This is a genomic window from Bradyrhizobium sp. LTSP857, from assembly GCF_000938285.1.
GTDB lineage: Bacteria > Pseudomonadota > Alphaproteobacteria > Rhizobiales > Xanthobacteraceae > Bradyrhizobium.
This window is the reverse complement of record NZ_JYMS01000017.1, coordinates 1-57671: the sequence shown is the minus strand read 5'-3', so window position 1 is coordinate 57671 and position 57671 is coordinate 1. Positions and strand designations below refer to the sequence as shown.

At 64.1% G+C, this 57671-nt stretch carries 52 protein-coding genes and 1 pseudogene (1 of these 53 running past the window's edge); 18 read left to right on the top strand and 35 right to left on the bottom strand.

What is annotated here, in order from left to right; genetic code table 11:
* The 5 genes from flgE to fliD all read right to left on the bottom strand — a co-directional run.
* Positions 1-499, bottom strand: partial view of a flagellar hook protein FlgE gene (flgE, locus tag UP06_RS08425; protein ID WP_045002036.1) — the 5' end (the start) only. It extends 767 nt beyond the left edge of the window; only the first 499 of its 1266 coding nucleotides appear in the window; it begins with the start codon at positions 497-499; its stop codon lies beyond the left edge, outside the window.
* Between the two features lie 31 nt (positions 500-530).
* Entirely contained in the window at positions 531-1199 is a 669-nt protein-coding gene (locus tag UP06_RS08420) for a flagellar hook assembly protein FlgD (protein ID WP_045002035.1), read from the bottom strand.
* A 252-nt stretch (positions 1200-1451) separates the two neighbouring features.
* Complete coding sequence (locus tag UP06_RS08415) at positions 1452-1724, bottom strand: hypothetical protein (protein ID WP_045002033.1); 273 nt, start codon at positions 1722-1724, stop codon at positions 1452-1454.
* A 160-nt stretch (positions 1725-1884) separates the two neighbouring features.
* Entirely contained in the window at positions 1885-2325 is a 441-nt protein-coding gene (locus UP06_RS08410; protein WP_045002031.1) for a flagellar export chaperone FliS, read from the bottom strand.
* Positions 2325-3959: a flagellar filament capping protein FliD gene (gene fliD / locus UP06_RS08405; RefSeq protein WP_245305438.1), complete on the bottom strand. Its 1635-nt coding sequence runs from the start codon at positions 3957-3959 to the stop codon at positions 2325-2327. Before fliD ends, UP06_RS08410 begins: the two co-directional genes overlap by 1 nt.
* On the opposite strand from fliD, the gene UP06_RS41970 reads away from it, so the two are divergent.
* On the top strand, positions 3937-4110 hold the full coding sequence (locus tag UP06_RS41970) for a hypothetical protein (RefSeq protein ID WP_245305437.1): 174 nt from the start codon (positions 3937-3939) through the stop codon (positions 4108-4110). The two genes, fliD and UP06_RS41970, sit on opposite strands and share 23 nt — an antisense overlap.
* Here UP06_RS41970 and UP06_RS08400 read toward each other — a convergent pair.
* On the bottom strand, positions 4107-4931 hold the full coding sequence (locus UP06_RS08400) for a flagellin (RefSeq protein WP_045002027.1): 825 nt from the start codon (positions 4929-4931) through the stop codon (positions 4107-4109). The two genes, UP06_RS41970 and UP06_RS08400, sit on opposite strands and share 4 nt — an antisense overlap.
* Before the next feature lie 141 nt (positions 4932-5072).
* Entirely contained in the window at positions 5073-5771 is a 699-nt protein-coding gene (locus tag UP06_RS08395) for an RNA polymerase sigma factor (RefSeq protein ID WP_045002025.1), read from the bottom strand.
* A 513-nt stretch (positions 5772-6284) separates the two neighbouring features.
* Between UP06_RS08395 and UP06_RS08390 the strand changes: the two genes are divergently transcribed.
* The 3 genes from UP06_RS08390 (at position 6285) to UP06_RS08380 (ending at position 10659) form a co-directional block, all read left to right on the top strand.
* A complete protein-coding gene (locus UP06_RS08390) occupies positions 6285-8699 on the top strand; it encodes a hypothetical protein (protein ID WP_045002024.1) in 2415 nt (804 codons plus the stop codon).
* Positions 8700-8790: 91 nt separating this feature from the next.
* Entirely contained in the window at positions 8791-10110 is a 1320-nt protein-coding gene (locus UP06_RS08385) for a hypothetical protein (protein ID WP_045002023.1), read from the top strand.
* A 12-nt stretch (positions 10111-10122) separates the two neighbouring features.
* Entirely contained in the window at positions 10123-10659 is a 537-nt protein-coding gene (locus tag UP06_RS08380; RefSeq protein ID WP_045002022.1) for a hypothetical protein, read from the top strand.
* A 1-nt stretch (position 10660) separates the two neighbouring features.
* Here UP06_RS08380 and UP06_RS08375 read toward each other — a convergent pair.
* The 5 genes and pseudogenes from UP06_RS08375 to UP06_RS08355 all read right to left on the bottom strand — a co-directional run bounded on the left by UP06_RS08375 (position 10661) and on the right by UP06_RS08355 (position 16040).
* Positions 10661-11889: pseudogene (locus tag UP06_RS08375) on the bottom strand (acetyl-CoA hydrolase/transferase family protein).
* 31 nt (positions 11890-11920) lie between these two features.
* Positions 11921-13087 carry an acyl-CoA dehydrogenase family protein gene (locus UP06_RS08370; protein WP_045002021.1) on the bottom strand — a complete coding sequence of 389 codons (1167 nt, stop codon included), beginning with the start codon at positions 13085-13087 and terminating at the stop codon, positions 11921-11923.
* A 40-nt stretch (positions 13088-13127) separates the two neighbouring features.
* A complete protein-coding gene (locus UP06_RS08365; protein ID WP_045002019.1) occupies positions 13128-14417 on the bottom strand; it encodes a TRAP transporter large permease in 1290 nt (429 codons plus the stop codon).
* 12 nt (positions 14418-14429) lie between these two features.
* Positions 14430-14984, bottom strand: coding sequence for a TRAP transporter small permease (locus UP06_RS08360; protein ID WP_156162842.1), 555 nt, complete (start codon positions 14982-14984; stop codon positions 14430-14432).
* A 30-nt stretch (positions 14985-15014) separates the two neighbouring features.
* Positions 15015-16040: a TRAP transporter substrate-binding protein gene (locus UP06_RS08355; protein ID WP_045002018.1), complete on the bottom strand. Its 1026-nt coding sequence runs from the start codon at positions 16038-16040 to the stop codon at positions 15015-15017.
* Positions 16041-16266: 226 nt separating this feature from the next.
* On the opposite strand from UP06_RS08355, the gene UP06_RS08350 reads away from it, so the two are divergent.
* The 4 genes from UP06_RS08350 to UP06_RS08335 are packed head-to-tail and all read left to right on the top strand — an operon-like array spanning position 16267 to position 19590.
* Positions 16267-17469 (top strand): CaiB/BaiF CoA transferase family protein, encoded by a 1203-nt coding sequence (locus UP06_RS08350; protein ID WP_045002016.1) that lies wholly within the window; start codon positions 16267-16269, stop codon positions 17467-17469.
* 16 nt (positions 17470-17485) lie between these two features.
* On the top strand, positions 17486-17965 hold the full coding sequence (locus tag UP06_RS08345) for a MaoC family dehydratase (protein WP_349509926.1): 480 nt from the start codon (positions 17486-17488) through the stop codon (positions 17963-17965).
* Positions 17965-18816, top strand: a complete 852-nt coding sequence (locus UP06_RS08340) for an HpcH/HpaI aldolase/citrate lyase family protein (protein ID WP_045002237.1) — start codon at positions 17965-17967, stop codon at positions 18814-18816. Before UP06_RS08345 ends, UP06_RS08340 begins: the two co-directional genes overlap by 1 nt.
* Before the next feature lie 33 nt (positions 18817-18849).
* Positions 18850-19590: an IclR family transcriptional regulator gene (locus tag UP06_RS08335; protein ID WP_045002013.1), complete on the top strand. Its 741-nt coding sequence runs from the start codon at positions 18850-18852 to the stop codon at positions 19588-19590.
* Between the two features lie 11 nt (positions 19591-19601).
* Here the strand turns inward: UP06_RS08335 and UP06_RS08330 are convergent, their stop codons facing one another.
* The 9 genes from UP06_RS08330 to UP06_RS08290 all read right to left on the bottom strand — a co-directional run bounded on the left by UP06_RS08330 (position 19602) and on the right by UP06_RS08290 (position 29142).
* Positions 19602-20384 carry a transporter substrate-binding domain-containing protein gene (locus tag UP06_RS08330; RefSeq protein ID WP_045002012.1) on the bottom strand — a complete coding sequence of 261 codons (783 nt, stop codon included), beginning with the start codon at positions 20382-20384 and terminating at the stop codon, positions 19602-19604.
* A gap of 26 nt (positions 20385-20410) precedes the next feature.
* Positions 20411-21202 carry a fumarylacetoacetate hydrolase family protein gene (locus tag UP06_RS08325; RefSeq protein WP_045002010.1) on the bottom strand — a complete coding sequence of 264 codons (792 nt, stop codon included), beginning with the start codon at positions 21200-21202 and terminating at the stop codon, positions 20411-20413.
* An 85-nt stretch (positions 21203-21287) separates the two neighbouring features.
* On the bottom strand, positions 21288-22106 hold the full coding sequence (locus UP06_RS08320; protein WP_045002008.1) for an alpha/beta fold hydrolase: 819 nt from the start codon (positions 22104-22106) through the stop codon (positions 21288-21290).
* Complete coding sequence (locus UP06_RS08315) at positions 22106-22894, bottom strand: SDR family NAD(P)-dependent oxidoreductase (protein WP_045002007.1); 789 nt, start codon at positions 22892-22894, stop codon at positions 22106-22108. The genes UP06_RS08320 and UP06_RS08315 overlap by 1 nt, the downstream gene beginning before the upstream one ends.
* A 16-nt stretch (positions 22895-22910) precedes the next feature.
* On the bottom strand, positions 22911-23882 hold the full coding sequence (locus tag UP06_RS08310) for a Bug family tripartite tricarboxylate transporter substrate binding protein (protein ID WP_045002005.1): 972 nt from the start codon (positions 23880-23882) through the stop codon (positions 22911-22913).
* Positions 23883-23922: 40 nt separating this feature from the next.
* On the bottom strand, positions 23923-25359 hold the full coding sequence (locus UP06_RS08305) for an MmgE/PrpD family protein (RefSeq protein ID WP_045002004.1): 1437 nt from the start codon (positions 25357-25359) through the stop codon (positions 23923-23925).
* Between the two features lie 17 nt (positions 25360-25376).
* Positions 25377-26831 carry an MmgE/PrpD family protein gene (locus UP06_RS08300; RefSeq protein WP_045002003.1) on the bottom strand — a complete coding sequence of 485 codons (1455 nt, stop codon included), beginning with the start codon at positions 26829-26831 and terminating at the stop codon, positions 25377-25379.
* On the bottom strand, positions 26821-27855 hold the full coding sequence (locus UP06_RS08295) for a PdxA family dehydrogenase (RefSeq protein WP_045002002.1): 1035 nt from the start codon (positions 27853-27855) through the stop codon (positions 26821-26823). The genes UP06_RS08300 and UP06_RS08295 overlap by 11 nt, the downstream gene beginning before the upstream one ends.
* A gap of 18 nt (positions 27856-27873) precedes the next feature.
* Positions 27874-29142: a cation:dicarboxylate symporter family transporter gene (locus UP06_RS08290; protein ID WP_245305436.1), complete on the bottom strand. Its 1269-nt coding sequence runs from the start codon at positions 29140-29142 to the stop codon at positions 27874-27876.
* Between the two features lie 178 nt (positions 29143-29320).
* Here UP06_RS08290 and UP06_RS08285 point away from each other — a divergent pair, with 178 nt between their 5' ends.
* Together UP06_RS08285 and UP06_RS08280 are read left to right on the top strand one after the other, a co-directional pair.
* Complete coding sequence (locus UP06_RS08285) at positions 29321-30286, top strand: LysR family transcriptional regulator (protein WP_045002000.1); 966 nt, start codon at positions 29321-29323, stop codon at positions 30284-30286.
* A 61-nt stretch (positions 30287-30347) separates the two neighbouring features.
* Complete coding sequence (locus UP06_RS08280) at positions 30348-31247, top strand: LysR substrate-binding domain-containing protein (RefSeq protein WP_045001998.1); 900 nt, start codon at positions 30348-30350, stop codon at positions 31245-31247.
* A 3-nt stretch (positions 31248-31250) separates the two neighbouring features.
* Here the strand turns inward: UP06_RS08280 and UP06_RS08275 are convergent, their stop codons facing one another.
* From UP06_RS08275 to UP06_RS08240, 8 genes are all read right to left on the bottom strand, one after another.
* Positions 31251-32738, bottom strand: coding sequence for an amidase (locus UP06_RS08275; RefSeq protein WP_045002235.1), 1488 nt, complete (start codon positions 32736-32738; stop codon positions 31251-31253).
* Between the two features lie 16 nt (positions 32739-32754).
* Positions 32755-33552 (bottom strand): FAD binding domain-containing protein, encoded by a 798-nt coding sequence (locus tag UP06_RS08270; protein WP_045001997.1) that lies wholly within the window; start codon positions 33550-33552, stop codon positions 32755-32757.
* Positions 33553-33563: 11 nt separating this feature from the next.
* Positions 33564-35951, bottom strand: a complete 2388-nt coding sequence (locus UP06_RS08265) for a xanthine dehydrogenase family protein molybdopterin-binding subunit (protein WP_045001995.1) — start codon at positions 35949-35951, stop codon at positions 33564-33566.
* A gap of 2 nt (positions 35952-35953) precedes the next feature.
* Complete coding sequence (locus UP06_RS08260) at positions 35954-36445, bottom strand: (2Fe-2S)-binding protein (RefSeq protein ID WP_197087146.1); 492 nt, start codon at positions 36443-36445, stop codon at positions 35954-35956.
* Positions 36446-36466: 21 nt separating this feature from the next.
* Complete coding sequence (locus UP06_RS08255) at positions 36467-37573, bottom strand: ABC transporter ATP-binding protein (RefSeq protein WP_045001993.1); 1107 nt, start codon at positions 37571-37573, stop codon at positions 36467-36469.
* A gap of 7 nt (positions 37574-37580) precedes the next feature.
* Entirely contained in the window at positions 37581-38471 is an 891-nt protein-coding gene (locus UP06_RS08250) for an ABC transporter permease (RefSeq protein WP_045001991.1), read from the bottom strand.
* Positions 38468-39346, bottom strand: a complete 879-nt coding sequence (locus UP06_RS08245) for an ABC transporter permease (protein ID WP_045002232.1) — start codon at positions 39344-39346, stop codon at positions 38468-38470. Before UP06_RS08245 ends, UP06_RS08250 begins: the two co-directional genes overlap by 4 nt.
* Positions 39347-39426: 80 nt before the next feature.
* Positions 39427-40776: an ABC transporter substrate-binding protein gene (locus tag UP06_RS08240; protein WP_045001989.1), complete on the bottom strand. Its 1350-nt coding sequence runs from the start codon at positions 40774-40776 to the stop codon at positions 39427-39429.
* A gap of 303 nt (positions 40777-41079) precedes the next feature.
* On the opposite strand from UP06_RS08240, the gene UP06_RS08235 reads away from it, so the two are divergent.
* On the top strand, positions 41080-42513 hold the full coding sequence (locus tag UP06_RS08235; protein WP_245305435.1) for a glycosyl hydrolase family 79 N-terminal domain-containing protein: 1434 nt from the start codon (positions 41080-41082) through the stop codon (positions 42511-42513).
* Positions 42514-42519: 6 nt separating this feature from the next.
* Here UP06_RS08235 and UP06_RS08230 read toward each other — a convergent pair whose 3' ends face one another.
* Complete coding sequence (locus tag UP06_RS08230; protein ID WP_045001988.1) at positions 42520-43821, bottom strand: MFS transporter; 1302 nt, start codon at positions 43819-43821, stop codon at positions 42520-42522.
* A gap of 206 nt (positions 43822-44027) precedes the next feature.
* Between UP06_RS08230 and UP06_RS08225 the strand changes: the two genes are divergently transcribed.
* Genes UP06_RS08225 through UP06_RS08215 form a run of 3 tightly spaced genes read left to right on the top strand, consistent with a single transcriptional unit; the run spans position 44028 to position 47797 of the window.
* Positions 44028-45242 (top strand): ABC transporter substrate-binding protein, encoded by a 1215-nt coding sequence (locus UP06_RS08225; protein ID WP_045001987.1) that lies wholly within the window; start codon positions 44028-44030, stop codon positions 45240-45242.
* 7 nt (positions 45243-45249) lie between these two features.
* Positions 45250-46983: an FAD-dependent oxidoreductase gene (locus tag UP06_RS08220; protein WP_045001986.1), complete on the top strand. Its 1734-nt coding sequence runs from the start codon at positions 45250-45252 to the stop codon at positions 46981-46983.
* A 19-nt stretch (positions 46984-47002) separates the two neighbouring features.
* Positions 47003-47797 carry an IclR family transcriptional regulator gene (locus UP06_RS08215; RefSeq protein ID WP_045002229.1) on the top strand — a complete coding sequence of 265 codons (795 nt, stop codon included), beginning with the start codon at positions 47003-47005 and terminating at the stop codon, positions 47795-47797.
* A gap of 7 nt (positions 47798-47804) precedes the next feature.
* Here UP06_RS08215 and UP06_RS08210 read toward each other — a convergent pair whose 3' ends face one another.
* Positions 47805-49955: an ADP-ribosylglycohydrolase family protein gene (locus UP06_RS08210; RefSeq protein WP_045001985.1), complete on the bottom strand. Its 2151-nt coding sequence runs from the start codon at positions 49953-49955 to the stop codon at positions 47805-47807.
* A gap of 36 nt (positions 49956-49991) precedes the next feature.
* On the bottom strand, positions 49992-51017 hold the full coding sequence (locus tag UP06_RS08205; RefSeq protein ID WP_197087145.1) for a LacI family DNA-binding transcriptional regulator: 1026 nt from the start codon (positions 51015-51017) through the stop codon (positions 49992-49994).
* A 103-nt stretch (positions 51018-51120) separates the two neighbouring features.
* On the opposite strand from UP06_RS08205, the gene UP06_RS08200 reads away from it, so the two are divergent.
* From UP06_RS08200 to UP06_RS08190, 3 genes are read left to right on the top strand one after another with little or no spacing between them, the layout of a single operon-like run.
* A complete protein-coding gene (locus UP06_RS08200) occupies positions 51121-52458 on the top strand; it encodes an ABC transporter substrate-binding protein (RefSeq protein WP_045001982.1) in 1338 nt (445 codons plus the stop codon).
* Positions 52459-52465: 7 nt separating this feature from the next.
* Positions 52466-53314 carry a carbohydrate ABC transporter permease gene (locus UP06_RS08195; RefSeq protein WP_045001981.1) on the top strand — a complete coding sequence of 283 codons (849 nt, stop codon included), beginning with the start codon at positions 52466-52468 and terminating at the stop codon, positions 53312-53314.
* Positions 53311-54138, top strand: a complete 828-nt coding sequence (locus tag UP06_RS08190) for a carbohydrate ABC transporter permease (protein ID WP_156162840.1) — start codon at positions 53311-53313, stop codon at positions 54136-54138. Before UP06_RS08195 ends, UP06_RS08190 begins: the two co-directional genes overlap by 4 nt.
* Positions 54139-54141: 3 nt before the next feature.
* Here UP06_RS08190 and UP06_RS08185 read toward each other — a convergent pair whose 3' ends face one another.
* Genes UP06_RS08185 through UP06_RS08175 form a run of 3 tightly spaced genes read right to left on the bottom strand, consistent with a single transcriptional unit; the run spans position 54142 to position 56111 of the window.
* Complete coding sequence (locus tag UP06_RS08185) at positions 54142-54921, bottom strand: SDR family NAD(P)-dependent oxidoreductase (RefSeq protein ID WP_045001979.1); 780 nt, start codon at positions 54919-54921, stop codon at positions 54142-54144.
* 57 nt (positions 54922-54978) lie between these two features.
* Entirely contained in the window at positions 54979-55569 is a 591-nt protein-coding gene (locus tag UP06_RS08180; RefSeq protein WP_045001976.1) for a thiamine pyrophosphate-dependent enzyme, read from the bottom strand.
* Positions 55569-56111 (bottom strand): thiamine pyrophosphate-binding protein, encoded by a 543-nt coding sequence (locus tag UP06_RS08175; RefSeq protein WP_045001974.1) that lies wholly within the window; start codon positions 56109-56111, stop codon positions 55569-55571. The genes UP06_RS08180 and UP06_RS08175 overlap by 1 nt, the downstream gene beginning before the upstream one ends.
* 351 nt (positions 56112-56462) lie before the next feature.
* Between UP06_RS08175 and UP06_RS08170 the strand changes: the two genes are divergently transcribed.
* Positions 56463-57617 (top strand): integrase core domain-containing protein, encoded by a 1155-nt coding sequence (locus UP06_RS08170; RefSeq protein WP_063778857.1) that lies wholly within the window; start codon positions 56463-56465, stop codon positions 57615-57617.
* The last annotated feature ends 54 nt before the right edge of the window (positions 57618-57671 follow it).

The following is a 57671-nucleotide window of genomic DNA, read 5'->3' as shown; positions in this document are numbered from 1 at the left end:
CAATCGTGGTCTTGGTCGTGGCGCTGCCGCTGGTCGAGGCGACCTGGGTGTTGATGGCCTGCAAGTTGCTCGCCGACTCATTGCCGACGACGTTACCGTCCGAATCGGTACGCCATCCCTCCAGGTAACTGCCGTTGTTCTCGAGATAGCCGGCGTTGTCGGTCGAGAAGGCGCCGTTGCGGGTGTAGGAGACGGTGCCGCCCGACGTGGCACTGGTCACCACGAAGAAGCCCGAGCCCTGGATGGCGACGTCGGTGGCGTTGGAGGTTGCCGCGAGCAGGCCTTGCTGGGTGATGTTGGCGCGACCAGAGACAGTGACACCGCCCGAGGCATAGGAGGTCGTGTTGCTCGACGCGGTGACGAGGTCGTCGAACATCGCCGAGGTCGTCTTGTACCCCGTCGTGCTGGTATTGGCGATGTTGTCGCTGATCATCGACAGGGATTGGCTCTGCGCGCTGAGCGCCGAGATCGCCGAGGACAATGCACCGGTGAGACTCATGATGAAACTCCAGAGAGATCGGGACGTAAGATCAGGACGTGACGCCGATGATGTTTGCGGCGCTGACGGAGACGCCGTTCACGGTCAGCGACGGCGTGGAGGTCGAAGTGTCGATGCCCGTCACGGTGCCGGTGATCGTCGTGTAGTTGAGCACCGAGTTTCCGGCGGAATCCGTCGCGGTCACCGAAATGGTGTATTGGCCACCATCAGTGAGCTGGGTACCGCTGGAATTCTTGCCGTCCCAGGTGAAGGTGTTGGAGCCGGAATTCCCGGTGCCGGTGCCGGTGTAGACCGTGTTACCCGAGGAATCCTTGACGGTGATCGCGACGTCGGAAGCGGCCGAGGACAGCGAGTAACCGAACGTCGCCGAGCCGTTGCTCAAGGTCGACGTGTCGGTCTTCGCCTCGACCGTGTGGCCGATATAGTTGACCGAGTTCAGCGTCACGAGGCTCGAGAACGAGCTGGAGAGCGAAGTCAGGTTGGAGTTGATCGACTGCTGCTGGCTGAAATTGGCGTAAGACGTGAGCTGGTTGATGAAGTCGGTGGTCGAGGTCGCGTTCAGGGGATCCTGGTTCTGAAGCTCGCTGACGAGCAGGCTCAGGAAATCGCTCGAGGTCAGCGTCGAACTGGACGACGTGCTCGACGACGATGACGTCGTCGTGGCTGTCGAGGCAGAACTCGTTGCGGAAACTGTCGTCATCAGAAACTCCGGCTTTCCCGCGCCGCCGGCGACAGGGATGTCGGCCGGCGGCGCTTGAAATCTGTGTGCTGATGAAACGCGTGGGCGTATGAATTCAGGCGCGGATTCACCCGCGCGAAAATCGCTTTCGATTAGGCAAAATCTGCCGTGCGCGGCATTGCTGAAGGCGCGCTTACGAAAAAGCGCAGCCGGTCGCTTGCGACGGCGCGCGCTTAGTCGTGCTGCGGATCAGAATGTCAGCGGTAGAGAAGTTCAGCTCCCCGCCGTCTCGCCTTCCGTGCGCGGCTCGGCGGTGTCGCTCTTCATTTTTGCGGCAGCGGCGACGATGCGGTCGGCGAGGCCTGCGGGCGCCCGCACCGGAGGCGCGGCGAGTGCGCGGCGCAAAGTACGGGCTTCTTCCAGCAGGGCTTGGGCGGCGGAGGATCGCGCAAGCAGCTCTTCGGCAGGCAAGCGCCGGTCGTCGGGCCAGAGCGAGAGATCCTCGCCCAGCCGGTCGATCAGTTCCTCAAACTCAGTGACGTCCATCGCCCGCCGATCCCACCTCGGTCAGGCTCGTCATAAAGCATTGCAGGCGCGGCGAAAACCGGGATTTGCGCGGTGTCCCACGCCAAAACCGCGCAAAACCTTGCGAAAAGCGGCCGAAACCGCGCCCGGGCAATCGCCGGCCCGTCAGGGTCGGGGGACGCTAAGGGCTTCCGTGGCCCTTGCGAGACGAATCACCGGGTGCGGGCTTGGCACCCCGCACCGTCGTGTCGACGGACTCCCAGGCCTCCCGAAGCTCGGTCAGCCCCGCGATGATCCGCCGAAAGCTTTCGCGCGCGTGCGGACGACCATAGGCCTTCAGGCTCGCCAGGATGAGGGCGTTGTAGGTTTGGAACAGCCGTTCGGCCACCGCGCCGCCCTTGGCGAAGTCGAGATTGTGGCTGAGGCCGCGCAGGATCGCGGTCGCCTTCATCAGGTGCTCGTGCCCCTCCTCGAAGCGCCGCGCTTCCTGCGCGGTCAGCGCCTTCTGGAGGAAGGTGATCGCGCCGCCGAGCAGCATGGAGATCGCCTTCAGCGGCGGCACGCTGGTTGCCACGCCCCGATAGGCCTGATTGGCCATGTACGCCATCGGATTATGCATCATCAACTACTCGAGCTGGAGTTAAGCAAGGCCTTGAGATAGGTCAGCGTGTTGTTGGCGCTCTCGATCGCGGCCTGGTAATTCGCGTATTGGACCTGGAGCTGCGCCTGGTAGGCGGACGCAGCGCTGTCGATGTCATCGACCTTCTGCTGGAGATCGCTGTCGCGGTCCGTCAGGTTGGTGATCAGCGTCTGCAACGCGCCCGAGCTCGACGAGTAATTCTTGGCGATCTGATAGACCTGCGTGGCGAGACCGGAGGTCGAGGTCACCGTGATCGACTGCGACGTCGAGCCCGAATAGGTGAAGGCCATGCCGGCATAGGCCGTGCCGGAATTGCCGATGATCGAGGTGCCGTTGACGGTGAACAGCGACGAATCGCCGCCGATCGAGGCCGAGGACAGGTTACCGGAGGAATCGACCGAGATATCCACGGTGAAGGATTGCGGCGACGTTCCGGTGTTGACGACGGTGAGCTGGCTCGACGAGGTCTTGGTCTGCGCCGACAAGAGCGTGGTGACCCCGCTCAGATTCGTGCTGAGGATGTCCGACAACGTCGAGGTGTCGAGCTCGAGCTCGTTGTTCTCGTTGAAGGACAGGCCGAGGTCGGCCATGGTGAGGCCGCCGACGGTGCTGTTCATGGCATTCTGGAGCGTATCCATGATGTCGCGCATGGTGCCGTCGCCGAACAAGACTGCACTCGAATCCGCCGTACCGTCCGAACCGGTCGCCTGCTGGGCGATCACCGCATCGCGAAACGTGTTGTAGTTGGTGACGAACGTCTGGACCGCCGTTTCGATCTGACTGCTGTCGGGCTCGATGCTGATGTTGAGCGATGTTCCGCTCGGTGTCGCCTGAAGCAGATTGAAGGTCACGCCCGTGAGCACGTCGGTGATGTCGTTGGTATCGCGGGTCATCGAGATGCCGTCGAGGGTGAACTCGGCCGCCTGAGATGTCTGCAACACGTCAGAAAATGCGCCCGAGCTGTCGGTCACCCCGAGCTTGTTCAGGATGTCGTCGCCGGACGTGCTGGAATAGCTGATGTCGGCGGCATCCTCGGTCCCCGTCAACACCATCTCGTAGGACCCGCTCGACACCTGGACGATCGAGGCCTGGACATTGGTGGTCGAGGTCTGGGCGTTGATGGTGTCGACGATGTCCTGAAGCGACATCGTGCTGTCGACGGTAATATCGGCCGTGCTGCCGCCCGCAAGGCCGAGGGAGAACGTACCGGAATAGCCGAGCTCGCTGGTCTCGCTCGACTGCGAGGAGCCAAGCACCTTCTGTGCTGTCGCGATCTGGCTGATCGTCAGCGTATGATCGCCGGTCGCCGCGCCGTTGCTGACCGACATGGAGAGCGCCGAGGATGCGCTCACGTCGCCGGTCGAGCTGATGGTCGCCGCGCGCGTGGCAAAAACGTTGGTTGCGAGCGAATTGACGACCGCGGTCGCGAGCGAGGACAGCCCGCTCGACAGCGTCGAGAGGCCGGTCTGGAGCGCCTGGTAGGCGGTGACCTTGGCCTCGTTGTTGGTGATCGTGGTCGAGATCGTGGTCGCCTGGGTGAGCTTGGCGTCCACCGCCGCCGTGATCAGCGCGCTCCAGTCGAGACTGGTCGACGTGGTGGTGCCGGTCGTGGTCACCGAGGAGGCGCTCGACGTGCTCGAGCTGGTCGCCGCCGTGCTGCTGGTGCTCGAACTGACGCTGGTCACTTTGCTGCCCGATCCATCGCGAAGAGTGCCGGGCCGGCATCAAGCCGGCCCGGTAGGACGTTCGTCAGGCCCCGCGCCTTAGCCGAGCAGCTTGAGCAGGTACTGCGGCATCTGGTTCGCCGCGGATTCGGCCGACACCGCGGCCTGGGTCTTCACTTCGGCCGAGGACAACGTGGCCTGCTCGGACGCAATATCCACGTCCTTGATCGCCGAGTTCGCGGACTGCAGGTTCTCGGTCTGGGTCGAGATCGAGTCGGACGAGAAGTTGAACCGCGATTCCTGCGCGCCGATGCTGGCGCGGGCGGCCGAGACAGTGTCGATCGCGGAGTCCAGCGTGTCCAGCGCCGAGGCCGCGTCCGACAGTGTGGTGACGTCGAGCGAGGACACGTTGAGCGTCGACGCCGTCAGGCTTGACAGCGTGATCGTGATGGTGTCGGAGCCGGAGGAGCCGACCAGGACCGAGACGCCCGAGGAGAACACGCTGGTGCCGTCGAGCAGGCTCTGGCTGGAATAGCGCGTGCCCGTCGCGATGGAATCGATTTCGCTCGTGAGCTGCGAGAATTCCGATTGGATGTAGGTGCGGCTGGAGTCGGTGGTGGTGCCCGACGCCGACTCGGAGGCCAGCGACTTCATGCGCGCCAGGATGTCCGAGATGTTCGAGGCGCCGCCATCGGCGGTCTGGAGGATCGCGGTCGCCTGCGAAGCGTTGGTCGCGGCCTGCTGGAGGGTGGTAACGTCCGACGAGATGCGGGTGGAAATCGCGAGACCGGCGGCGTCGTCGGAGGCCGAGGTGATGCGCGAGCCGCTCGACAATTTGGCGAGCGCGCTGCTCTCCTGCGCGGAGTTGATGTTGAGGTAGCGGACCGCGGAGTTCGCCGCGGTGTTGGTGGAAATTGCGGGCATTGGAGGCTCCTGTGCTGATGGGCATCACGTGCCGCATCGTTGAAGACGATTGACGACGCGGACCGCAGCCCCGTCCGTTCGCTCAAACGATGGAGCGCAAGGAGATCAGGCGCGAAAATTTTCGCAGGGCCAATTTTATGGTTAGCAATCGGTAAACGCGGTGCGGATGTCGCGCTCGTGCTTGCGCAGGAGTTGACGAAGCTGCTGGCGCCCGCGCTTGAGCAGCGACTCCACGGCGGCCACCGTGGTGTCCATCACCTGGGCGATCTCGCCGTTGCTCATGCTCTCGTGGTACGAGAAGATCACCGCGATGCGCTGCTGCTCGGGCAGGCGCTGCATCGCGAGCTCCAGCATGCTGTTCAATTCGTTGCGCTCGATGATATCAGCGGCGTCCGGCTGGCCGTCGGCGACTTCCGGCACGGTGTCGACATTCTCGGTGCGCGGCTTGCGGCGCAGATCGATGCAGCGATTGGAGATGACGCGGTAGAGCCAGGTCGAGAATTTGGCGCGGCCGTGCTGCCAGCGTCCGCGATGGCTCCAGATCTTGAGCATGGTGTCCTGCACCACGTCCTCGGCATCCGCCGCGTTGCCGACGATGCGCAGCGCGATTGCGTAGGCGCGATCGATGTGGCGCTCGACCAGCATGCGGAACGCCGCCTCATCGCCGGTGGCAAGCCTGTCCAGGAGTTCGCTGTCTTCGTCGAAGACAATTTCGGCGGCGACCGGCGTGCAATCCGGCGCGAGCGGCACCGACGGCATCACCGGCACGATCTCTTCAGCCGGCACCGTCGTCGTGATCTCGGCCTCGGCGGGAGCCCAGACATCAGCAGCGTAACTCATCCCGCAACCTCCAACCCGCAATGCCAGCGGCGCACATGCCACACGGCTTCCAGGCGTTGAACGCGGGGCCAAAACAATCCAGGCGGAGAATTTTTGTTATTTTTCAAGATGTTAGCCGGTATCTTTTGCCGAGCATCGGGCAATAATTGCCGACTGCGCGCTTCTCTCGCGCATCACACCTGCAATCATCACATCGTCTCGCGCCATGGCGGATCATCCATCCTGAACAGATGTACGTGAGAGAAAACGCTGACATTACGCGGCACTAGGTGACCAAACGCGACACGCGCGCAGCGCATCAAGAAGCGATTGTTTCCGAATGTGAATGAACGCGAGACGACTTCCGCACTCGGCAATTTTTTCCGAATCACCTTTTTCGAACCTAGCGATTTTTTTGAATCTGTCAGTCGTAACGAATACGTTTTTGAATCGCGCGTGAACTTTTTTCGTCGTTGTGGCGCCTGACATGGCGAATACGAACGTTAATCGCTCTGATGGGCGGGGAATCTTGGCATGACGATCGCAACGACCGGCCTCGAGCGCCGCGCGCAAATTGTTTCTGCTTGGTCGTTCGATGTTTTCGATACATTTCTGTTGCGCGCCTGCACGACACCAGATGGCGTATTTGAAAGGACTTACGAGCTTTCTGGCATTTCAAGAACTTGTCCAAATGTTTCTGCGAGTTTCGTTCAGCATCGCATCCAGGCCGAAGCACGCGCGCGCGGGACCGCAAAGGACAAGCGCGGCGCGAGCGAAGTCCACATCGATGAAATCTATTCCTATTTTCCGTTCAGGCTGTTCGGCCTTAAGCGCCGCGATCTGAACGATCTGGCCGAATCAGAGTTTTCGGCCGAGCTCGAGCTCTGCCGCGCCAACCCGGACATGCTTCGGCAATATCTAGACATTAAGCGCGCCGGCCACCGCGTCGGATTCATCTCCGACACCTATTGGGATTCCGATCGACTTGCGCGGCTGTTGCGGGCCTGCCGCCCCGGGCTGACGTGGGACTTCCTGTATGCATCCTGCGACCACGGCAGCGGCAAAGGCGAGGCGCTGTTCGCCAAATACCTGTCCGAGCAGGACATCGACGCGAGCGCGTCCTTTCACGTCGGTGACAACGACAAGGCCGACATCAGGGGCGCGAAGCGCCACGGCATCCGGCCGCGCTATTATCCGCAGGCCACGCCGCAGCTCGCGTCGAAATTCCAGCGCGAGACTGCGGTGTTCGAGCTCCTATGCGAGGGCGCTCCGTCGCGGCTCGATCACGGCGCGCGCACCTTGCGGCGCATGGTCGCCGCGGGCAACGCCGAGAAGTCGCCTGCCTTTCACCTTGGCATGACCGTGATCGGCCCGGTGATGACGACATTCGACGCCTTCATCGCCCGGCGCTGCGATGAGGTTGCGGGCCCCGGCCGAAAGGTCGCCCTCGCCTTCCTCGGCCGCGACGGATTTCTGTCGCACCGGATCTGGCAGGAGTTGCACGGAACGACATCGGCCTATCTCGAGATCAACCGGCGCGTCAGCCTGATCGCCTCGGCCGATACTATGCAGCCGCTCGTCGATCTCCTCGCCAAGATCCTGAAGATCGATGCGCCGACGTTCCGCGACATGATCAAGATCCTGCCGCCGGAGGTCGCCGCGTTCTTCGCGACATCGCCCGACGGCATCGTGACTGGTCCGGAGATCGCCGAGGCGCTGCCCGAGCTGATGGACGCAAGCCAGATTGTCGAGCTTGCCGCGGCTCTGCGCGCGCGGTTGCTTGCCTATCTGCGCCACACGATCCCCGGTTTCGACGAGTGTACCGACCTCGTACTTGCCGATCTCGGTTATTCCGGCAGCGTGCAGAAGGCGTTGCGCCGCGTCTTCGACCTGGCGGGCCTCGAGATCCGCCTCCACGGCGCCTATCTAATTTCGCTCGACGACGCGTTCGACGATGTCGCCGACGACGACACCGCGGCAGGCTTCATCTCGGACTTCGTGGTGACGCCACACATCAAGCGCATGCTGATCCGCAACATCGCGCTCCTGGAACAGATCTGCTGCTCCGCCGATGGCTCGGTCCGGGACTATGACGGCGACCAGGTGTTGCGTGAGATCAATCCGCGCCCGGCAAGCCAGATCGTGCTTGCCGCGGAGATCCAGGCCGGCGCCGTCGCCTTTGCAGACAGCGCCGAGGATGTCGCGCTCGACTTCTGTCTCAGCCCTTATGAGGCGCGCGAAATCGCCGCACGCTGGTGCACGGCAACGCTGGCGCGGCTGTTGCTGTTGCCTGACGAGGACGAGCTGGCGCTGCTCGGCGAGTTGAAGCATGACGTCAATCTCGGGACGCATGCGCTGGCGCCGATGCTCGACGTCGACTTCGTCCGCAATCAGATCACCGCCCGCGGCCTTTCTGCCGCCTGCGCGTCGGCTGCACCGCCAATGTGGCTCGCGGGCAGCTTTGCCCGCCTGTCGCCGTCCTATGCCTATCTTTATACGCTGTTTGGCGCCAACCGCCTGCCGGCGAATGTCTTTGAAGAAAGCCCCTGCGGCGCGGTTCAGATCGGTCTGTTCCGCGCAAATGGCGAAGCGGCACTCGAGAGTGTGTCCGTCCACCACACCGGCCTCGGCGAATTACGCCTGCGCATTCCCCTCTTGCGCACCATGGGCATCGCCACGATCGCGCTCCCGCTGCCGAAATTCGCCCCGGAAGGCCTGCTTCATGGCGTGACCATCCAATCTGGCGACGACGTCCGCGACGCCACCGAGAGCCAGGATGTGACCAGCATCGCCGCCGAGAGCCTGGTCCATGCCGGTGTACAGCGGAACGGCGCGCATTATCGCAGCGAGAACGAGGACGCCTGCCTGCTGATCCCGGTCGCCCCGATGACGCAGGACTTCGCCGTCTATTCGGTCGCGATTACCCCGCTCGGGTCCAGCCTCAAATAGTGCGCCTGATCGCGCCGCCCCGGCCGTTGAAGTCCAAGGCTGGAATCCAAGGTTTGGAATCCGAGCGCTGGCGACGCGAGGGGGCACAGAATTGACGGACGGGACGCACGCAAACCTTGATCGTCTGCTGCAAGCCGGCGGCATCCGGCTCGGCCGGGCCCAGCACGATCGCCTGGGCTGGCTGATCGGCCAGTACGGCGCGCCGACGCTGGACGAGAACACCGACGGACGGCGAAGCGGCATCATCATCCTCAAGGAGCCGCCAAGCGGCGCGGCGGCCGAGCTGTTCTACCGCTCGCTCAATCCCGGCTGTGCCGTCGTCATTCCCTTCAGCGAGAATCCCGGCTTCGATTTCCTCAAGTCCAAGCTGACCGAGTTCGGCACCGTCGGCCCCTGCGGCGCCGACGGCCCGCATGAGATGTGGTGGGGCGGCATCGGCTGGTCGAAGTTCCTCGCTGCGGCCGATAAGTCGGCTGTTCGCCCGCGGATCGTCTCCTGCTACCCGCGCGGCGGCGACACGACTGCGGCCTTCGCACTCCGGCACTCGCTCGAGCGGTTCGATCTCGCCTGTCATATCGAGCCGATCGATACCCAGCTCGGCGACCGCATCCTCTGCTTCGAGAAAGCCGAGTTCATGCTGCGGATGTGGAACAAGTACCGCGAGCCGCTGCTGTTCGTGGAGGCCGGCGCCGTGCTGCGCGAGCCGCCACTGCTGCCGTCGTTCCTCGGCTGCGATGTCGCGCTCCACAAATGGAACCGCTGGGAGATGTCGGCACGCACGCTCTATCTCGGCCGCTCCAATGGCGCCGAGATGCTGCTGCGCACTTGGCAGCAGCTCGCCGCATCTTACCCTGCGATCTGGGAAGGCTATCTGCTCGACCAGGCCTGGAGCCTGACCTCGTCGCAGGTGCCGCTCGACACCGTATGGCTGCCGCGATCCTATCACGCGCTGAAGGGCGATCTCGGCGCAATGCGTGCCACGATCTTGCATGACCAGCAGACGACGACGCTGGAGCTCGGGCCTGATCCGGCCTTCGCAGGCCTCGTTCGCGCGCCCCGCCGCGCCGGCCGCACCGGCGCCCGCGATGCCTTTATGGTGATGACGTCGAAAGCCGAGACCCGCAACGGCATCTCCGTGATTCTGCGCGATATCTCGGCCAGCGACGCGGGCGCTGTCGCCGCCACCGTGGAGGCCGTGACCGGCGCCTACGCCACCGATTGCGGTGGCTACGGTCGGCTGGAGCTGTCGCTCTGCGCCTGGCAGGACGACGTCGGCGCCGCGCGCGACGCCGCGGCGCTGGCGCGTTACCGCATCCTGGAGATCGCACCGGGACAGCGTATCGCCAACGACTTCTTCGCCGCCCACGCATCCGACGATGCGGTCATGACTGCTCGCCACCTCTTCCCCTGAGGGACATCACAGATGCTCAAGACCATCATCCTGCTCACCGACACCGTGCAACAGCAGCAGCCGTTGGCCAATTTGCTCAGAGAACACCATCGCGAGCTCGCCTTCTGCTCCGCGCTACGCGCGTCCGACCTCAGCGCGATCGACCCCGACGTGCTGAGCGAGGCGCGGCTGGTATCCTTTGCCAACGATGTCGCCGTCTCCGAAAAATTCCTGCTCCAGCTCGGCTATGGCGCCTACAAATTCTACGCGGCGCCGGTGCAATATCCGGGCCTGCCACCGGCACCCGACGAGAGCGATGAGGATCCGCGCTGCTACTCCGTCATCGCGCAGTCGATGACGATCTGGCCGGACTTCAAGAAGGTGGTCGGTCTGGAAACCGTGACGATCCCCGACGGCACCGTTCCTGCCGAGCGCGAACGGCTGGTGTTCTCCCGCCTGGCTCACCTGTTCTGGCAGATGTCAGGCATGATCGCCGGCGAAGCGACGGATCTCCCCGCCATCATCGGCTCCAGCGAGAGCCAGCGTCCGACGCTCGCGATGATGAACTGAGCTAGCGCGGAGAGCCGCGGAGCTGCGCCGACAACACGTCACGGTGCTCGGGCGCCGCGATCGCGATCATGCGGCGTGCGCGTTCGGCAAGGCCGCAGCCGCGCAGCTCGGCGATGCCCCATTCGGTCACGATGGCGTCACGGTCTCGACATCAGCGACGATCCGGCTGGTGCCGTCCGAGGCCGTCGCCGGCAGCGCGATGATCGCCCTTCCCCCCGGAGATGCATTGGCGCCGCGCACAAAATCGAGCTGCCCGCCGATGGCGCCGATTGCAATCCCATTCAGCGTCTCGGAATTCACGCTGCCATCGAGCCCGACCTGAAGCGCCGAGTTGATCGCGACCAGCCGGTTGATCCGCGCCATCACGCCTTGGCCGTGCGTATAGGACGTCGGTCGCACCGCAACCGCCTTGTTCTCATGCACGAAGCGGTAGAGCCGCTGCGTGCCAATCACCTGGTTGGTGACCGTGATCCCGGCATCGATCCCCTTCTCCGCATTCGTCACCGCGCCGCGCTCGATCAGATCGACGACGGCGTCGTTGATCAGGCCGGAATGGATGCCGAGATTGCGTACATGCGAGAGCGACGACAGGATCGCGTCCGGAATCCGGCCGACGCCGAACTGGAGCGTGCTTCCGTCGGAGATCAGGCTGGCCGCATGCGCGGCGATGCGCCGGGAGATGTCATCGAGCGGCGGCGACGCCAATTCAACCGGCGGGCGGCTAGCGGCTATGCGCACATGGATCGGTGCGTCCGTGGGCCATTCCGCCCCGAACGTCCAGGGCGCATCCGGATTGATCTCGGCAATCACCATGCGCGCACCGCGTGCGGCATCGATGACATAGTCGTTGGAAAGACTCGCGCTCAGCCGGCCGTCGCCGGACTCCGCGAGTTGCACCAGAACGACATCCGCCTTGTGGCGTCCCAAGGCGAAGTCGGCGCAGAAGGCGCTGTAGTTGCTCGGGATCACGTCGAGCCGCCCGGCCTTGGCGAGCCGCCGGGCATTGCCGATCACGCCATAGCTCTGAAACGAGATGTTAAGCGCGCAGGCCGCGGAGAACGTCTGCGAGAAGATCGGCCCGACCGTCACCCGAAACGCAGGCAGATGCTCAGCCTGGGCAACCAGCGCTTCGGTCAGCGTCAGCGGCTCCGCCGTCGCCTGCCCGCACACGACGCGGTCGCCCTCCCGGATCAGGCCGGAAAAATCGATCGGCGTGGTGTCTCCAAGCATCGTCGATCCTGCCGAACGGTCTGCGCGAAGACTAATAAGACTTCGCCAGTCCGAGCACCTTTTCCGCGATGAAGCTCAGCGCAAGCTGCGGACTGACCGGGGCGATGCGCGGGATCAGGCTCTCGCGCATGTAACGCTCGACGTGGAACTCCTTGGCATAGCCGAAGCCGCCATGGGTCATCACCGACTGCTCGCAGGCGTGGTATCCGGCCTCGCCCGCCAGATATTTTGCGGCGTTCGCGGCAGCGCCGCAGGGCATGCCTTTGTCGTACTGCCAGGCGGCCGACATCACCATCAGCCAGGCGGCCTCGAGCTCCACCCAGTTCACCGCGAGCGGATGCTGGATGCCCTGGTTCTTGCCGATCGGGCGGTTGAACACAACACGTGTCTTGGCATATTCGCTGGCGCGCGACAGCGCGACCTTACCGAGGCCCACCGCTTCGGCCGCGATCAGGATGCGCTCGGGGTTCATGCCTTCGAGGATGTACTGAAATCCCTTACCCTCTTCGCCGATGCGATCCTCCATCGGGATTTCAAAGTCCTCGAAGAACAGCTCGTTGGAATCGACGACCTTGCGGCCCATCTTCTCGATCTCGTGGACCTTGATCTTCTTGCGGTCGAAATCCGTATAGAACAGGCTCAAACCATGCGTCGGCGAGCGCACCTCTTCCAGCGGCGTGGTGCGCGCCAGCAGCAGGATCTTGTGCGCAACCTGCGCGGTGGAGATCCAGACCTTCTGGCCGTTGACAATGTAGCGGTCGTTCTTGGCGACGGCACGGGTCTTGAGCTGGGTGGTGTTGAGGCCGGTGTTGGGCTCGGTGACGGCGAAGCACGCCTTCTCGCGGCCCTCGACCATCGGCGGCAGCATGCGCTTTCGCTGCTCCTCGGTGCCGAACACGACGACGGGGTTGAGCCCGAACACGTTGATATGCACCGCGGAGGCGCCGGACATGCCCGCGCCGGATTCAGCGATGGTGCGCATCATGATCGCCGCTTCGGTGATCCCGAGACCGGAGCCGCCATAGGCTTCCGGCACACAAATGCCAAGCCAGCCGGCATCTGCCAGCGCCTTGTGGAAATCGTGCGGGAAGCCGCCGTCGTGGTCCTTCTTCAGCCAATAGGCGTCGGGAAAGCCTTCGCAGATTTTTGCGATGGCGTCGCGAATGGCTTCCTGCTGATCGGTGAGCGCGAAATCCATGTTGTTGATCTCCTTATTGGGAGCCCCGAGGGCTCCGACCTTAGCGCCCCATCTGCGAGGGCAGCCAGAGAATGATCGAGGGAAACGCCACCAGAATCGCAATCACGAACAGGTGCGCAATGAAGTGCGGGAAAGTGCCGTGAAAGACTTCAGCGACCGGTCGCTTGGCATAGCGGGCGACGATGAAGCAGTTCAGCCCCACTGGCGGCGTGATCATGCCGACCTCGGCGGTGACGATCTTGATGACGCCGAACCAGATGGGGTCGAAGCCGAGCGTCTTGATCAGCGGCAGCACGATCGGCACGGTCAGCACCAGGATCGCGATCTGGTCCATGAAGGAGCCGAGCACGATATAGCCGCACAGAATCAGCGTGATGATCACCCAGCGCGAGGCCGGAAGCGAGCCGACCCAGGCGACGAGGTCCTGCGTCACATGGGTGAGCGTGAAGAAGTAGCCGAAGATCGAGGCACCGACCAGGATCATGATGATCATGCAGGTGCCGTGGCTGGCGCGCAGCAGCGTCTTGTAGAGCGAGGACGGCGTGATCTTGCCCTTGACGATCGCGAGCAGGAAGGCACCGAACGCACCGAAGGCGGAAGCCTCCGTCGGTGTCGCCACACCGAGATAGATCGTGCCGGTCACGATCGAGAACAGCACCACCATCGGCGAGACCTGCCACAGCAGCGCGAACTTTTCCCGCCACGGCACCGATTTCGCGGTCGGCGCGCGCGAGGGATCCTGCCAGACCAGGAAATAGATCGTGGCCATGATGGTGAAGGTGACCAGGATCGCCGGGATGATTCCGCTGATCAGCAGCTTGCCGATATTTACCTCGGCGAGCAGGCCGAAGATGACGAGCGCCACACTCGTGGGCAGTAGCATCGCCAGCGTGCCGGAGATCGCAACGACGCCTGCGGCCATCTTCGGCTCGTAACCCTGGCGGATCATCGCCGGCAGGCTGGTCGAGGACAGCGTCGCGGCTGATGCCGTCGAGGTGCCGCAGATCGCACCAAAACCGGCGCCGGCCAGCGCCGTCGCCATGCCGAGCCCGCCGGGAACGCGGCCGACCCAGGCCGAGGCCGTCTTGAACAAATCGTCTGCGACGCCCGACAGCAGCACGAGATCCGCCATCAGCAGGAACATCGGGATGGTGATCAGCTCATAGGACGAGACGGTGGAGAGCGGAGCTGTTTCCAGGATGCCGAACAGTGTCGGGAAGCCGCCGACCATGACGAGGCCAACCGAGCCGGAAAAGGCCATGGCGAAGCCCACGGGCGTGCCGAGCGCGAGCAGGCCAAACAGCAAAGCGAGAACGATGAGAGGTGTCATGGATATCCGCCGTTACTCAAAGCCGCGCGCTTCGCCGACGCCGGTGACCGGCGGCAGCGGATAGAGATCGCGACCGCTCAGAAGGCTCAGCACATTGCCGATGAGCTGGAGCAACAGCCGCAGCACCAGCACGCCGCAGCCGAGCGGCACCAGCGCCGCGGAGATCCAGGTCGGCCAGGGAATGGCGCCGGAGAGCACATCATGCTGCTCGTAATTCTCCAGCGCGCGCTCGAATCCAACTTTGCAGATTAGGACGAACACGAACAGGCCGGCCAGCGCCGTGATGATCTCGGAGAGCCGTCGTCCCGCCGGCGAGAAGCGCGACAGCAGAATGTCGACACCGACATGGACATGCTCGCGCAAGGCATCCGACAGCGTGAAGAAGAACACGCCGGCGAGGAGATAGAGCCCGATCAGATCATAGGTGAAGGAAAACGGACGGTTCAGCGCATAGCGCATGAACACGTCGGTCACGACCAGCATCATGATCACGAACATGAACACGACCGCGATCACTGTCAGCGCGCGTTCCAGCGTGCCGAGCACATCCCCTGCCCGTTTGATCACCTCGCGCGCCTCCCCTGTTCCGATCCCGAATTACTTGCTGCCGGCGGCGAGCAAGCCTTCGAACTCCTTGAGCGCGGCGGACGCCTGCTTGCCGCGGCTGTCGAGACCGCTGGCCCATTCCTGGCCGACGCCCTTGAGCTTGTCCTTCATCTCGGCGCGCGTGGCTTCCGGCAGCGGATCGAAGCTGACGCCTTCGTCCTGCATCTGCTTCTTGGTGACTTCGCCTTCTTTTTCAACGCCGGCGCAGGCTTGCGGCGTAATCGCTTCGGAGGCCTCATTCATCGCGGTCTTCACGTCGTCGGGCAGCTTGTCCCAGACCGACTGGTTGATGGAATAGGCCACGATGAAGCTGCCGAAGCTGACGCCTTCGGTGGCGTGCTTGACCAGCTTGTCGAGGCCATAGGCCACGACGCTGTCGAGCGGGAACAAGAGACCGTCCATCGTGCCGCGCGACAGCGATTCATAGGCGTCCGGCGCGGCCATGCGCACCGGCACGGCATTGAGCGCGCGCAGTGTGAGATCCTGCGCGCCGCCGGTGGTGCGCAGCTTCAGGCCCTGCATGTCCTTGGTGGTCTCGACCTTCGACTTGACGGTCCACACCTGATAGGGCGGCAGCACCACCGCCATCAGCAGCTTGATCTTGTTGGATGCATATTCCTGCTTGGCCAGCACGCCCTCGCGCGCGGTCTTCCAATAAGCGAGCGTGCCCTGGCAGCTGGTCTGGAATGCGCCCGGCAATTGCGCGACTTCAGACAGCGGCATCTTGTCGGAGACATAGGACGGGCCGATGTAGCCGATATCGACCACGCCGGATTGTGTCAGCCGCAGCATGTCGGCTGCCTTGCCGATCTGCTGGTTCGGATAATAGGTGAAGGTCACCGCGCCATTGGTGCGCTTGGTGACGTCGTCCATCCAGGGCTTCAGCATCAGGCGGACGAGATAGTGGCCAGCGGGGAAGCTGTCGGCGACCTTCAGCTCCAGCGCCTGCGCCGACAGTGTCGAGACCGGCAGCGAAAACGCGAGCAGTGCGGCAACCCGGACCAGATTCGTCTTCATTGGCTTCTCCTTGACGCATCCCCACGCCGAAGGCGGCAGCCTGCTGCTGCCTGCCGTCCGGCCCTCACTCCAATTCTTGCTTGAGATAAAAGTACATATATGTGAATTTATCTGTCAAGTATATGAACTATGCATGGGGCTATGCGTCGCAAAGCGCGATCCCGAATTGACACGCACGATTTATGAATTCTAACTCCACATATGTGAATTCACTCCACGAGGCCCCATGGGACCGCTCGCCGGCTTCACCATTCTCGACCTGACCTCCGTGCTGATGGGCCCCTACGGCACCCAGGTGCTGGCGGACATGGGCGCGGAGGTCATCAAGGTCGAGAGCCCCGAGGGCGATATCGTTCGCCAGATCGGCCCCGGGCGCACGCCCGGCATGGGCGGGATGTTTCTCAATGCCAATCGCGGCAAGCGCAGCATCGTGCTCGATCTCAAAAAGCCGGAGGGCCGCGACACGCTGCTGCGGCTGGCCAAGCGCGCCAACGCACTTGTCTACAATGTGCGCCCGCAGGCGATGGCGCGGCTCGGCCTCGACTACGAGACGCTGGCCGCGATCAACCCCGCCCTCGTCTATGTCGGCGCGTTCGGCTACGGCCAGTCCGGCCCCTATGCCGCGAAGCCCGCTTACGACGATCTGATCCAGGGCGCGGCGACCATTCCCACGTTGCTCGCGGCCGCCGGTGACGGCACGCCGCGCTACGTTCCCGTCACCATCGCCGACCGCATTGTCGGCCTGATGATGGTCAACGCCATCATGGGCGGGCTGATGCATCAGAGCCGCACAGGCATCGGCCAGCGCATCGACGTGCCGATGTTCGAATCGATGACGGAGTTCGTGCTGGTCGATCATCTCGGTGGGCTCACCTACGATCCGCCGCTCGACTATGGCGGCTATGCCCGCCTGCTCTCGCGCTATCGAAAACCCTACAAGACCAGCGACGGCTATCTCTGCGTCCTCGTCTACAACGACAAGCATTGGCGCAGCTTCTTCGAGGCGATCGGCCGGGCGGAATTTTTGCAGCAGCCCCGCTTTGCCAACCATGCCGCGCGCACAAAACATATCGACGAGATCTACGAGGAAATCGGCCACATCTTCCTCACCCGCACCACCGCGGAGTGGCGCGAACTGCTGGAACGCGCCGACATTCCGGTGATGCCGATGCATACGCTGGAAACGATCCTTGAGGATCCGCATCTCCAGGCAATCGACTTCTTCAGGACGGTGGATCACCCCGTGGAAGGCCGCATCCGCCAGATGCGCGTGCCCTCGACCTGGAGCGTGACCCAACCGGAACCGGCCGGCCCCGCGCCGACGCTCGGCCAGCACGGCCGCGACATTTTGGCCGAGGCCGGCTTCTCGACTGAGGAGATCGAAAAGCTCGCAGAGCAGAAGGCAGTTCACCTGGCGGCGCCGCCCTAAGCGCAGCGCCAGCCAAATCGCAGGACACAGGGAGGAAACCGCGATGGCCGGACTTTATTTCGAGGAATTTTCCGTAGGCCAGGAGTTCAGGCATCCGCTGACCCGGACCGTCACGGAGATGGACAACACCATGTTCAGCCTGCTGACGCTCAATCCGCAGCCACTGCACATCGATGCGCATTTCTCGGCCCAGACCGAGTTTGGCCAGCGCATTTTCAACAGCCTTTACACCCTCGGCATCATGATCGGCATGACGGTCTATGATACGACCATGGGCACCACCGTCGCCAATCTCGGCATGACCGACGTCACTTTCCCAAAACCGGTCTTCCATGGCGACACGTTGCGGGCGACGACGAAGGTGCTTTCGTTACGGGAATCCAAATCACGCCCCAAGGCGGGCATCGTCGAGTTCGAACACCACGCCTTGAACCAGAACGACGACATCGTCGGCAAATGCCGCCGTATGGCGATGATGCACAAGAGGCCGGTCTGATGCGTTCGATGCTGTTCGTGCCGGGCGACTCCCCGCGTAAATTCGAGAAGGCGAGCGAAGGCAAGGCCGACGCGCTGATCATCGATCTCGAGGATTCCGTCGTCACCGAGAAGAAGGCGGAGGCGCGCGGGCTGACACTGACGATGCTGAAGGGCTCTCGCGGCCCCCACCAGCTCTATGTCCGCGTCAACGCGCTCGACACCGGCATGACGCTCGCCGACCTCGCCGCGGTGATGCCGGGCAAACCCGACGGTATCGTGCTGCCGAAATCGCAAGGCGGCGACGATGTGCGGCAGGTCGCGACCTGGCTGGAAGCTTTGGAAGCTGCGTCTGACATCACGGTCGGTGCGACGCGTATCGTCTGCGTCGCGACGGAGACCGCCAGCTCAATCTTCGGACTCGGCAGCTATAAAGGTTGCTCCCCTCGCCTCGCCGGCCTGATGTGGGGCGCGGAAGATCTCTCCGCGTCGCTCGGCGCCACCGAGAAGGCTTCGGGCGGCGTATTCCACAGTCCCTATCGCCTCGCGCGCGATCTCTGCCTGATGGCGGCGGCTGCTGCCGAAGTTGCTCCGATCGACACCGTCTATACCGACATCGACAATCTGACAGGTCTTGAGCAGGAAACACGCGCCGCGCGGCGCGACGGATTCTCGGCGAAGGCGCTGATTCACCCCAAACATGTTGACGTGGTCAATGCGGCATTCGAGCCGACGGAAGCCGAGCGCAGCTGGGCGGAGAAGGTGATCGCGGCGTTCGCGAACAATCCAAACTCCGGCACGCTGCGGCTCGACGGCCAGATGATCGACAAGCCACATCTTCGCGCCGCGAAGAAAATCCTCGGCCAACCGTAGAGAGATCGCGCGTCGCGCCAGACGGGACCCATCATGATCGTTCGCCAAGCTGCAAACGTCCTGGAGATCATGGAATTCTTCGCGCAAACGAGGAAGCCGGCGACGCTTGCGGAAATCGCCGATCATTTCGGCTGGCCGCGCTCGTCGACCTTCAACCTGCTCGCGACGCTGTCGGAGAAGGGCTATCTCTATGAGCCGCGGCCGCGCGCCGGATTCTATCCGACTCCGCGATTGCTGGCGATGGCGCAGATGATCTCGGAGGTCGAGCCGCTGCCGCCCTGGACGCACACGCTGGTCGCTGATCTCTCGGCGGAAACCGGCGAGACCGCCTCGATCGTGGCGCCGGCCGGCGTGATGGCGGTGTTCATCGACGTCGTCGAATCCCAGGCCGCGATCCGCTATTTCGCGACCATCGGCCACCGCGTGCCGATCCACGCCACCGCCAGCGGCCGCGCGCTGCTGCTGCAATATTCGCAGGAAGAGCGCGACTCCGTCTACCGCAAGATCGAGTTCAAGCAATACGGCCCGTCGACGCCGATCAGCATCGATGCGGTCGAAGCGGAGCTGCGCAATTCGATCGATCGCGGCTTCTGCCAAAGCTTTGGCGACTACAGCCGCGACCTCGCGGGCGCGGCGATCCCGTTGCCGATCGGCGGACGCAGGCTCTCGGTTGTCGTGGCCGGTCCGGAATTTCGCATCGGCCCGAGGGTTCAGGAGGTCGCTGCGCTGATCGCGCGGACAGTCGATCGGCTGCGGCCAAAGGCAGCGGCGTAAGGCGCGAAACCCTACGGCGCGACCTTGTCGCCGGTAAATCCGCCGCCATCGAGCGCGCGACGGACCGTGCCATCAGCCTTGGCTTCATCGAGGAAATGCGCGGCCCAGGCCTTCGCCACGGCTTTGCCCTTGGGAACGACCACCACCACGCCGGTCGACTGGATCACTTCGTCCAGCACCTTGGTTCCCGGCAACTTTCGCGAAATATCCTCCAACGCGCCCATGCCCATCGCAAGCGCATCGAGCTCGCCCTTGCCGATCAGTTCGGCCGCCTCTTCCGGCTTCACGAACTTTGTCAGCTTGGCCTGCTTCAGCGACTTCTCGACCGTACGTGAGGTTGACGTCCCCTCGATGCAGCCGACCCGCATCCCGGCGCGGTCGACATCGGCAACGGAGCGGATGTCCGAGCCCGCGCGCACGAGATAGCCGCTTAGATACGCGACATAAGCGGGTCCCTGGTCGACGAACGGCTCGCGTTTGGCGTCCGCCGGCATGAAGGAGAGGTCCCAGACGTCCTTGCCGCTCGCTGCGGCAATCTCGTCGGAGCTCTGGTATTCGACGAGTTGCAGCGGAACGTGCAGCTTGTCCGCGGCGGCCTTGGCGAGCTCGACGGTGACGCCGCGTGGCTTGCCCGTCACCGGATCGCGCGTGCTCCAGAACGCCGACGTCGCGGGCCCAACGGCCACCGCCACGCGAAGCGATCCCGTGGGTGCAATGTCGCTCGCACCTTCGGCCTTTGCGCCGGCGACGGCAAAGGCGAGGCTCAACGTGGCTATCACAACATACCGCAACATCTGCACCTCGGGGCTCGAAGAGCTGCCTAGACGATCTTGATCGACATGTCCGGCAAGCCCTCGAGCTTGCACAAGAGCACGTCACCCTTCACCACAGGCCCGACATTTTCCGGCGTACCGGAATAGATGATGTCGCCGGCCTTCAGCTCGAACGCTTCCGACAACTTTGCGATCTGCTCGGCGACGCTCCAGATCATCTTGCTGAGATCCGAGCTCTGCTTGACGGTCCCATTGATCGCCAGTGAAATCGCGCCCTTGTCGAAATGGCCGGTCTTGCTCGCGGGGTGGATCGGGCCGATCACCGCGGCATGGTCAAAGCTCTTGCCGATCTCCCACGGCTTCTTCTCCGCGGCCATGCCGTTCTGAAGGTCGCGCCGCGTCATGTCGAGACCGAGCGCATAGCCATAGACGTGGTCAAGCGCCTTCTCCGCCGGAATGTTGCTGCCGCCGGATTTCAGCGCGGCGACCAGCTCGACCTCGTGATGATAATTCTTGGTCAGCGATGGATAGGGATGATCGGCGACCTCGCCGACCGCGACGTTCTGGATCGCGTCGGTCGGCTTCTGGAAGAAGAACGGCGGCTCGCGGTTCGGGTCGGAGCCGCGCTCGATCGCGTGCGCCGCATAGTTGCGCCCAATGCAGTAGATACGGCGGACCTGGAACACGCTGGTTTCGCCGACGATCGGGATCGAGATCATCGGCACCGCGAACATCGGCTTCGGCCCGGCCTGCGCGGCGGCTGGAGCGCTATCTGCGATACCCGCAGCGGTCATCGCGGCGGCGGCGGTGAGCACGTTACGTCGAGTTGTTTTTGTCATGTTCTTGTTCCCTGGCTTGGGCAGGCGTTTCCTAGGCTATTCTTAGAGCCAGACGCCGCGCAGGCCAATGGCCGTCTGCTACGTCTTAAGTCGCGACCCGATCGAAGAACTTCCGCACCTTCCGCGCGCAGACATCGGGGTCAGTTGCGGCAACGTGGTAGGAATCGCCGGGCAGCACTTCGAGCTTCGAGCCCGGAATCGTCTCCTGCCACGCCTTCACCGAGTCGACACTGCCAAGTCCGGAGCCCGTCGTGGTGATGACCAGCGTCGGGCGTTTGATAGCAGGCAATTCGCCGGTCACGTCGACCGTCGGCACCATCTGGAGGAACGCCTCGAGCGTCGAGGCCTTGGTCTTCGACATCAGCTTGATCCACCAATCGAGCGCTGCCGGCGGCAGCGACGAGCCGAGGCGGCCGGCGGTGGTCTCCCGCACCCAGGCTTCCACACCCTGCTCGCGGATCTGCTTGCGCCAGGTTGGCGCCCGCTCATTAAAAGAGGTCAGAGAGGCCGGCGCACCGACCGCTGCGGTCGCGATCACGCGATCCGGGTGCTTCGCCGTAAGATGCATCGCCAGCGTGCCGCCGATCTTGCCGCCGACCAGGAACACGCGATCGAGCTTCAGCGCGTCCAGCATCCGGATGATATCATCGCCGAGCCCCGCGAAACGATAGACGTAATCGCCCTGCATCGGCGTCGAATCGCCGTAGCCGCGCAGATCGGGACGCACCACGAGATGATGCGTGGCGAAATACGGCACCCAGCGCCGGAATGCCTCACCGCTCTCGGCAAGCCCATGCAGCATCACGACCGGCGGCCTGATGTCCCATGGCAGCAGATAATCGTCGATGCGAACCGCGAGCTCGCAATCGTCGCTGACACCGATTTTCCGCAGTTCGCTCACCATCAGATACACCTCGTTCCACCGCCATCGACATTGATGCAGGTGCCCGTAATGAAGGATGCGCGATCGGAGCAGAGGAAGGCAACAAGACCGGACACCTCGTGCGGCTGCCCGACGCGGCCGAGCGGCACCGAGGCGATTGCCGCGGCATTGGCCGCTCCGCGATCCTGCCCCGCGATCGCCGCGCCCTGCGAGACCAGGCTGTCCCAGCGGTCGGTCTGCACCGGTCCGGGATTGACGCCGGTGACCAGCACATTGTCCGGCGCGCATTCCTCGGCAAGCGCCAGCGTGAAATTCAGCAGCGCCGCGTTGACCGCTCCGCCCGCAAGATAGGCCGCGCGCGGCTGATGGCCGCTACGGCCGATGATGTTGATGACACGGCCCCAGCGGCGGTCACGCATTTCGGGCAGCACGTTGCGCGCGCAGCGCACATAGCCGAGCAGTTTCAGCTCGATCGACTTGGCCCAAATCGCGTCCGGGGTCTCCGCGATCCGGCCCATCGGCGAAGCCCCGGCATTGTTGACGAGAATGTCGATACGGCCGAAGGCATCGCGCGCGGTCTCCATTGCACGGGCGATATCGTCGGGCTTGGTCATGTCGCCAGCACAGGCAATCACGCGCCAGCCGGTCTCGCGCGACATCTCCAGCGCCGCCGTTGACAGCCGCTCGGCGTTGCGCGCGACGATCACGACATGCGCCTGCTCACGCGCGAGCTCGGCGGCAATCGCCCGGCCGATGCCGATGCTGCCGCCGGTGACTACGGCAACCTTGCCGCCCAAGTTCAAATCCATGACGCTGCCATCCCGCCTAATCTGCCGTAGCGCCCGAGGCCTGAATGATCTTGCCCCATTTCGTGGTCTCGTCCGTCATGAATTGCCCGAATGCAGGACCGAAGACAGTCCCAGGCTCGGCGCCGAGCTCGGCAAGCCGCTTCTTGACGTCCGGCATCTTCAAGATGATTTCGAGCTCGCTGCTCAGCTTGGCAAGCACCAGCGCGGGCGACTTTGCTGGAGCCACAAGTCCGAACCAGGACGACGCCTCGAAGCCGGGCACGGTTTCGGCAACCGTCGGCACGCCGGGCAGCGCGTCCGCGCGCTTTGCGCCGGCGACCGCGATTGCATTGATGGCCTTGCCCTGGACCTGCGGCAGCACCGCCGGCATGTTGTCGAACATGAACGGGATTTGCCCGGCGAGCAGGTCATTCATCGCCGGCGCCGCACCCCGATAGGGCACGTGCACGATATCAATTCCCGCCATAGTCTTGAGCAACTCCCCCGCGAGATGATTGGTCGACCCGATGCCGGACGAGCCAAAATTCAGCGTACCCGGCTTGGCCTTGGCGAGCGCGATCAGCTCGCCGACGTTCTTCGCGGCCACTGACGGATTGACCACCAGCACGATCGGAACGGAAGCGACCAAGGCCACCGGTGCAAAGGCCTTGGCCGGATCAAACGGCAGCTTCTTGTAGAGCGAGGCGTTGATTGTCAGCGGTGGCGGCGCAGTCAACAACAGCGTGTAGCCATCCGCCTCCGCGCTCGCGACCGCCTCGGCGCCGATATTGCCGCCGGCGCCGCCGCGATTTTCGACGATGAAGGTCTGTCCCGATCGCTCGGCCAGCTTCTGCGCGACGATGCGGGCGATGATGTCGTTGGAGCCGCCGGCCGGGAACGGCACGATGATCTTGACCGGACGGACGGGGTAATCCTGAGCTACCGCGGCGCCGCAGAACAGAATGGCCGCGCAGGCGGCAAGAAAGCAGCGACGGAGAACTCCGCGCATGGGCATTGCCTCGATGTTTGTCTTGTTGTTTGTTGTTGCATCACGCGATCAGCAATGGCCTCAACTTTGCGACGTCGTCAAGCCGTTCGAGATCGCTGATCTGCGCGATCAGCTTCTCGGCCTTGTCGGCGCCAAGCACCGGCGCGATCAGGTCCCGCGTCTTGGCCGCCACGGCTTTCGTGCTCAGCGGGTTTTCCTTGGTGCCCGGCGGATATTTGGTGAAGTGCTCCACCTTCTTGCCATCGCTCAATGTCACCTCGACGACAGCACCGCGCGGCGCCGCCGGATCCATCAGCGCCTTGTCGCCGGCCAGCGTCACCTTGTCGCGCTGCGCAAGAATCTTGGGATCATGCATCAGAGCGACGTCGTGGCTGTCGTTGAAGGAGACGGCGCCCTTGACCAGCGCGACCGCCACGAGGTGCTGGCAATTGACGTCGGGCATCGCGCTTTCGCCGACGATCCCCATTGCGTCGGTCGGCAGCTTGACCAGGATGCTGCGCACATTGTCCGGCGTGAGGCCGTGCTGCTTGCGCAGCGTCAGCATCGCATCCAGCGGTGACTGGATGGGATAGCCGACCGAAAACGTCTTGATCGCTGTCTCGGTGACGTAGAAGCGTCTGCCGAGATCCTTCACCATCTCCTCCGGCTTCGGATCGGTCGAGAGCGCAATGAAGAGATTGTGGGTGCCGTCGAGCACGTCGTCGACGCCGGTCAGGCCGTTGCTCACCATGTCGACGGCCATTACGCCGTTGCGCGCACCCATGCCGGCAAAGTCGAACGCCTTCTCGATGTGGTCGTGATCCTTGACCCAGCTCCACAAGCCCGCAACCTGCTGCGACGAATAGGAGATCGCGTAGCGCATCCCTTTCTCATCGAGCCGCGCCAGCGAGGCGGCAGCCCCCAGCGCACCGAAGGTCGACGACGTCCCTTCGGCGCTCCGATGCGAACCGCGCACAAGATCCGGACCCAGCGCCATCAGCAGACGGCAGGTCAAATCGTAGCCGAGCGCGACGGCGCGAATGACATCCTGCCCGCTGCGATGTTCCCGCTCACCGAAGGCGAGCGCGGCGGGCACCACCGAGCATCCCGGATGCGCCTTGGTGACCGGCTCGAAATCATCCGTTTCGTCGGCATGAGCGCACATCGCATTGGCCAGCGCCGCGTTCACCGCGGTGGTCCGGAAGTCGGAGCCGACGACGGAGGCCTGCGCGTCGCCGCCAAGCGCGCGCACGTATTTCAGCGCCATCTCGCCCGGCTTCATCCGCGAGCCCGACACCATCGCGCCGAGCGTGTCGAGAATCCGGTGTTTGCATTCGCGCAGCACCTGTTCGGGCAGCTCCTGATCGCGTGCGGCGACCATGTAGCGGGCGAGACGCTCAGTCACGCCGGGCCCTGCCGCCAAGGTCGTACGGCCGCCGGTTGCAGCCAGAGCGGCAATCGAGCCGGCGGATTGAAGGAGACGGCGGCGTGACGGCATTCCAAGTGACTCCAGAATCAGGATGAGACCGACATCTTGGCGATTTCGGCTGCGCTGGCCAGACCTTCGACGTTCCAGCATGCATCCATGACACGCCTGATCATCGCTGTGGGAATGATGCCTTCTGCAAGGTCGGAGAACTTGGTTTCGAGCTGCTTGTCCGTCATCGGCACCTCGACGCTGCCGATGGCGTGCTCGATGTAGCGGTTAAGCTTGCGGCCGTCCTTGAGCACGATGGTGAGATCGACCTGCTCCGGCTTGATGCCGGGCGTGATAACCGGGACGATCTTGCCACGCAGCGCGACGATGGTCGGATCGGTTACGGCGCGGTCGCTGAACTGTTTTTCGCCGCCGGCGCCCTCGACGATTGCGACCGCAACCGCATGATAGATGCTGAACTTGCCTTCGAGACCCTGGCGCGGCGTCTTCTTGCCGGTAAGCTCCAGCACCAGCGGATGAACCTTGAGGTCGACACGCTCGATCTGGTCCGCGGTCACCTTGTTCTCGTTGCGGAGCTGGATCGCGGCATCGATCGCCGGATGCATGACGATGCCGCAGGCGAATGGCTTGTAGGTGTTGAGCGCGGCCTCGTAACGCTTGCCGAGATCGCCCAGGATCTCGTTGTAGTCCTGCTTGGTGCTGATCGTGTTGGCCCAACCGCGCTTGGCCTCGATCATCGCGTCGGACGAGGTGAAATTCTTCGAGGCCAGAATGGCCGCGAAGATGCCGCTTGAGGCGGCGCGACCCGGATTAAAGCTCTTGTTCATCGAGCCGAAGGATTCGCGCAGGCCCACAGGCTGGGACGCGGCCAGGCCGAGCGCCCAGGTCATCTGCTGCTCGTTCAGCTTCAACAGCTTGCCTACGGCGGCCGCCGAGCCGAACACACCGGCCGTGCCGGTGATGTGCCAGCCGACATCGTAATGGTTCGGATAGACCGCGTTTCCGATCCTGCACTCGGTCTCGACGCCGAGCACCAGTGCGTTCAGGAATTCCTTGCCAGAGACCGGCTGCATTTCCGACAGCGCGATGATCGCCGAGGCGACCGGGCCTGCGGGATGGATGATCGTCTTCAGATGGGTGTCGTCATAGTCGAAGATGTGGCTCGACACGCCGTTGATGAAAGCGGCGTTCATGATGTCGAACCGCTCGCGACGCCCGAACAGCGAAGCTTGCTGCGGGCCCGAGAACGGACCGAGCGCGGACACCGCGATATCGACCGTCTCGTGATGCGAGCCGCCGATGGCGACGCCGACCCAGTTGAGCAGCGTGCGGACGCCCTCTTTCCGGACATTGGCGGGGAGGTCGTCATAGCTCGCAGTCACCAGATAATGGGCGAGCGCGCGCGTGACGTCCTTGGGTGGCGCGGCCGCGGGGGCCGCGGCCGGGGTCTCCGCGAAGGCAGCACCGGTGCCGACGGTGGCAAGCGGAAGCGCGGCCGCCGCCTGGAGCAGGGTCCTGCGATCAGTTTGCATAGGCGGCCTCCTTGACCTTGATCGATACGAGTTGCGCGGCAAGGCGGACTGCGCTCTCAAGCGCGCCGGTCTTGGCCACGCCTTGGCCTACGATATCGAACGCCGTGCCGTGCGAGGGCGTGGTGAAGACGGTCTCAAGGCCCGCGGTGACGGTAACGCCGCGGTTGAAGCCGCGCAGCTTGGTCGCGATCTGGCCCTGGTCGTGATACATCGCGACCACGCTGTCGAACTCACCGGCAAACGCCCGGATATAGACGGTATCGGCGGGATACGGCCCGGTGCAGGCGATCCCGGTCTTGGCGGCCGCTTCGACGGTGGGCCGGATCATCTCGATCTCGTCGCGGCCGAACAGGCCGCCCTCACCGGCGTGCGGGTTGAGGGCTGCGACCGCGATGCGCGGCTTGGCGACACCGGCCTTCCGCATCATGCGGTCGACCAGCTCGATCGCATCGGTGATGCTCTCCGGATGGATGCCGTCGAGCGCTTCGCGCAGCGACTGGTGCCCGGTGACGCGCGACATCCATTGGCCGTCGAGTACGTTCATCTCGGAGAAGTAGGTCTTGTGCCCGAGCAGGCTCGCGAACATTTTGTGCTCGTCGGGAAACTTCCAGCCGCCGTCGAACATCGCACGCTTGTTCAGCGGCGCAAACGTGATCGCGTCGACCTCGCCATCCCTGGAGAAATCGATCGCGCGCGACAGCGTCTCACCGGTGAGCCGGCCGGACTCGGCGCTGGCCTTGCCGAGCGGGAATTTCAACGGGTCGGTGTTGCCGAGATCGACGAGCTGCACCGCGCCGCGGCCCCATTTGGCTGCCTTGGGCGAGGCAATCCGCTCGACCTTCAGCTTCACGCCGGCATGTTCCATGCCCATGTCGAGCACGCGGGCATCGCCGACCACGACAAGGCGAGCGACGTCGGCAAGCCGGTCATCGGAAAGGATGCGCGCAATCTGTTCCGGGCCGATGCCGGTGCAATCGCCGGGGGTCAGCGCGATGACGGGGAGTTCATTGGTGTTGATAGCCATATTGGAAACCTTGGATCCTTACTTCATTGCCTGGATTTGAGCGGCGGACTGGGCCCAGTCCTCCCGGTTGAATTCGCCGTCCCATTTGGCGACCACGATCGAGGCGACCGCGTTGCCGATGGTGTTGGTGATGGCGCGCGCCATCGACATGAAGCGATCGATGCCGAGCAGCAGCGCCAGGCCCTCCGCCGGCAGCCCGGCGGCGATCACGGTCGCGGCGAGCGCGGCAAACGCGCCGCCGGTGACGCCGGCCGCGCCCTTGCTGGTGAACAGCATCACCACGAACAGGCTCAACTGCTGCATAGCAGTGAGCTCGATGCCGTAGACCTGGGCGACAAAGATGGTCGAGAGCGGCAGCGTCAGCGCGACGCCGTCGAGATTGAAGGAATACCCGGACGGAATGACGAGGCCGGCGACCGCGCGTCCTACGCCGGCCTTCGGCAGCTTCTCCATCATGCCGGGGATCGCGGTCTCGGACGAAGAGGTGCCGAGCACGACCAGCAGCTCGGTCCGCAACAGACGCAACAGGTCCATCAGGCGGATGCCGACCAAGCGGCAGATCGTGCCGAGAATGACGAAGATGAAGAACGCCATCATCGCCCAGGCGGTGCCGACCAAAAGCGCCAATGCGTAGAGCGTGGCCGCACCGAATTTCGCGACCGTGAAGGCCATGGCACCGAAGGCACCGATCGGCGCCAGCGCCACCACGACATGGACGACGCTGAACACAAGCTCGGTGACCCGCTCCATCCCCGTCCGCAACGGCGCGGCTTTTTCGCCGAGCAGCAACAGGCCGATGCCGCACAGCAGCGCCAGCACGAGGACCTGGAGCACGTCGCCGCTCGCAAACGCGCCGACGAAGCTTTCGGGGACCATGTGCTGGATGTAGGCCGACGGCGATCCCACATGGGCCTGCGAATAGCGCGCGACAGCCTCGGCCTGCTGTGCGGTGGCATGGGCAACGCCCGCGCCGGGCTGGACCCAGCGCACCACGACGAAGCTGATCAGCAGGCAGATCGTGGTCACCACCTCGAAATAGGCGAAGGCCTTGAGCCCGATGCGGCCGACCGCCTTCATGTCGCCGACCTGCGCGATGCCGGTGACCACGACCAGGAAAATCAGCGGCGCGATCGTCATCTTGATCAGCGAGATGAAGACATCGCCGAGCGGCTTGAACTCGACCGCAACGGTCGGAAGCAGGAATCCAAACAGCGCACCGAGCGCGGCACCGGCGACCACCAGGACATACTGCTCGCGCCAGAGCGGCTTGCGGCGGCGTTCGGACATGGGGCTCGGGAGTGGCTGAGACAGCGGCGGTGCGGCGACCTGCAATTTGCTTTCCTCCAACGGCATCGTCGCGCCATGGATGGCGCTTTGTTCTTGTCTTGCGATATCATTTACATTGGACCAGCGGCGTCCCGGGCGCTAATGCCGTATCGGTATGATTTGAGGACAAAACGTTATTATGGACCTGGTCTGGCTGGAGGATTTCATTGCCATCGCCGAGGAGGGCGGGTTCTCCCGCGCCGCCGAGCGACGGCACGTGACCCAGCCGGCGCTGAGCCGCCGCATCAGGTCGCTCGAGGAGTGGCTGGGAACGCCGCTGTTTGAACGTTCGACCCATACGATCACACTCACGGCCGCCGGCGAAAGTTTTCGCCCCGTCGCGGAGGACGTGCTGCGCCGGATCCTGGTCGGACGGGAGGAAGCTCTCGAAGTGGCGCGGCTGAAGGCCGAGACTATCACCTTCGCGGCCACGCATTCGCTGTCGCAGACTTTCTTTGCGGAATGGATCCGTAACTCGGACGGCGCACGCGCCGGCGCGGCCGTTCAGCTCGTCGCCTCGAATTTCGCCGGTTGTGAGAAGCTGCTTCTCGACGCGCAGGCGCATTTCATGCTGGCGCATTATCATCCGTCACTGGTGAGCCGGCTCGACATGGACCGCTTTCAGCGCGTCGATCTCGCAACCGACGTGCTGATCCCGATCAGCGCACCGTCGACGCGTCCCACGCGCGGCCGGCGCAGCAAGAAGGTACAGCCTCGCTACGCCCTCCCCGGCGCATCAGGTGCGCCGCTGCCCTATCTCGCCTACCACCCGGGCTCGGGCGTGGGGCGACTTGTCACGTCATTCCTGGCGGTCAAGGATCCGGCGGCCTGGCTCGTTCCGGGCTTCGCCGCACCGGTCATGTTGCTGATCGATATGGCGCGCGAAGGGCGCGGCGTGACATGGGCGCCGATGAGCCTCGTCCGCGCCGATCTCGACAGCGGCCGTCTGCTGCGTGCGGGTGGCGGGGAATGGGATATCCCGATCAGCGTCTCGCTGTTCCGCACGCGCGCCCGCATGACCCGCGCGGCCGAGACTTTCTGGAATGCGGCGCGCAAGGGCCGGCCGGGAGGAAAGTCCGCCGGCGCGACGCCACGGGCGAGGTGACGTCTGCGCCGGCCGGCGTTAGCACGGAACTTGCATAAATTCTGGGCGACATGGACGCCGCATGAATCTCATCAGTCTCGACATCCGCATGCTCCGATCGCTGATCTCGGTGGTCGAGACCGGCAGCATCACCGAGACCGCGCGGCGGCTGGGCCGCACCCAGCCGGCCATCACCCTGCAATTGCAGCGGCTGGAGGAGCTCACCGGCAAGCAATTGTTCGAGCATGCTGGCCGAAGGCTGATGCTGACCGATGACGGCACCACGGTTCTCACCTACGCCAAATCCATCCTGCGGTTGCATGACGAGCTGATTTCGCAATTAGCCTCGCAGGAGATCGAAGGCCAGGTGGTGCTCGGCACGCCCGACCTCTACGCTGCCTTCATGCTGCCCTCGATCCTCAGCGTGTTCCGAAAATCCTTTCCGCGTGTGCAGGTCGAGCTCAACTGCGCGCTGTCGACGCCGCTGGTCGGTCTCGTCAAACGCGGCGACGTCGACATCGCGCTCGTCACCCGCATGAATGATTTCACCGGCGGCCAAGTGGTGCGGCGCGAGCAACTGGTCTGGATGACCGGCGAGCAGTCCTCGGCGCATCAGGAACGTCCGATCCCGCTGGCGTTGCTGCCGCCGGGCAACATCTATCGCGACTATGCGATCGATACGCTGGAGCGCGCGAGCCTGCGCTGGCGCATCGCCTGCGTCAGCGAAAGTGTCGGCGGCCTCCAGGCCGCAGCCTTTGCCGGCATGGCCGTCACCGTACTCGGCCGCAGCGCATTGGTACCGGCGATGCGCGAGATCGGCCCCAACGAGGGCCTGCCACCACTGCCGAAGATCGAGCTCCTGCTCTACAAGTCGAGCAGCGCAACGTCGAAGGCGGCCACCGCGCTGCACGACTACCTCGCGCACTATCTGCGCTTGGACGAAGAGCTCAGCGGCAGGGGCATTCCGATCGAGCTGTCCTGAGCTTCACACCTTCGCGCGGACGGTGTTTTCGCGCAGCGCCAGCGACGGCCAGAATTTTGCCCAGGGCTGCGCCGCTTCGAACGCAGCGGCGATACGGAAGATCGTGGGCTCGTCGAGCCAGGGCGCGACGATCTGAAGGCCGATCGGCATGCCGTCACGGTCGAAGCCGCAGGGCAGCGTCGCCGCCGGAAGACCGGCGAGATTGATCGGCCAGGTGAAGGGCGACCAGCCGAGATGCGGATCAACCTTGCTGCCGTCGATCTTGTCGACGCCGATCTGGCCGGCCTCGAACGCGGTGACCGCAACCGTCGGCGTCACCAGCGCATCGACCCGCTCGAACAATTTCACGAAGGCGTTGCGCGCCTGGCCGCGCCGGTAGCCGGCTTCGATATAGTCTGTACCGCTGTAGCGGCGGCCAGCGCTGACGACATCGCGATAATCAGACTCAGAGCTTGCAAGATCAGCCGTAGTCTTGCTTGCGACCGCCGCCGCCTGCTCGGCGAAGGCGATCGGCTTCAGCGTGTGCTCCAAAATGCCGGGATCGAGGCCCGGGCCGTCCAAGGTGACCTGCGCGCCGCAGGAATCGAGAATGGCCAGCGCCTTGTTGAACGCAGCACGCACGTCGGGGCTGATTGCGGCGTAGCCGAGATCAGCGCTGGCGCCGATGCGAATGCCGTTCAACGGGGCGGCGTTGGTGTCGAAGCGTCGCGGCGACACCGGCAGGCTCGCGGGATCGCGCAGATCGTAAGCAGCGATGATCTCCAGCGTCAGCGCCGCGTCCGCAACCGTGCGCGTGATCGGGCCGGTATGCGCGAGCGAGGCCCAGGATGGTGGTGAGAAGCCAGGCGAGCGCGGCACCAGGCCGAAGGTCGGCTTCAGGCCAAACACGCCGCAGAACGACGAGGGCACGCGGATCGAGCCGACGCCGTCGGTGCCGATCGCGATCGGTCCGCAGCCGGCGGCAACGCCCGCCGCCGCGCCGCCGCTCGACCCGCCGCTGGTGCGACCGGGATTCCATGGGTTTCGCGTGGTGCCGGTGACGGGGCTATCGGCCGTAAGCTTATAGCCGGACTCGCAGGTCGTGGTCTTGCAGGTGATGATCGCGCCGGAGGCCTTCAGCGCCGACACCACCGCAGCGTCGACCTCTGGAACGAACGCCCTGTTCATCGGCGAACCGGCATAGGCCGGCACGCCCGCGACGAAGACGAGATCCTTGATCGTGACCGGTACGCCGGCGAGAGGTCCCCTGGCTTCGCCCGCGTGCATCTCTTTGGTGAGACGGTCGGCATCCGCCCTCGCCTGCTCGTACATCGGCGTCACCACCGCGTTGCAGGCCTCATGCGTCGCCTCGAGCGCGGCGATGGTGTCGTCGACGACATCGCGCGGAGTGAACGCCTTGCGCCGGTAGCCGGCCATGATCTCGGTAGCAGAGAGCGCGCCAAGGCCAGTCGGCGCCGGCGGGAAGGCCGTTCGGCCGGAACCATCAGTCATCATCAACCCTAAAGAGCTAGCTGAGCGCCGCGTCGACGGCGCGCTTGGCCATGACCGTGACGAGATGCGCACGGTAATCGGCTTCGGCGTGGATATCGGAGGTGAGGCCGTCGGTGTCGATCTTGATCGCAGCGATCGCGGACGGATCGAAATTTTGCCACAGCGCCGCCTCCATCGGCGGCACCCGGAACACGCCGGAGCCTGCTCCGGTCACCGCCACGCGAACACCATCGGCAAACTGCGCGACGAACACACCGACCAGCGCATAGCGCGACGCCGGCGCCTTGAATTTTGCGTAGCCGGCCTTGATCGGCACGGGAAAGCGGATCGCGGTGATGATCTCTCCCGGTTCAAGCGCGGTTTCGAACAGGCCGAGGAAGAACTTGTCGGCCACGATCTCGCGCGTGCTGGTGACGATGGTCGCGCCCAGGCCAAGCACGCCGGCGGGATAATCGGCCGCCGGATCGTTGTTCGCGACCGAGCCGCCGATCGTACCACGGTTACGCACGGCCGGATCGCCGATCATCGACGCCAGCGCGGCGAGCCCGGGGATTTTTGCCTGCACCAACTTTGAAGCGGCCACCACCGCATGCGGCGTCATTGCACCGATGGTGATGGTCGCACCGTCATCGGTGATACCCTTCAGGTTTCCGAGCTTGGAAAGATCGACCAGCGCGACTGGACTGGCCAGCCGCTGCTTCAGCGTCGGGATCAGCGTCATGCCGCCGGCGACCAACTTGCTGTCCTCGATCGAGACCAGGAGCTTTGCCGCGTCAGGAATCTGGTTCGGCTGATGATAGGCAAACGGTTTCATTGTTGTCCTCCCTATTCTGCGGCGACCGGCAGCGACGCATTCTGAAGCAACCGCCAGATCCGGTTCGGCGTCGCCGGCATGTCGACATGGGTGACACCGAGATGCGACAGCGCGTCGACCACCGCATTGATGACGGCGGCCGGCGAGCCGATGGTGCCGACTTCGCCGCAGCCCTTCACGCCCATCGGCGTGTGCGTGCACAGCGTCGAATGGGTCGAGACCTTCATCATCGGCATGTGATCGGCGCGCGGCATGCAGTAGTCCATCAGCGAGCCCGACAGCAGCTGGCCGGAGCCCTCGTCATAGACCGCGTTCTCGAACAGCGCCTGGCCCACGCCCTGCACGATGCCACCATGCAACTGTCCCTCGACGATCATCGGGTTGATGACCGTGCCGACGTCGTCGACCGCGGTGTAGTTCATCAGCGTCACCGTGCCGGTCTCCGGATCGACTTCGACCTCCGCGATGTGGCAACCGCCGGGATAAGTGAAGTTGATCGGATCGTAATAGGCCTGCTCCTCCAACCCCGGCTCCAGCACTTCGAGCGGATAATTATGCGGCACGTAGGCGGCGCCCGCGATCTCCTCGAACGTCTTCATGCGATCCGTGCCCGCGACGGAGAATTGGCCCGCCTCGAATTGGATGTCGACTTCGGCAGCCTCGAGCAGATGGGCCGCGATCTTCTTGCCCTTTGCGACCACCTTGTCCGTCGCCTTCGACAGCGCGGCGCCGCCAACGACCAGCGAACGCGAACCATAGGTACCCATGCCGAACTGCACGCGGTCGGTGTCGCCGAACACGATGTCGACATCCTCAAAGGACACGCCGAGCTTTTCCGACACGATCTGTGCGAACGTTGTCTCGTGGCCCTGGCCGTGATTGTGCGTACCGATCATGACCGTCACCTGGCCGGTCGGATGCACGCGCACCGTGGCGCTCTCGTAGAGGCCGCCGCGCGCGCCCAGCCTCCCTGCGAAGCGCGACGGCGCGAGGCCGCAAGCCTCGACATAGGTCGAGTAACCGAGCCCGCGGAATTTTCCCTTGCTGGCCGAAGCCGCCTTGCGGATGCCGAAGCTCTTGACGTCCGCCGCCACCAATGCGCCGTCGAGGCATCCCATCGGATCGCCGGAATCGTACTGCACCAGCACCGGCGTCTGATACGGATAGGCCTCCTTCGGGATCATATTGCGCCGGCGGATCTCGACACGATCGATACCCATCTCACTGGCGGCGACATCGACCATGCGCTCCAGCACGAAGGTCGCCTCGGGCCGGCCCGCGCCGCGGTAGGCATCGACCGGAACGGTGTTGGTGAAGACCACTTTCACATTGCAATAGATCGCGGGCGTCATGTAGACGCCGCCGAGCAGCGGGCCATAGAGGTTGGTCGGGATGTTCGGCCCGAAGGTCGAGAGATAGCCGCCCATATTCGCGAGCGTGTTGACGCGGAACGCGAGAAATTTTCCGGTCTCGTCGAGCGCGAGTTCGGCTTCAGTGACATGATCGCGGCCGTGGCGATCGGAGACGTAGCCTTCCGAGCGGCTCGCCACCCATTTGATCGGCCGCATCACCCGCTTGGCGGCCCAGGTGATCACGGCCTCTTCGCCGTAGTGGAACTGCTTCACGCCAAAACCGCCGCCGACATCGGGCGCGACCACGCGCAACTTGTGCTGCGGGATGTTCAGCACCAGCGCGCCCATCAGAAAGCGCACGACGTGCGGAAATTGGCTGGTGGTCCACAACGTGAAGCGATCGGTTCCCGGCTCATATTCCGCGATCGCCGCGCGCGGCTCCATCGGGTTGCCGATCAGGCGGTTGTTGACGAGGCTCAGCTTTGCGACATGCGCCGCCTTGCGGAACGCGGTTTCGACCGCAGCCTTGTCGCCGAGCTCCCAGTCGCAGCAGATGTTGTTCGGCACGTCGTCGAACAATTGCGGCGCACCCGGCCGCACCGCTTCGAGCACGCCGACCACCGAGGGCAACACCTCGTAATCGACCGTCAGCAGCTCGGCTGCTGCGTTGGCCTGCTCCGGCGTCTCCGCGATCACGAAGGCAACCATGTCGCCGACGAAGCGGACCTTGCCTTGCGCCAGCATCGGGAATGGCGGCTCCTTCATCGGCACGCCCTTGGCGTCCGAGATGCCCCAGCCGCAGGGCAGAGAGCCCAGCTTGTCGGCCGCGACATCCTCGCCCGTCAGCACAGCGATCACGCCGGGCGCAGCCAGTGCCGCAGCCTTGTCGACGCCGCGCAACACCGCATGCCCATGGGGCGAGCGCACGAACACGCCCGCCGTCATGCCCGGCCGCTTGATGTCGGAGACGTAATTGCCGCGGCCGGTGAGGAAGCGCTGGTCCTCTTTCCGCTTAGGTGACGCGCCGATCCCGATCACATTGCCCATGGTCACTCTCCTTTGGCGGCGTTCATGGCGGCGGCGCCGGCCATCACTGAGACGACGATGTTCTGATAACCGGTGCAGCGGCAGATATTGCCTTCAAGGCCGTGACGGACGTCGGCCTCCGTCAGGTTCGGCTTCTCCGCTGCAAGCGCCACCGCGGTCATCAACATGCCGGGCGTACAGAAGCCGCACTGCAGGCCGTGATGTTCGCGGAAGGCTTCCTGCATCGGATGCATCTGGTTCGAGCCGGGCGCGCCTTGCAGGCCCTCGATGGTCAGCAGCGTCGCGCCGTCGAGCGCGGGTGCCAGCAGCGTGCAGCTTTTCACCGGAAGCCCATTAAGGTGCACCACGCAAGCGCCGCACTGGCTGGTGTCGCAGCCGATATGGGTGCCGGTGAGGTTGAGCTGTTCGCGCAGGAGCTCGGCGACGAGCGTCGCCGGTTCGACGTCCACGGTGGTTGGCCGGCCGTTGAGTGTGAAGGATATCTGCACGGTCATACTCCTGTGCGCGACGGGTCTTTAGGCGAGTGGCAACGCGCTGCCGGTGGCCCATGTGGCCATGACGACATCGCCGACAGTGAAGGGATCTGCGAAGAAGGTCTTTTCCGGCACGTAGGCGACGAACTCGTCGTCCGGCACGGTGTCGAGCATGACCTTGACGAAATAGCCCTGATATTCGATCGCGAGCACCCGGCTCGGCAGCGACGTGGTGTAGCCCGGCGGCAGCTCCCTGCCCGGCCGGACCAGCGCGACATCGTCGCGGCGCACTGCGATATCGACCTTGTCGCCGACGCTGACGGTCGGGCGCGCCTGGAGCGATACCTCGATTCCGGAGGGCGCCGCCTGCGCGAGCGTAAAGCTCGCACCGTTGACCTTTTCGACGCGCCCCGACAGCACGTTCTGACCGCCCATGAATTCGGCGACATAACGGTCGTGCGGATGGGCGTAGACGTCGCGGGCAGCGCCCGCCTGCTTGATCTTGCCCTGCTCCATCACCACCACGAGGTCCGCAAGCGCGATCGCCTCGAGCTGGGTGTGGGTGACGTGGATGAAGGTGATGCCGAGCTCCCGCTGCATCCGCCGCAGCTCCTGGCGCATCTGCACGCGGAGCTGCTCGTCGAGCGCGGATAGCGGCTCATCGAGCAGCAGCACGCGCGGCTCGGTGATCGCTGCGCGTGCCAGCGCCACGCGCTGCTGTTGGCCGCCGGAAAGCTGGGCCGGCAGGCGATCGGCGAATTGCGTCAACCGCACCTTCTCGATCATGGCGTCTGCGGCGCGCAGCCGATCGGCCTTGGACATGCCGCGCACGCGCAGTGCAAAGGCGATGTTGTCGCGCACGGTGAGATGCGGGAATAGCGCATAGGATTGGAACATCATGGCGGTACGGCGCTGCACCGGCGCCAGTCCGACGACATTCTGCCCTCCGATCACGATCTCGCCCGCGGTGGGGTCCTCATGGCCCGCGATCATGCGCAAAATCGTGGTCTTGCCGCAGCCGGAAGGACCGATGAAGCAGCAATAGGCGCCGTCGGCAATCCTGAGATTGACGCCGTCGACCACGTAGGTCGCGCCGTCAAAACTCTTGCAGACGCCCGCCAGTTCGATATCGCCGCGATCGCTCTTCATTCCCAACTCAACCCTTCGCCCCGCTGCCGCGCTTTTTCTGGATCAGCACGATGCTGCCCAGGCTCGCCCCGATGACGATGAAGGAGACGATGGTCGTTACCGTGCCGAGCGCGTAGAGTGAGGGCGAGGTAACGTTCAGCGTCATGCTCCAGATTTCCAGCGGCAGCGTATTGAGCGAACCGGCGGTCTGGAGGCTGCGCGCGAATTCGTCATAGGATAGCGTGAAGCCGAACAGCGCGACCGCGACGAGGCCGGGCGCCAGTACCGGGATCATCACCAGCCAGATCGACTGCCAGCGGCTGGCGCCTAGATCATAGGCCGCCTCCTCCCAGACATGGTTGAAGCGCGACATCACCGCGAACATCACCAGCACGCCGAACGGCAGCGTCCACGACAGCTGCGCACCGAGCGCCGAGGTGTACCAGCTCGCATTCAGCCCCAGCGCCTGAAACAGAAGTCCCGTACCGAGACCAAGCACGAGGCCGGGTGCAACCAGGCTGCCGATCATCATGTAGAACACCACGGTGTCGCCGCGAAACCGTTTGCGGAAGCCGAGGCCTGCGAGGAACGAGACCACCACCGTGATGATGGTGACGATGACAGCAAGCTTGATCGAGCGGTCGAACGAGCCCTTGACGTCCCCGGTCCGCACCTGGGTGAAGAGATCGACGAACCAGTGCAGCGATTGGCCCTTCATCGGAAATACGAGGCCGCCGCGGATGTCCTGGAACGACAGGATGTAGATGCAGAACATCGGGCCATAGAGTGCGATCACGTAGAGCGCAAACAGCGTCGCCAGCACGTAGAACGTCCAGGGCCGTCCGCCCTTGCTCGGTGCGATCGCCTTGGTCGTCGCGGGCGCAACCGTCTCGCGCATATCGGCCAAGACCGCGCTCATCGCGTGATCTCCTGCCGGATGTCGACGGTGCGCAGGATCAGCGAGACGATTGCGACCAGCACCAGGGTCAGCAGCACGGCACTGGCCGCGGCGGTCGGATATTGCAACACGCCGACGTCCTCGTAGAAGGCACTGACCACCGAGGCCGAGCCGCCGCCGGACATTACTTTGACTACAAAGAAGTCGCCCATCACGATCGAGACCACGAAAATGGTGCCGAGCGCGATGCCGCTCTTGGACATCGGCACCACGATCAGACGCATGATGTCGAAACGGCTGGCGCCGGCGTCGATCGCGGCCTCGATCAGCTTCTTGTCGATCCGCGCCATGGAGTTGAAGATCGGCACGATCATGAAGATCGTGAGCTGGTGGACATAGGCGATGACCACCGCGAGATCGGAGAACAGCAACACCTCCAGCGGCTGGCGGATCACGCCCATCGCCAGCAGCGCCTGGTTGATCAGGCCTTCCTTGCCGAGCAGCGGAATCCACGAAATCATCCGGATGATGTTCGAGGTCCAGAACGGCACCGTGCACAGCAGGAACAGGCCGATCGCCAAAAGCTGGTTGCGGACGTGGAACACCAGGAAATATGCCACGAAGAAACCGATGATGAGCGTGAAGATCCAGGTCAGAACGGTGAACTTGATGGTCGCCAGATACAGCTTCAACGTCAGCGCCGAATGAAGCACGTCGATGTAGCTCGCCAGCGCGAAGTCGGGCGTCAGCCCACCAAAGCTGTCGGTCGCAAAGAAGCTCGCGGCCAGCACGACCAGGATCGGCGCTACGAAGAACGGCACGAGCACCAGCACCAGCGGCGAGACATAGAGCCAGCCGGCGAGATTGGCGCGTGGCGGAGTTTGACTGGGTTGCATGTCGGCAAACGCCTCGAAGTCGGTCTCTTTCGCCGGCGCGTCACCGCGCCGGCTCGTCGCTACGTCAGGCAAAGCAGGTTTCACGCCACCTTGAAGTCGTTCCAGCGCTTGTTCATGTAGGCAGCCTCGTCCATCAGCGTGTTCCAGCACGAGATGTTCTTGACGCGATCGAGGAACGAGCCGCCGTCGCGCTTGGTGCCGGCCTTCTCCATCGCCACGCCGTAGGGATCGTTGATGACTTCCGGCGCCGGCTTGCCGTCGTACCAGAAGTCCCATTCAGCAGCGGTCAGGAACTTCTTCGCCGTCGACGGCGCCGGACTGTAATAGCCGTAGCGACCGACGAAGCCGCCCTGCCAGCCCGAGAGATACCAGTTGAGATATTCGTAGGCGGCGTCGAGCTTCTTGCCGGAAAGGTGCTTCATCAGGCCCATGCCGTTGCACCAGCCACGATAGCCTTCCTTGCCGTTCTTGACATTGACCGGCGCGTAGACGCAGGGGATTTCCTTCACGCGCACCGCCGCGACCGCAGGCGACCACATCGACTGGATGACAACCTCACCCGCCGCCATCAGCTGAACCGACTGGTCGAAGGTGGTCCAAGTCGCGCGGAACTGGCCCTCCTTTTTCAGCTCGATCAGCTTGTTGCAGGTGAAGTCGATCTCCTCCTTGGTCATGTTGCCCTTGTTGCCGTACTTGATCAGGCCGGCGCTTTCGAAGCAGAGCGCGGCGTCCATGATGCCGATCGCGGGCACATCGAGGATCGCGGCCTTGCCCTTAAACTTGGGATCGATCAGATCCTTCCATTCGGTGACTTCATGACCGACGAGGTCGGGCCGATAGCCGATGGAGTCGGCGTTGTAGACTTGCGGCAGGAATGTTGCCCATTCGGTGACGCCGTCGTGCAGATCGGTCGAGTCGGGCTTGGAGATGTACATGGCCTCATAGGGCGAGATGCCCTGGCGCGGGATCTTGTGGCCGTCGATCTCACCCTTGGTGAAGATCGGCAGGATGTTGTCGAATTCCTTGATCTTCTTGACCTCGATGCCCTGGATCACGCTGCGCTTGGCAGCGAGCTTAGCCTGCCAGCCCTCGAGATCGGCGATATCGACCGTATTAGGCTGGCTTATGAAGCGGTTGATGGCGGCGGAGGTGTCGAGGTTCTGCATCGTCACCTTGAAGCCGAGATCCTTGGCCGCCTGGTCGCCGATTGCCTTCACCACCGAATAGGAGACGCCGACATGGCGCAGCTCGATGTCCTTGATCTCCTGCGCCCAGATGGTCGGGAATCCACGGATCGCGTCCGACCCTGCGGCCGCGCCGGCAACTGCCGCAGCCCCCTTCAACAGCATGCGCCGGCTCAGCTTTTTCGCAGACTTGTCGCTCGTCCCCGCCGGATTGGCAGTGGATTTCCTCTTGTCCTTGTCAAGCATGGCAACCCTCGTTGGTTACAATAAGCGCTCGTTCCGATCGCCATTGATCGGCTGCGGATGTGATCAGTTGCGTGTGAGGCTATGGGCGGGATTTCGCGAAGTAAAATTGGAAGTAAAAATCTGCCGTATAAACGCGGCTAATGGATCGGACCGCTGCATTTGCTTTTGGCAGCGCGCATAAGAAGGCGCCAGGACGTGCATACAAGGCGATGGCTTCGATCGCGCGGGCTCGTTCGCGCAGCAGGCGCGACGACAATCGCACTGCTCGCTGCCGCAAGCTTGTGCGCGGTACACGCCGGCGATGTGTCCATCGCGCCAACGGAGCTGAAGGCGATCGGCACGATCGATGCGCGCTTTCAATCCTACAACATCGAGATGGTGGAGGTGACCGGCGGGCGGTTCTGGAAACCGTATCCGCGAACGATGCGCGCGCTCGATGAGCGGGATCGTTACAGCGCGAGACTGCCGATCGATCTAGCCAATGCGCGCCTGCGCAGGCTCGCCGCCGCCTTGTCGCCGGCGTATGTACGCGTGAGCGGCACCTGGGCCAATGCGACGTTCGTTGCCGACACGGACAGTGCGCCGGGCAAGCCACCGCCGGGCTTCGACTCCGTGCTCAGTCGCGATCAATGGCGTGGCGTCATCGATTTTGCGCGCGCGGTCGATGCAGAAATCGTCACCTCCTTCGCGATCAGTCCCGGCAGCCGTGATGCGGACGGCGTGTGGAGGCCGGATCAGGCGCAGAACTTGGTCGACACGACGCGTTCGCTGGGTGGCCGCATCACGGCGGTGGAATTCATGAACGAGCCAACACTCGCCGCGACGAACGGTGCACCGCCTGGATATGATGCGAAAGCTTATAGCCGCGACTTCAGGATTTTTCGCGAATGGATGCGGCGCGCAACGCCCGAGACGCTGATCGTCGGTCCGGGTTCAATCGGCGACGCGCCGTCGCCATCCGGGTCGGGCATCACCACGCGCGATCTGCTCGCCGCATCCGGCCCCGGGACCGATCGCTTCTCCTATCATCACTACAACACGCTCTCGCCGCGCTGCGGCGGCCGCGATGATCCGGCGCTGGCGCTCTCCGAACAATGGCTTGCCCGCACCGATGCGACGCTCGCGACCTATCGCGCCCTGCGTGACGCATTCGAGCCAGGCAAGCCGATCTGGCTGACGGAAACGGCGGACGCCGCCTGCGGTGGCAACCGTTGGGACAAGACCTTTCTCGACACGTTCCGCTATCTCGATCAGCTCGGGCGGCTGGCGAGGGCCGGCGTGCAGGTGGTGATGCACAACACGCTCGCGGCAAGCGACTACGGACTGCTCGACGAGGGGGCGTTCCGGCCACGGCCGAACTACTGGGCTGCGCTGCTCTGGCATCGGCTGATGGGAACGATCGTGCTCGACGCGAACATGGTCGCCGCACCCTATCTCCATCTCTACGCGCATTGCCATCCGGGCATGCGGGGCGCGGTGTCCGTGCTCGCGATCAACGCGTCGCGGCGCGCGTCATCGACCCTGACGCTGCCACACTCCGCCGAACGGTACACGCTGCACGCAGCGCGGCTGCAAGGCGCGACCGTGCAGTTGAACGGCAAGACGCTCGCGCTGAGTATCGATGACGAGCTGCCTCGGCTCGAGCTCCGCACAGCATCCGCGGGAGCGATCCGGCTTGCGCCTGAGACCATCACCTTCCTGGTGTTTCCAGACGCTGCGAATCCCGCCTGCAAATAGCGACTCTCAGGATCTCAGCGTGTCGCGCGCCGTCTCCGGCGCCATCAGCGTCGCGATGATCGTTATGATCGAGAGCCCGATGATGTAGAGCGACACCGGCCAGTAAGAGCCGGCCCAGGCGAGCAGCGCAGTTGCGATCAGCGGCGAGAAGCCGCCGCTGAGCGCGGCCGCAACATTGGCCCCCAACGACGCACCGCTGTAGCGTACCTGGGTGCGGAACAGCTCCGGCATGAAGGCGGCCTTCGGCCCGAACAGCAGCGCATGCGTCAGCGTCATCGTGACGACGAGCGCGAGCGTGATCAGCGCCGGCTCCCTGGTGTCGAGGAACCAGAACAGCGGAAACGCCAACGCCACTGAAAACACGCCACCGGCGAGATACAGCGCCTTACGGCCAAAAATGTCCGACAGCCAGCCGGCGAGCGGCAGCGTCGCGAACTCAACGATCGCGGCATAGACCACCGCATCGAGGATCACCTGGCGCGGCAGGCCGAGCTTTGTCGTGGCATAGACCACGGTGAAGACGGTGAGGAGATAGGCAAGGCCGACTTCCGACACCGTGATGCCGATCGCCAGCAGAAAACTGCGCCAGTCGCGGCGGATCACTTCCCATACCGGCTGCGCCAGCACCTCCTTGCGCTCCACGACTTCCTTGAAGTGCGGCGTCTCGGCGAGCTTGAGCCGCACGATGAAGCCGACACCAACGAGCAGGATGCTGATCAGGAACGGCACGCGCCAGCCCCAGCTCAGGAAATCGGCTTCAGGCAGCTGCGTCATCAAGCCGAAGATTCCAGTGGACGCGGCAACGCCGACGGGAAAGCCGATCTGCACCAGGCTGCCGTAAAAGCCTCGGCGGTTGCCCGCATGTTCGGCCACCATGACCACAGCGCCGCTCCATTCGCCGCCGAGCCCGATGCCCTGGATGAAGCGCAGGACGATAAGGAAGATCGGCGCCCAGACACCGATCTGGCTGTAGGTCGGCAGGCAGCCGATCAGGAAAGTGCCGAGCCCCATCGCGATCATGGTCGCGACCAGCATTGTCTTGCGCCCGAGCCGGTCGCCATAATGCCCGATGATGGCGCCGCCGATCGGGCGCGCCACGAAGCCGACCGCGTAGGTCGAGAACGCCGCGAGCGTGCCGACAAAGGGATCGAAGCTCGGGAAGAACAGCTTGTTGAGCACGAGCGCCGCCGCCGTGCCGTAGATCAGAAAATCGTACCATTCGATCGCGGTGCCGAGCGCGGCTGCCCACACCACATGCGCCGTCGTCGATCGCTCCGTCGCGCCGGAGACCCCCGTTGCTGCCGTCATTCCATGCCCCAAACTTTCCGGCCGTCATCATGGATAATCGGGGGAATGGTTGCAACCTGTCACGGTGCCGACGTCTAGTCGTCCTGGCGAAAGCGGCGCGACGGCGAGCTTAATTTCGCCATTGACAAATTCATTCGCCAATATCTAACTTGCCGCCAACTCATAACCGGCCGCGCCAAGCGGCCCATAAAAGCGAGGGAACGACGATGAGAGGGTTTTTGGCCTGCGCCATGCTCGCGGCCATGACATCGGCTGCCATGACCACAGTTGCGAGCGCGCAAGTCTCAGACGACGTGGTGAGAATCGGCGTGCTGACGGATCTGTCGAGCTGGGGGCGTGACAACAGCGGCCCCGGCTCCGTCGAGGCGGCCAAGATGGCGGTGGAGGAATTCGGCCCGACCGTGCTCGGCAAGCCGATCGAGATCATCAGCGCCGACCACCAGATGAAGACCGACGTCGGCGTGCAGATCGTGCGCGGCTGGTTCGACAATGGCAAGGTCGACGCCGTCGCCGACATCCCCAATTCCGGCATCGCGATCGCCGTGCACAACATGGTGCGCGAGCGCAACAAGATCGCGCTGCTCTCTGGTCCCGGCGCGAGTTCGCTGACCGACGAGCTGTGCAGCCCCAACACCGTGCACTTCACCTACGACTCCTACGCGCTGTCGAAGGTGACAGCGTCGGCCGTGATCAAGGAAGGCGGCAAATCCTGGTACTTCATCACCGCCGACTACGCCTTCGGCCAGCAGCTCGAGAAGGACGCGACGCGCTTCATCAACGAGATGGGCGGCAAGGTCCTGGGCAGTGTGAAGCACCCGACCAACACCGCGGACTTCTCGTCCTTTGCGCTCCAGGCACAGAGCTCGAAAGCCGACGTGGTCGCCTTCGCCAATGCCGGCCAGGACACCGACAACGCGATCAAGCAGTCCGGCGAGTTCGGCCTGGTGCAGGGCGGCCAGAAGCTCGTCGGCCTGTTGATGTTCGACACCGACGTGCATGCGGTCGGCCTGAAGGCCGCACAGGGCACCTACATGACCACGGCCTCGTACTGGAACATGGACGAGGCCACCCGCGCCTGGTCGAAGAAATTCTACGAACGCACCAAGGTGATGCCGACCATGATCCAGACCGGCGTCTACGGCTCGGTGCTGCATTATCTCAAGGCGATCAAGGCGGCAGGCACCGACGATCCGGCGCAAGTGATGGCCAAGATGCGCGAGCTGCCGATCGAGGATGTCTTCGTGCACGGCGGCAAGTTGCGCGAGGACGGCCGCGTCATCCGCGACATGTATCTCGCCAAGGTGAAGTCACCCGAGCAGTCCAAGGAGCCCTGGGACTATCTGGAGATCATCAAGACCGTGAAGGGCGAGGACGCCTTCCGTCCGGTCTCCGAGTCCAAATGTCCGCTGCTGAAGAAGTGAGGCCAGCATGACCGGCAACGAGCGCAACGCAATTGAGACTTACGAGTGCGATGTGCTCGTGGCCGGATCGGGCTGCTCCGGTATGTCCGCGGCGATCACTGCACGTTATCGCGGCCTCGACGTGCTGATCGTCGAGAAGGAGCCGCGCTTCGGCGGCACTACCGCTCGCTCCGGCGGCTGGCTCTGGATCCCCGGGACATCGCTGGCGCAGGCCTACGGCATCGCGGAGACGCCTGAACAGGCCCGCACTTATCTGCGGCACGAAGCCGGCAACAATTTTGATGCCGCGCGCGTCGACGCTTTCTTAAGCGCCGGCCCTGAGGCGGTGGACTTTTTTACCACCAAGACAGCGCTGCGTTTCGACATGCCGCTGGTGTTTCCCGACTATCACGCCGAGGCACCGGGCGGCGCGCAGGGCGGCCGCTCCATGGTGACGCGCCCGTTCGACGGACGCGAGCTCGGCGATCTCATCAAGACGCTCGGCATGCCCCTTCCCGAGCTCACCGTATTCGGCATGATGTTAGGCTCCGGCAAGGAGATCATCCATTTCATGCGCGTGACGAAGTCGCTGACGTCGGCGGCCTATGTCGCCAAGCGCCTGTCGCGGCATTTGATGGACGTGCTGCGCCACGGCCGCGGCATGACCTTGACCAACGGCAATGCGCTGGCGGGGCGCCTCGCCAAATCCGCGCTCGATCTCAAGATTCCGATGTGGCTGTCCTCGCCCGTGCGCGAGCTGACTGTCGAGAACGGCGCAGTGACCGGTGCCATCATCACCCGCGAGGGACGCGATGTGCGCGTCCGCGCGCGGCAAGGCGTCGTGCTCGCCTGCGGCGGCTTTCCGCACGACGTCGCGCGGCGCCAAAAAATGTTTCCGCACGCGCCGACCGGCAATGAACACTATTCGCCCGGCCCCACCGGCAATACCGGCGACGGCCTCCGCCTCGCCGAATCCGCCGGCGGCCATGTCGAGGGCCGCCTGCCGAATGCGGCCGCCTGGGTGCCGGTGTCGCTGACCACGCGCAAGGATGGCTCAAAGGGCGTGATGCCGCATTTCATCGACCGCGCCAAACCCGGCGTGATCGCGGTGATGCGCGACGGCAAGCGCTTTGCCAATGAAGGCAATTCCTATCACGACTTCGTCCAGGCCATGATCAAGGCCGCAAAGCCCGGCGAGGAGATCGCAGCCTATCTCGTCTGCGATCACCCAACACTGCGCAAATACGGCCTCGGCTGCGTGCCGCCCTTCCCGATGCCGCTCGGGCATCATCTCGATACTGGCTATCTCCTGCGCGGCGACACGCTGGAGGCGCTGGCGGCGAAGGCCGGCATCGATACCAATGCGTTCACTGAGACCGTCAAGCAGTTCAATGCGACCGCCCCTCTGGGCCACGACGCCGCTTTCGGCAAAGGTTCAAAAGCCTATAATCGCTACCAGGGCGACGCCATGCATGGCCCCAATCCCTGCATCGCGCCGCTCGAAAACGGCCCGTTCTACGCGATCAAGATGGTGATCGGCGATCTCGGGACCTATGCCGGCATCGTCACCGACGAGAACGCGCGGGCGCTCGATGCCGAGCGCCGCGTCATTTCCGGACTCTATGCCGCCGGCAACGACATGGCGAGCATCATGGGCGGCAATTATCCCGGTGCCGGCATCACGCTTGGGCCGGCGCTGACCTTCGGCTACATTGCCGGCCGCCATCTTGCCGACAACGCCGCCAAGCGCGACGCGGCGTAAGCAGGCGCATCGGAGGCGCATGAAGAGAGAAAGCCGCGGCATCCAGTCGATCGAAGTCGGCGGAGAATTGCTCCGCGCGCTCGCGAGATCCGGCGAGCCGATGATGCTGCGCGATCTCGCGCGCGAGGCCGGCATGACGCCGGCCAAGGCGCATCCTTATCTCGCCAGCTTCTCGCGCATCGGATTGATCGAGCAGGACGAGGTCACCGGTCACTATGAGATTGGCGCGCTGGCGCTCGAGCTCGGCCTGATCAGCCTGCGCCGCCTCTCGGGCGTGCGCATCGCGCGGCCGAAGATCGCCGCGCTCGCAGTGCAGATTGGTCATGCGGTCTCGCTCGCGGTCTGGGGCACGCACGGTCCGACCGTGGTGCAGCTGGAGGAGCCGGGCCAGCCTGTGCATATCGTGATGCGCGCCGGCTCGGTGATGGCGCTGCTGGAGACCGCAACTGGCCGTGCGTTTGCGGCGTTCCTGCCGGAGAAGACGATCAACGCCGCGCTCGAAAGCGGCCTCGACCGTCACGGCGTCGGCTACAATCCGAAGCGGCCGGTGAAGGGCGCAAAGGTCGCCGAGATGCTCGTCGAGGTCCGCAAGCACGGGCTGGCGCGCGCGCTCGGCGATCCCCTCCCCGGCGTCAACGCATTCTCCGCCCCCGTGTTCGATCATTCCGGCCATGTGGCGCTGGTGATCACCGGGATGGGGCCGGAGGGCACGTTCGATGCCCGCTGGGACAGCCCGATCGCGCATGCCCTGCGCGACTGCGCCGCCGGCATCTCGAAGCGGCTGGGATACGGGATGACGATCGCCGCGGAGTGAGGCGCGCCTAGAGCGGCGACACCCTCACCTCTTCCGCGGAGATCGATCCGCTGTCGACGACGAGCGCGACCGCGCCGCCCGTCAGCGGCAGCCCACCCGTATCCTGAACGCTGAACAGCCTTTTGCCATCGACATGCGCTTCGATGTCGCTTCCAGCCACGCGCAGCTCAATCCGATATTTCCGGTCGAGCTGCCAATCAAAAGGCTCGCTGGCGAGAACGACCTCGTCATGCAGGCGCTTCACCAGGCGGACGCGGCCGCCCTCTGTGTGATCGAACATCAGCGCGTAGTAGCGCTCGCGTCCCTGCACGCGGGCGGCGAGTCCCCAGGCATTCGCCAGCAGCGGCATGATCTCCGTCGTCACGCGATAGTCTTTCCAGTCGCGCGAGCCCTGCGCGATGAAGCCGAGCCCGTCGCCATTGGTGACGCGCAGGCCTTCCCATCGCGTCTGGAACTGGCTGACATTGTTGACCCAGGCGTGCTTCCACATCGTGCTCAGATTGGCGTCCGGCCGCTTCAGCACGGTGTCCGGCGCGCCGCCCCAGGTCAGGTAATCGAGATAAAGCGTGCCATCGGCGCCGAGAGGATCGCGCGTCTCGATCTCGACGCCGATCTCGAAGACCGGATAGGCATTCGTCTCCGGCACCCGCCAGCTCAGCACGGCCTGGCAGCCTCCGGTGAGCTCCTGCGCATCGCCATAGATCTGAACCAGCTCATCGTGCTCGTCATAGACGCTGGCGAACAACCGCACCGCCACCGCGCCGCTGTCCGTGTCCGACTCCAGCCGGCACTCGACCCGCTGCCCCGAATACAGGGTCGGGCAGGACACAAGCTGATAAGTCGGCATCGAGAACACCTCCTTGTCAAAGAAGGTGGGGCTCGCAACACGCGCCACGCGTCCGGGCGCGAGGCGGCGGAAGTCGATCGCGAGGCTGCGTTCGCCGGTACGACTGTGGCCGGCGACGTTGCTGAGCTCGACCTCGTGCAGCCGCGCCGGAGATCCGCCCTTCGCATGGAAGCCCTGCAAGCTGCCGGGAAAGTTGAAATTGAAACGCGCACCGTCCTTGGCAACCGCGAGCGCCGGAGCGCCCGCAAGCGCAAGGCCCGCAGCGACCAGCGACTGCGTTTCGATCACGGCATCGGTAATCGCAGCACCGCCGTCGGCGGTCGAGATGTACATGCGATCGGCAATCGGCTTGCGGAAATCCGGTCCGGCATCGAGGCCCGCAAGGCCAGTGCGGATGCCGAACAGGCAACCGACATTGCCGGCGTTGCAATCAGTGTCCCAGCCGGCCGTGTTGGCGATCCGCATCGCTTCCTGGAAACTCTTCTCGCCATAGAGCGTCGCCAGGATAATCAGCGCGTGGTTGGGCACGACATGGCAATTGCCGGGAAATTTGTCGTAGCCGTAGCGCTCGGCGATCAGCGCACGGGTGCGTTCCCAGTCATTGCCGTTGTCGCCGGCGTGCCACTCGCGGACGTCATTGACGACGCGCCGGATCAGCGCGTCCTTCGGCACAAAGCCGAGGCCGACATCGATCAGCTTCTGGACGTCGCGCTCGACGAAGGCCTGCGCCTCCATCGCCGCGAGCAGCTTTGCGGCATGCACGGATTCGCCGTCATGGCTGACCCGCCCGGCCTGCTCGGCGAGATAGGCGGCCTGCTCGGGATTGCCCGGGCTCACCATCGCCCAGCCGTCGATGAAGATCTGTGCGCCGATCTGCTCGGCCACGGTCGTGCCGTTCAGCGCGATCGAGCCGCTCTGCGGCGCCGGAATGCCGGCCTTCAGCCGGAGATAGGCGGTATGCTCGGTGGAATTGCCAATGCCGCCCCACCACAGGATGGCGCGCTCCTCGATGATGTAGTTCAGCCAGGCCTGCCCGACCTGCTTCGAGGTCAGTCGCTTTGGATAACCATTGTCGGCAAGCGCGCGGGGAAAGGCAAAGGTGCCGGAGACGTCGTCATCGGTGACGACGAGATGATGCGAGCGCAGCGCGACGTCGCGGCGCTCGTTGACGTAATAGTTGATCGGACCGAGCTCCTTCATGATGCGCTCATAGGTCCAGCCCTCGAAGGGCCGGCCGAGATAGACGCCGATGAGCTTGCCGAGCACGCCGGCATAGACGCGCTCGGCGTAGTCATGAGGAATAGCCGTCACCTGTTCACTCCCATATCCACTTCTTTGGCCCACCGGTCAGACCGACGAGCGTGTCATGATCTCGAATTTCAGCTCATGGCTCCTGCCTGGCGTCGCAAGCCCGCCGGGCTGCAACCGCCTGACCAGCGTCTCGGCCGCAAGCGCACCGAGGTCGAACTCCGGCTGCCGCACGGTGGTGAGCCCGAGCAACTTTGCGACCGGAATGTCGTCGAAGCCGGCGATTGCAATGTCGTTCGGGATCGAGAGCCCGGCATTACGGGCCGCCTCCATCGCGCCGAGCGCCAGCACGTCGCTGGCGCCGAACACGGCGGTCGGGCGATCGCCCTTGCGTTCGAGCAGCCGCGTCATGGCGCGCGCGCCGGATTCCTCGGAATAGGCACTGTCTGTGATGAAATCAGGCGTAAGGCCGGCCTCCCGCATCACGGCGCCGTAACCCTGCGCGCGGCGCTGGCTCGGGCCGAATTCGGCCTGGATCATCGCAATACGCCGGTGCCCGCGTGCAATCAGAAGTCGCGTCATCTCGGCAGCCGCCTCAGCGTTATCGATATAGACGCTGTCGATCGCGAGCGGCCCGTCCGGCTTGTGCTGGCTTTCCAGCCGCACCAGCGGAATGCCTTTTCGCGCGAGCACCGCCAACTGGGGCACGCGCAGATGGAAGAAAGTCGCGACGACGCCGTCGGCGCGCCCCTGGAGCAGCCAGTCGATCGCGCGCGCCTCGCGTTCCGGCCGACCGTCGGTGTCGAAGATGAGCACGTCATAACCGGCGGGAGCTGCGATCGTCTGCAATCCGCGCACGAGCCCCGGGTAGAACGGGTTGGTGATGTCAGGGATGACGCAAGCCAAGGTCATGGTCCGCGCGCTACGCAGCATGCGCGCCGGATGGTTCGGCCGGTAGCCGAGCCCCTCGGCGACCTCGAGGATCCGCGTGCGCGTCGCCGGCGGAACGGACGGCGTCTCCGTCTTGTTCAGGACGAGCGACACCGCGGCCTGCGAAACGCCGGCCGCAAGCGCAATATCCTTCTGCGTGGGACGGGCCGGCGCCGCTTTATCGCGCCCCTTCACCCGCTCTGTCCTCGTTGTTGACGTCGCCATTTCGCTTAGTTATACGTATTACTAAAGCAAAATCAACAATAGACGTGATCTGAGGAAACCGAGGTTCATCGCCATGACCATGACCCGACGCCAGCTTGTTGCTGCCATTCCCGCTGCCGCGCTTGCAGCTAACCTGCCGCGAGGCGCCCGCGCCGAGGAACGCAAGGTCGTGACCTTCTGGTTCGGCCAGGCGAATTCGGACGGCCAGGCCGCACTACGCAACGATCTGGTCGAGGCCTTCAACGCCTCACAGGACAAATATCTGCTCCAGATGGAAGTGAAGGGCGCCGCCGTCAACAATCTCCTGAAGGTCGCGCTGGTCGCAGGGAATGGTCCGGACATCGTCCAGACCGCCGGCCCCGCCTATCTCACCGCGATCGCCAATGCGGGCCAGGTGCTGGCGCTCGACGATTTCGCTGAGAAGTACAAATGGAAGGATCGCTTCCTCGCGCCGCTGCTCAACACCAGCGTCTACGGCGGCAAGCTCTATGCGCTGCCGCGCGACTACGAGTCCATGCACCTGTTCTACAACAAGGAGCTGTTCAAGCAGAACGGCTGGAAGCAGCCGACCAATCGGCAGGAGATGGAGGAGATCGCCGACGCCGCGCTCGCCAAGGGCATCATCCCCTTCGGCGCCGGCAATGCCGACTGGAAGGGCGTCAACGAGTGGCTGATGACGGTGTTCCTCAACAACGTCGCCGGCCCCGACAACGTGCGCAAGGCGCTTTCGGGCGAACTGCCTTGGACCGCGCCGCCCTTCGTCGAGGCCGTCGAGCTGTCAAAGGCCTGGTTCAACAAGGGCTATTTCGGCAAGAACTACTTCTCGCTCACGATCGAGCAGAGTTTTCTTCAGGTCGTGAACGGCAAGGCGGCGATGGCGCTGAACGGCACCTGGTCGTTCGGCACCAAATCCTACGGCATGTCGAAGCCCGACACGGTCATGGACGTGATGCCGACGCCGAGCCTCGGCTCGGCCTTCACGGGCTCGTTGGTGCATCTGGCCTGCGGCGCGACGCTGTCGATCGCGAAGACCTCGCAGAATGCGGAAGGCGCCGCCGCCGTGTTCGAGTTCATGCTGACGCGCAAATTCTACGAGACCATGAACCGCGACTGGCCGGGAAAATGGGCGCTGCCGGTCAAGGACCTGCCGCCGGACATGCTCCAGGGCATCGGCTATCCCCTGTTCGAGAAGACCATCGCGAATCTGCACGAGGCCTTCAGCAAAGGCCAATACGGCTTCACCACCTGGACATTCTGGCCCGGCGCCACCAACTCCTATTTGATCGAGGGCATCGAGCAGGTCTGGCTCAACAAGATCACGCCGGACGCTTATCTCACCCGGATGCAGACGCTGTTCAGCCAGGAAGCCAAGGAAGGCAAGGTGCCGCCGCTGCCGCCGCGGACGGCCTGATCCCAAGATGTGGCTGTTCGCGCTTCCGGCGCTGCTGATCAATATCTGCATCATCCTGGTGCCCGCCGTGCTGACATTCACGGCGGCGTTCTTCATGTGGGATGGTGTCGGCAAGCCGGCTTGGGCGGGCCTCGCCAATTTCCAGAACATGGCCGCCGATCCCGTGTTCTGGTCGGCGCTGACCAATAATTTCATCTGGACCGCGATCTTCCTCACCGTACCGGTCTGTATCGCGCTGGTGATGGCCGCGGCGCTCTTGATGGCACCGAATGCGCGCATCGTCGTGCAGTCCATCATCTTCCTGCCGCGCATCATCGCGGTCGCGGTTACGGGGCGCATCTTCCAGGGCATGATCTTCAGCCCTGCGACCGGCATCGTCGCATGGCTGAACGAGCGCGGCTTTTCGATCTCCGATCCCCTCGCCGATCCCGACCGCTCGCTCTATGCGGTCGCGGCCGTCGATATCTGGCACTGGTGGGGCTTTCTTGCGGTCGTATTCCTGTCAGCGATGCGGCAGATCAGCGTCGACCAGATCGAGGCGGCGCGGCTCGACGGCGCCGGCTTCCTCGCGCTGTTCCGCTACGTGCTGATTCCGGGCATCCGCCCGACGCTGACCTTGATGCTGATCCTGACCGTGATCTGGTCGTTCCAGGTGTTCGAGTTCATCTTCATCGTCACCCGCGGCGGCCCCGCCTATGGCAGCGAGGTTCTGGCGACGTTTGCCTATCGCCACGCCTTCTTCGAAGGCGACGTCGGCCAGGCTGCGGCAGCCGCCTGCGTCATGAGTCTGTTTGGCTTGTGTGCCACCGCCGTCTATCTCTGGCTCCAGATCACCGACGACGCGCAATCGACATGATCGGGGACCGCTGGAGCAGGACATTCAGCCTCGCGCTGATCGGCGTCGCATCGTTCAGCTCGCTGCTGCCGATCGTGCTTGCCGTGATGAACGCGCTGAAGACGACGGTCGAGATCGGCAGCAATCCGCTGGCGCTGCCGACGCAATTGCACTGGGAGAACTTCTCGTCGGCCTGGCGCAATGCCCAGCTCGGCCCCAGCCTGCTGCACAGCGCCGAGGTCGCGAGCCTGACCATCCTGATGGTGTGCGTCACCGCGACGCCCTGCGCCTATGTGCTGGCGCGGCAGAAGGGCAAATTCTGGCGCTTCATCACCTTCTATTTCATGGCCACGATCACCGTGCCCGTGCAGCTCTACCTCTACCCGCTCTATTTCATGTTCGCGAAGCTGGGCCTGATCAATTCGATCCCCGCCGTGGCGCTGATCTACACGGCGATGTTCTCGCCCTTCGCGATCTTCCTGCTGCGCACCTACGCGCTCGCAATTCCCGTCGCGCTGGAGGAAGCAGCGCAGGTCGATGGCGCAAAGCCGTGGCAGACGTTCTGGTACGTGATCCTGCCGATGATGCGGCCGGGGCTGCTGACCGTCGCGATCATCGTCGGCCTGAACGCCTGGAACGAGTTCGTCATCGCCGTGACGTTTCTCCAGAACGACAGCAACGTCACGGCGATCGTGCGCTTCTACAATCTGACCGGCCAGTACTCGACCGACTGGGGCGAGATGCTGGCGGCCGCCGTCACGATCGTGCTGCCGATCGTCGTGATCTTCGTGCTGCTGCAACGCCAGTTCATCGACGGCATGACGTCTGGCGCGGTGAAGTCGTAAGAGCTACTTGTCCTTCACTGGCACCGTGTAGTTCAGGATCAATCGCCCGCCATCCGGATAAATTGTCTGCCCGGTAATGTAGGACGCATCGTCGCTGGCGAGGAACGCGACGACTGAGGCGACCTCGCTCGGCTCGCCGCCGCGGCCCGCCGGCGTGCGTGACATCACGGTCTTGCGGGCATCCTCTGATGTGTAGATCGACGACGCCACCATGTCGGTTAAAATCGTCCCCGGTCCGACCGCAACGACGCGGATGTTGTGCGGGGCGAGCGCGACAGCGGCGACCGAAGTCAGCTGCTTCATGCCACCCTTGGACATCGCGTAGGTCGCAAGCGCCGGGATCGCCAGCAGCGCATTCACCGAGGACATGTTGATGATGACCCCGCCGCCGCCCTGCGCGATCATCTGCTTCGCGGCGGCCTGAACGCCGAAAAACGCGCCTTTCAGGTTGATGCCGATGATTTCGTCGAACTCCTCTTCGGAGATCTCCAGGATATCCCGGTTGCGGGCGACGCCAGCATTGTTCACCATGATGTCGAGCCGGCCGAACTCTTTGACAGCGGTCACGACGAGGCGATCGACGTCGGCACGCTTGGCAACATTGCCGGGGACGGCGCGCAAGGCATCCGGCCGCCCGAGCTCGGCGGCCGTGGCGGCAAGGCCATCGGCATCGACATCCGAGATGACGACCTTGACGCCGTCATCGAGAAATCTCTTTGCACAGGCTTTGCCGATGCCACGCGCCGCGCCGGTGATGGCGGCGACCTTGCCGGATAGTTTCATGAGTCTCACTCCAGAATAGCTGCTTGCGGCGAACCTATTCCGGGCAAGAATCCCAGTTCAAGCCGCCGCAAATCCGAGATGAGCACGGAACCGGTTCTTGATAAAGACGGCATCGCGCGACGGTAGCGAGCGTGGTGGATTTTCGGCCAGGACCTTGATGACAAAAAGCCGCGGCCCATCGGCAGGCTGGGCGATTTGCGTTGCAAGGCGCTCCACCTCCTCGAGCGTCCGCACGGTTCCGGTCGCAGCGAAGCCGCAGGCCGCCGCGATCGCCGTGAGATCGACGCCGCGGCCGGTATGGCTCGCCTGCATCCCGGTCTCGCCAAAATGCTGGTTATCGATCACGACGATGTCGAGATTGCGCGGACGCGCGACGCCGATGGTGGCGAGACCGCCAATCCCCATCAACTGCTCGCCGTCGCCGGTCAAGGCGAGAACCCGCTTCGACGGTTGAGCCTGCGCGAGCCCGAGCCCGATCAGCGCAGCACCGCCCATCGCACCCCAGAGATAGAAATTGCCGTCGTGGTCGCCGACGGAATGAAGATCGTAGGTGGGCGAGCCGAGGCCGGAGACGACCAGTGTATCCTTGCGATCCCTGAGCAGGACCGCGACGGCAGCGCGACGATCGAGTTGAGCTTGCATTGACATCACCACTTCTTCTTGCCGATCAGGCGTTGTCCGATCAGCACGGCGACCTGCTGATCAGCTTCGTAGGCGAACGCTGCGGCGGATTCGACAGTCTCGACCAGATCCTCAGCCGTCTCCGCGCGCATCACCTTCAGGCCGATCGCTTCCAGCGATGGCTGCGTCGCCCGGCTCATCGGCACCTGCCAGGGATTGAACTCGGCCCATTCGCCGCGCATCGTCACCAGCATCAGCAGCGGAAAGCGTCCGATCGCCGACAGCGACAGCATGTTGATGCAATTGCCGACCCCGCTCGACTGCATCAGCACCACGCTGCGCTGGCCGCCGAGCCAAGCGCCCGCGGCAATCGCGATGCCCTCCTCTTCCGTGGTCAGCACGTTGGTGGTGACGTCACGGTCGGCGGAGAACAGACGGATCAACTGGCTGTGGCCGGCATCCGGGACATAGGACATCTGCCGCACGTCGACGGCCTTGAGGATGCGATAGAGTTCGGACGGCCAGTCGTCACTTGCGCGCGAGTCGAGATTGGGTTGAGGGCTGTGCACCGCTTGTCTCCGTGAGTTTCGAGCGGACGCTAGCGATGTTCAGGCACGAAAGCTCTGACCGTCTGGCATGACCAGATATCGAGGGATTGTATAGCTGCGTCTTCGTCGGTGCGCATTACTGCGCCCTCTCCCCTTGCGGGAGAGGGCATCACCGCAGGTCGACACAAGCTCACTGGGGTGAGGGGTTGCCTCCGCGCATTCATGCACATTTGTATTCGCGGAGAGACACCCCTCATCCGGCGCTTCGCTGTCCAGACCGGATAGATAGGTAACACAGTAGACCGGATGGATAGGTGACAGTTCTCTGTCGGCTGGGAGGATCAGCCGATGCCTTGGCGAGAGAGCTGCGCAATGGACCAGCGGGTTAACTTCATCGCGGATCAGCGAAGCGGATTGTGGACGATGACGGAGCTGTGCGACCGCTACGAGATTAGTCGCAAGACCGGTTACAAATGGTTGGACCGCTACCGGTTGGAAGGGGCTGGAGGGCTTGCGGATCGCTCGCACGCCGTGCGGGTGCATGGGCGAGCGACGCCGCAGCACATCGTGGATGCGATTGTGGGACTCCGGCTTGAGCGGCCGAGCTGGGGACCGCGCAAGATCGTAAGCAAGCTTGAGGCTCACCAAGGGGATATCGATTGGCCGTCGGCCTCGACGGCAGGCCAGATTCTCAAACGAGCGGGACTGGTTAGTAGCCGTCGGGCTCGGCGACGTGCGCCACCGCGTGTGGGTCAACTGACGGTGCCTCAGCATGCCAACCATGTATGGGCCCTCGATCACAAGGGCTGGATTCGTCTGGGCGACGGCTCTCGCGTTGAACCCTTCACGGTGACCGATGGCTTCAGCCGTTATTTGATTAGTTTGGCAGCGACGGGCAGCACGCAATATGCCGAGTGCCAACCGCCGCTGGAGCGGGCGTTTCGCGAGTACGGCTTGCCGCAGATCATCCGCTCCGACAACGGCTCGCCGTTCGCCTCGACTGGGACCACGGGTCTGACGGCGCTGTCGGTATGGTGGATCAAGCTTGGCATCCGCCATGAACGGATTGATCCTGGCTATCCGCAGCAGAACGGCCGACACGAGCGTTTTCACCTCACGCTTCTGGAAGCCATGCGGCCACCGCCGCCAACCCAGGCCGCGCAGGCCCGTCGCTTCGCGGCATTTGTGCGCGATTACAACGAAGAACGGCCGCACGAGTCGCTTGGCCAGCACCCACCTGCGAGCGTCTATCAGCCTTCGGCTCGTGCGATGCCAAGGCGGCTTCCCGAGCCGGATTATCCAGCCGAAGCCGCGGTGCGCCAGGTCCGCTCCAACGGCGAGATCAAATGGCGTGGTGACCTCATCCACATCTGCAGCGCTCTCGACGGTGAAGCGGTTGCCGTCGAGGAAACCGAGGACGGATCCTGGCAAGTGCGCTTCTTCGACGTGCCGATCGGCATCATCGACCAGAAAACACGCAAGCTGCGGCGCTGCGCTAGCGCAGCGCCGCAGCCGACCAAATCATGAACCAGTGTCACCCATCCATCCGGTCTGTTCTGTTACCCATCCATCCGCTGGACA

What these genes read in the sequence shown, in the direction of transcription:
- UP06_RS08170 (WP_063778857.1), top strand. Translation starts at nt 56,463, where the DNA reads ATGGACCAGCGGGTTAACTTCATCGCGGATCAGCGAAGCGGATTGTGG.
- UP06_RS08215 (WP_045002229.1), top strand. Translation starts at nt 47,003, where the DNA reads ATGAAGAGAGAAAGCCGCGGCATCCAGTCGATCGAAGTCGGCGGAGAA.
- UP06_RS08265 (WP_045001995.1), bottom strand. Translation starts at nt 35,951, where the DNA reads ATGGGCAATGTGATCGGGATCGGCGCGTCACCTAAGCGGAAAGAGGAC.
- UP06_RS08320 (WP_045002008.1), bottom strand. Translation starts at nt 22,106, where the DNA reads ATGGTGAGCGAACTGCGGAAAATCGGTGTCAGCGACGATTGCGAGCTC.
- UP06_RS08335 (WP_045002013.1), top strand. Translation starts at nt 18,850, where the DNA reads ATGATCGTTCGCCAAGCTGCAAACGTCCTGGAGATCATGGAATTCTTC.
- UP06_RS08295 (WP_045002002.1), bottom strand. Translation starts at nt 27,855, where the DNA reads ATGGCTATCAACACCAATGAACTCCCCGTCATCGCGCTGACCCCCGGC.
- UP06_RS08240 (WP_045001989.1), bottom strand. Translation starts at nt 40,776, where the DNA reads ATGCTTGACAAGGACAAGAGGAAATCCACTGCCAATCCGGCGGGGACG.
- UP06_RS08330 (WP_045002012.1), bottom strand. Translation starts at nt 20,384, where the DNA reads ATGTTGCGGTATGTTGTGATAGCCACGTTGAGCCTCGCCTTTGCCGTC.
- UP06_RS08260 (WP_197087146.1), bottom strand. Translation starts at nt 36,445, where the DNA reads ATGACCGTGCAGATATCCTTCACACTCAACGGCCGGCCAACCACCGTG.
- UP06_RS08300 (WP_045002003.1), bottom strand. Translation starts at nt 26,831, where the DNA reads ATGCAAACTGATCGCAGGACCCTGCTCCAGGCGGCGGCCGCGCTTCCG.
- UP06_RS08290 (WP_245305436.1), bottom strand. Translation starts at nt 29,142, where the DNA reads ATGTCCGAACGCCGCCGCAAGCCGCTCTGGCGCGAGCAGTATGTCCTG.
- UP06_RS08350 (WP_045002016.1), top strand. Translation starts at nt 16,267, where the DNA reads ATGGGACCGCTCGCCGGCTTCACCATTCTCGACCTGACCTCCGTGCTG.
- UP06_RS08420 (WP_045002035.1), bottom strand. Translation starts at nt 1,199, where the DNA reads ATGACGACAGTTTCCGCAACGAGTTCTGCCTCGACAGCCACGACGACG.
- UP06_RS08200 (WP_045001982.1), top strand. Translation starts at nt 51,121, where the DNA reads ATGACCATGACCCGACGCCAGCTTGTTGCTGCCATTCCCGCTGCCGCG.
- UP06_RS08305 (WP_045002004.1), bottom strand. Translation starts at nt 25,359, where the DNA reads ATGCCGTCACGCCGCCGTCTCCTTCAATCCGCCGGCTCGATTGCCGCT.
- UP06_RS08370 (WP_045002021.1), bottom strand. Translation starts at nt 13,087, where the DNA reads ATGGATTTCGCGCTCACCGATCAGCAGGAAGCCATTCGCGACGCCATC.
- UP06_RS08380 (WP_045002022.1), top strand. Translation starts at nt 10,123, where the DNA reads ATGCTCAAGACCATCATCCTGCTCACCGACACCGTGCAACAGCAGCAG.
- UP06_RS08315 (WP_045002007.1), bottom strand. Translation starts at nt 22,894, where the DNA reads ATGGATTTGAACTTGGGCGGCAAGGTTGCCGTAGTCACCGGCGGCAGC.
- UP06_RS08225 (WP_045001987.1), top strand. Translation starts at nt 44,028, where the DNA reads ATGAGAGGGTTTTTGGCCTGCGCCATGCTCGCGGCCATGACATCGGCT.
- UP06_RS08390 (WP_045002024.1), top strand. Translation starts at nt 6,285, where the DNA reads ATGACGATCGCAACGACCGGCCTCGAGCGCCGCGCGCAAATTGTTTCT.
- UP06_RS08220 (WP_045001986.1), top strand. Translation starts at nt 45,250, where the DNA reads ATGACCGGCAACGAGCGCAACGCAATTGAGACTTACGAGTGCGATGTG.
- UP06_RS08410 (WP_045002031.1), bottom strand. Translation starts at nt 2,325, where the DNA reads ATGATGCATAATCCGATGGCGTACATGGCCAATCAGGCCTATCGGGGC.
- UP06_RS08400 (WP_045002027.1), bottom strand. Translation starts at nt 4,931, where the DNA reads ATGCCCGCAATTTCCACCAACACCGCGGCGAACTCCGCGGTCCGCTAC.
- UP06_RS08310 (WP_045002005.1), bottom strand. Translation starts at nt 23,882, where the DNA reads ATGCGCGGAGTTCTCCGTCGCTGCTTTCTTGCCGCCTGCGCGGCCATT.
- UP06_RS08415 (WP_045002033.1), bottom strand. Translation starts at nt 1,724, where the DNA reads ATGGACGTCACTGAGTTTGAGGAACTGATCGACCGGCTGGGCGAGGAT.
- UP06_RS08365 (WP_045002019.1), bottom strand. Translation starts at nt 14,417, where the DNA reads ATGACACCTCTCATCGTTCTCGCTTTGCTGTTTGGCCTGCTCGCGCTC.
- UP06_RS08395 (WP_045002025.1), bottom strand. Translation starts at nt 5,771, where the DNA reads ATGAGTTACGCTGCTGATGTCTGGGCTCCCGCCGAGGCCGAGATCACG.
- UP06_RS08230 (WP_045001988.1), bottom strand. Translation starts at nt 43,821, where the DNA reads ATGACGGCAGCAACGGGGGTCTCCGGCGCGACGGAGCGATCGACGACG.
- UP06_RS08270 (WP_045001997.1), bottom strand. Translation starts at nt 33,552, where the DNA reads ATGAAACCGTTTGCCTATCATCAGCCGAACCAGATTCCTGACGCGGCA.
- UP06_RS08180 (WP_045001976.1), bottom strand. Translation starts at nt 55,569, where the DNA reads ATGTCAATGCAAGCTCAACTCGATCGTCGCGCTGCCGTCGCGGTCCTG.
- UP06_RS08355 (WP_045002018.1), bottom strand. Translation starts at nt 16,040, where the DNA reads ATGAAGACGAATCTGGTCCGGGTTGCCGCACTGCTCGCGTTTTCGCTG.
- UP06_RS08285 (WP_045002000.1), top strand. Translation starts at nt 29,321, where the DNA reads ATGGACCTGGTCTGGCTGGAGGATTTCATTGCCATCGCCGAGGAGGGC.
- UP06_RS08245 (WP_045002232.1), bottom strand. Translation starts at nt 39,346, where the DNA reads ATGCAACCCAGTCAAACTCCGCCACGCGCCAATCTCGCCGGCTGGCTC.
- UP06_RS08255 (WP_045001993.1), bottom strand. Translation starts at nt 37,573, where the DNA reads ATGAAGAGCGATCGCGGCGATATCGAACTGGCGGGCGTCTGCAAGAGT.
- UP06_RS08250 (WP_045001991.1), bottom strand. Translation starts at nt 38,471, where the DNA reads ATGAGCGCGGTCTTGGCCGATATGCGCGAGACGGTTGCGCCCGCGACG.
- UP06_RS08325 (WP_045002010.1), bottom strand. Translation starts at nt 21,202, where the DNA reads ATGACAAAAACAACTCGACGTAACGTGCTCACCGCCGCCGCCGCGATG.
- UP06_RS08275 (WP_045002235.1), bottom strand. Translation starts at nt 32,738, where the DNA reads ATGACTGATGGTTCCGGCCGAACGGCCTTCCCGCCGGCGCCGACTGGC.
- UP06_RS08195 (WP_045001981.1), top strand. Translation starts at nt 52,466, where the DNA reads ATGTGGCTGTTCGCGCTTCCGGCGCTGCTGATCAATATCTGCATCATC.
- UP06_RS08340 (WP_045002237.1), top strand. Translation starts at nt 17,965, where the DNA reads ATGCGTTCGATGCTGTTCGTGCCGGGCGACTCCCCGCGTAAATTCGAG.
- UP06_RS08280 (WP_045001998.1), top strand. Translation starts at nt 30,348, where the DNA reads ATGAATCTCATCAGTCTCGACATCCGCATGCTCCGATCGCTGATCTCG.
- UP06_RS08190 (WP_156162840.1), top strand. Translation starts at nt 53,311, where the DNA reads ATGATCGGGGACCGCTGGAGCAGGACATTCAGCCTCGCGCTGATCGGC.
- UP06_RS08185 (WP_045001979.1), bottom strand. Translation starts at nt 54,921, where the DNA reads ATGAAACTATCCGGCAAGGTCGCCGCCATCACCGGCGCGGCGCGTGGC.